Annotated in this window: 58 protein-coding genes, 2 pseudogenes and 1 riboswitch (1 of these 61 only partly in view); of the genes and pseudogenes, 30 read left to right on the top strand and 30 right to left on the bottom strand. The window is 51.7% G+C overall.

The genetic code is table 11. The annotated features are described in order from the left end of the window. From ELY33_RS12670 to hisI, 5 genes are all read left to right on the top strand, one after another. A partial coding sequence (locus tag ELY33_RS12670; protein WP_126943443.1) for an ATP-binding cassette domain-containing protein occupies positions 1–687 on the top strand: 687 nt, incomplete at its 5' end. Then, positions 677–1,477, top strand: a complete 801-nt coding sequence (locus tag ELY33_RS12675; RefSeq protein ID WP_126948281.1) for a metal ABC transporter permease — start codon at positions 677–679, stop codon at positions 1,475–1,477. The genes ELY33_RS12670 and ELY33_RS12675, both read left to right, overlap by 11 nt. A 69-nt stretch (positions 1,478–1,546) precedes the next feature. Continuing rightward, entirely contained in the window at positions 1,547–2,767 is a 1,221-nt protein-coding gene (zigA, locus tag ELY33_RS12680) for a zinc metallochaperone GTPase ZigA (protein WP_126948282.1), read from the top strand. 121 nt (positions 2,768–2,888) lie between these two features. Further along, the gene (folE2, locus tag ELY33_RS12685) at positions 2,889–3,815 is read left to right on the top strand and encodes a GTP cyclohydrolase FolE2 (RefSeq protein WP_126948283.1); all 927 of its coding nucleotides are present in this window, start codon (positions 2,889–2,891) and stop codon (positions 3,813–3,815) included. A 73-nt stretch (positions 3,816–3,888) separates the two neighbouring features. Continuing rightward, positions 3,889–4,242 (top strand): phosphoribosyl-AMP cyclohydrolase, encoded by a 354-nt coding sequence (gene hisI / locus ELY33_RS12690; protein WP_340148127.1) that lies wholly within the window; start codon positions 3,889–3,891, stop codon positions 4,240–4,242. 173 nt (positions 4,243–4,415) lie between these two features. Here hisI and ELY33_RS17980 read toward each other — a convergent pair whose 3' ends face one another. From ELY33_RS17980 to dksA, 3 genes are all read right to left on the bottom strand, one after another. Continuing rightward, complete coding sequence (locus ELY33_RS17980; protein WP_208644240.1) at positions 4,416–4,763, bottom strand: hypothetical protein; 348 nt, start codon at positions 4,761–4,763, stop codon at positions 4,416–4,418. Between the two features lie 46 nt (positions 4,764–4,809). Further along, positions 4,810–5,157 (bottom strand): ArsR/SmtB family transcription factor, encoded by a 348-nt coding sequence (locus ELY33_RS17985; RefSeq protein ID WP_208644241.1) that lies wholly within the window; start codon positions 5,155–5,157, stop codon positions 4,810–4,812. Between the two features lie 191 nt (positions 5,158–5,348). Beyond that, positions 5,349–5,738: an RNA polymerase-binding protein DksA gene (gene dksA / locus ELY33_RS12700; RefSeq protein ID WP_422822296.1), complete on the bottom strand. Its 390-nt coding sequence runs from the start codon at positions 5,736–5,738 to the stop codon at positions 5,349–5,351. A 154-nt stretch (positions 5,739–5,892) separates the two neighbouring features. Here dksA and ELY33_RS12705 point away from each other — a divergent pair, with 154 nt between their 5' ends. Continuing rightward, the gene (locus ELY33_RS12705) at positions 5,893–6,543 is read left to right on the top strand and encodes a DUF1826 domain-containing protein (protein ID WP_126948286.1); all 651 of its coding nucleotides are present in this window, start codon (positions 5,893–5,895) and stop codon (positions 6,541–6,543) included. 16 nt (positions 6,544–6,559) lie between these two features. Continuing rightward, positions 6,560–6,970 (top strand): annotated as a pseudogene (locus tag ELY33_RS18395) (IS30 family transposase); the annotation flags it as partial. 332 nt (positions 6,971–7,302) lie between these two features. On the opposite strand, the gene ELY33_RS12715 reads toward ELY33_RS18395, so the two are convergent. From ELY33_RS12715 to ELY33_RS12730, 4 genes are all read right to left on the bottom strand, one after another. Next, complete coding sequence (locus ELY33_RS12715) at positions 7,303–7,623, bottom strand: DUF427 domain-containing protein (protein WP_126948288.1); 321 nt, start codon at positions 7,621–7,623, stop codon at positions 7,303–7,305. 208 nt (positions 7,624–7,831) lie between these two features. Further along, positions 7,832–8,383, bottom strand: coding sequence for a hypothetical protein (locus ELY33_RS12720; protein WP_126948289.1), 552 nt, complete (start codon positions 8,381–8,383; stop codon positions 7,832–7,834). Between the two features lie 28 nt (positions 8,384–8,411). Then, positions 8,412–8,747, bottom strand: a complete 336-nt coding sequence (locus ELY33_RS12725) for a zinc ribbon domain-containing protein YjdM (RefSeq protein ID WP_126948290.1) — start codon at positions 8,745–8,747, stop codon at positions 8,412–8,414. A gap of 115 nt (positions 8,748–8,862) precedes the next feature. After that, positions 8,863–9,429, bottom strand: a complete 567-nt coding sequence (locus ELY33_RS12730) for a pyridoxamine 5'-phosphate oxidase family protein (protein ID WP_126948291.1) — start codon at positions 9,427–9,429, stop codon at positions 8,863–8,865. A gap of 176 nt (positions 9,430–9,605) precedes the next feature. Between ELY33_RS12730 and ELY33_RS12735 the strand changes: the two genes are divergently transcribed. After that, complete coding sequence (locus ELY33_RS12735) at positions 9,606–10,574, top strand: zinc-binding metallopeptidase family protein (RefSeq protein ID WP_126948292.1); 969 nt, start codon at positions 9,606–9,608, stop codon at positions 10,572–10,574. A 19-nt stretch (positions 10,575–10,593) separates the two neighbouring features. Here the strand turns inward: ELY33_RS12735 and ELY33_RS12740 are convergent, their stop codons facing one another. From ELY33_RS12740 to trpB, 4 genes are all read right to left on the bottom strand, one after another. Continuing rightward, positions 10,594–11,058 carry a YpsA SLOG family protein gene (locus tag ELY33_RS12740; protein WP_126948293.1) on the bottom strand — a complete coding sequence of 155 codons (465 nt, stop codon included), beginning with the start codon at positions 11,056–11,058 and terminating at the stop codon, positions 10,594–10,596. A 78-nt stretch (positions 11,059–11,136) separates the two neighbouring features. Next, a complete protein-coding gene (locus ELY33_RS12745) occupies positions 11,137–11,457 on the bottom strand; it encodes a hypothetical protein (protein ID WP_126948294.1) in 321 nt (106 codons plus the stop codon). Positions 11,458–11,657: 200 nt separating this feature from the next. Continuing rightward, positions 11,658–12,494 (bottom strand): tryptophan synthase subunit alpha, encoded by an 837-nt coding sequence (trpA, locus tag ELY33_RS12750; protein WP_244208606.1) that lies wholly within the window; start codon positions 12,492–12,494, stop codon positions 11,658–11,660. A 20-nt stretch (positions 12,495–12,514) separates the two neighbouring features. Further along, entirely contained in the window at positions 12,515–13,732 is a 1,218-nt protein-coding gene (gene trpB / locus ELY33_RS12755; RefSeq protein ID WP_126948296.1) for a tryptophan synthase subunit beta, read from the bottom strand. 127 nt (positions 13,733–13,859) lie between these two features. Between trpB and ELY33_RS12760 the strand changes: the two genes are divergently transcribed. Then, a complete protein-coding gene (locus ELY33_RS12760) occupies positions 13,860–14,753 on the top strand; it encodes a LysR family transcriptional regulator (RefSeq protein ID WP_126948297.1) in 894 nt (297 codons plus the stop codon). Positions 14,754–14,829: 76 nt separating this feature from the next. Here ELY33_RS12760 and ELY33_RS12765 read toward each other — a convergent pair whose 3' ends face one another. Both ELY33_RS12765 and ELY33_RS12770 read right to left on the bottom strand, forming a co-directional pair. Beyond that, complete coding sequence (locus tag ELY33_RS12765) at positions 14,830–15,432, bottom strand: glutathione S-transferase N-terminal domain-containing protein (RefSeq protein ID WP_126948298.1); 603 nt, start codon at positions 15,430–15,432, stop codon at positions 14,830–14,832. Positions 15,433–15,517: 85 nt separating this feature from the next. Next, a complete protein-coding gene (locus tag ELY33_RS12770) occupies positions 15,518–15,907 on the bottom strand; it encodes a VOC family protein (RefSeq protein WP_126948299.1) in 390 nt (129 codons plus the stop codon). Between the two features lie 222 nt (positions 15,908–16,129). On the opposite strand from ELY33_RS12770, the gene ELY33_RS12775 reads away from it, so the two are divergent. The 10 genes from ELY33_RS12775 (at position 16,130) to ELY33_RS12820 (ending at position 28,621) form a co-directional block, all read left to right on the top strand. Further along, entirely contained in the window at positions 16,130–17,065 is a 936-nt protein-coding gene (locus ELY33_RS12775) for a glycerophosphodiester phosphodiesterase (RefSeq protein WP_126948300.1), read from the top strand. A gap of 593 nt (positions 17,066–17,658) precedes the next feature. Continuing rightward, positions 17,659–18,072, top strand: a complete 414-nt coding sequence (locus ELY33_RS12780; protein WP_126948385.1) for a hypothetical protein — start codon at positions 17,659–17,661, stop codon at positions 18,070–18,072. A gap of 91 nt (positions 18,073–18,163) precedes the next feature. Continuing rightward, entirely contained in the window at positions 18,164–19,276 is a 1,113-nt protein-coding gene (locus tag ELY33_RS12785) for a hypothetical protein (protein ID WP_126948301.1), read from the top strand. Between the two features lie 25 nt (positions 19,277–19,301). Continuing rightward, entirely contained in the window at positions 19,302–22,169 is a 2,868-nt protein-coding gene (locus ELY33_RS12790) for a bifunctional diguanylate cyclase/phosphodiesterase (protein ID WP_126948302.1), read from the top strand. A 27-nt stretch (positions 22,170–22,196) separates the two neighbouring features. Further along, positions 22,197–23,033, top strand: a complete 837-nt coding sequence (locus ELY33_RS12795; protein WP_126948303.1) for a PEP-CTERM/exosortase system-associated acyltransferase — start codon at positions 22,197–22,199, stop codon at positions 23,031–23,033. Between the two features lie 368 nt (positions 23,034–23,401). After that, on the top strand, positions 23,402–24,412 hold the full coding sequence (locus ELY33_RS12800; RefSeq protein ID WP_126948304.1) for a TRAP transporter substrate-binding protein: 1,011 nt from the start codon (positions 23,402–23,404) through the stop codon (positions 24,410–24,412). 81 nt (positions 24,413–24,493) lie between these two features. Further along, a complete protein-coding gene (locus tag ELY33_RS12805; protein WP_126948305.1) occupies positions 24,494–24,997 on the top strand; it encodes a TRAP transporter small permease in 504 nt (167 codons plus the stop codon). A 4-nt stretch (positions 24,998–25,001) separates the two neighbouring features. Then, on the top strand, positions 25,002–26,282 hold the full coding sequence (locus tag ELY33_RS12810; protein WP_126948306.1) for a TRAP transporter large permease: 1,281 nt from the start codon (positions 25,002–25,004) through the stop codon (positions 26,280–26,282). Positions 26,283–26,310: 28 nt separating this feature from the next. Continuing rightward, the gene (gene ggt, locus ELY33_RS12815) at positions 26,311–27,909 is read left to right on the top strand and encodes a gamma-glutamyltransferase (protein WP_244208608.1); all 1,599 of its coding nucleotides are present in this window, start codon (positions 26,311–26,313) and stop codon (positions 27,907–27,909) included. Positions 27,910–27,934: 25 nt separating this feature from the next. Next, positions 27,935–28,621 (top strand): TetR/AcrR family transcriptional regulator, encoded by a 687-nt coding sequence (locus ELY33_RS12820; RefSeq protein WP_126948308.1) that lies wholly within the window; start codon positions 27,935–27,937, stop codon positions 28,619–28,621. Between the two features lie 259 nt (positions 28,622–28,880). Here the strand turns inward: ELY33_RS12820 and ELY33_RS12825 are convergent, their stop codons facing one another. Both ELY33_RS12825 and nfsA read right to left on the bottom strand, forming a co-directional pair. Continuing rightward, entirely contained in the window at positions 28,881–29,510 is a 630-nt protein-coding gene (locus tag ELY33_RS12825; RefSeq protein ID WP_126948309.1) for a hypothetical protein, read from the bottom strand. A gap of 162 nt (positions 29,511–29,672) precedes the next feature. Further along, positions 29,673–30,404, bottom strand: coding sequence for an oxygen-insensitive NADPH nitroreductase (gene nfsA, locus ELY33_RS12830; RefSeq protein WP_126948310.1), 732 nt, complete (start codon positions 30,402–30,404; stop codon positions 29,673–29,675). 178 nt (positions 30,405–30,582) lie between these two features. On the opposite strand from nfsA, the gene ELY33_RS12835 reads away from it, so the two are divergent. Then, on the top strand, positions 30,583–31,350 hold the full coding sequence (locus tag ELY33_RS12835) for a class I SAM-dependent methyltransferase (RefSeq protein ID WP_126948311.1): 768 nt from the start codon (positions 30,583–30,585) through the stop codon (positions 31,348–31,350). 93 nt (positions 31,351–31,443) lie between these two features. Here ELY33_RS12835 and ELY33_RS12840 read toward each other — a convergent pair whose 3' ends face one another. Continuing rightward, complete coding sequence (locus tag ELY33_RS12840) at positions 31,444–32,505, bottom strand: NAD(P)-dependent alcohol dehydrogenase (protein WP_126948312.1); 1,062 nt, start codon at positions 32,503–32,505, stop codon at positions 31,444–31,446. Between the two features lie 194 nt (positions 32,506–32,699). Between ELY33_RS12840 and ELY33_RS12845 the strand changes: the two genes are divergently transcribed. Then, a complete protein-coding gene (locus tag ELY33_RS12845; protein WP_126948313.1) occupies positions 32,700–33,596 on the top strand; it encodes an AraC family transcriptional regulator in 897 nt (298 codons plus the stop codon). A gap of 50 nt (positions 33,597–33,646) precedes the next feature. Here ELY33_RS12845 and ELY33_RS12850 read toward each other — a convergent pair whose 3' ends face one another. Beyond that, positions 33,647–34,072, bottom strand: a complete 426-nt coding sequence (locus ELY33_RS12850) for a VOC family protein (RefSeq protein WP_126948314.1) — start codon at positions 34,070–34,072, stop codon at positions 33,647–33,649. Between the two features lie 166 nt (positions 34,073–34,238). On the opposite strand from ELY33_RS12850, the gene ELY33_RS12855 reads away from it, so the two are divergent. Further along, a complete protein-coding gene (locus ELY33_RS12855) occupies positions 34,239–34,451 on the top strand; it encodes a DUF3820 family protein (protein WP_126948315.1) in 213 nt (70 codons plus the stop codon). An 11-nt stretch (positions 34,452–34,462) separates the two neighbouring features. Here ELY33_RS12855 and ELY33_RS12860 read toward each other — a convergent pair whose 3' ends face one another. Then, positions 34,463–34,813 carry a hypothetical protein gene (locus ELY33_RS12860; protein WP_126948316.1) on the bottom strand — a complete coding sequence of 117 codons (351 nt, stop codon included), beginning with the start codon at positions 34,811–34,813 and terminating at the stop codon, positions 34,463–34,465. Between the two features lie 224 nt (positions 34,814–35,037). Between ELY33_RS12860 and ELY33_RS12865 the strand changes: the two genes are divergently transcribed. Next, positions 35,038–35,805, top strand: a complete 768-nt coding sequence (locus tag ELY33_RS12865) for a DUF1499 domain-containing protein (RefSeq protein WP_126948317.1) — start codon at positions 35,038–35,040, stop codon at positions 35,803–35,805. A 69-nt stretch (positions 35,806–35,874) separates the two neighbouring features. Here ELY33_RS12865 and ELY33_RS12870 read toward each other — a convergent pair whose 3' ends face one another. From ELY33_RS12870 to ELY33_RS12880, 3 genes are all read right to left on the bottom strand, one after another. Beyond that, on the bottom strand, positions 35,875–36,237 hold the full coding sequence (locus tag ELY33_RS12870; protein ID WP_126948318.1) for a ribbon-helix-helix domain-containing protein: 363 nt from the start codon (positions 36,235–36,237) through the stop codon (positions 35,875–35,877). Between the two features lie 219 nt (positions 36,238–36,456). Further along, entirely contained in the window at positions 36,457–37,026 is a 570-nt protein-coding gene (locus ELY33_RS12875; protein ID WP_126948319.1) for a DJ-1/PfpI family protein, read from the bottom strand. A 181-nt stretch (positions 37,027–37,207) separates the two neighbouring features. Continuing rightward, positions 37,208–37,819 carry a flavin reductase family protein gene (locus ELY33_RS12880; RefSeq protein ID WP_126948320.1) on the bottom strand — a complete coding sequence of 204 codons (612 nt, stop codon included), beginning with the start codon at positions 37,817–37,819 and terminating at the stop codon, positions 37,208–37,210. A gap of 260 nt (positions 37,820–38,079) precedes the next feature. Here ELY33_RS12880 and arfB point away from each other — a divergent pair, with 260 nt between their 5' ends. Together arfB and ELY33_RS12890 are read left to right on the top strand one after the other, a co-directional pair. Beyond that, positions 38,080–38,496 carry an alternative ribosome rescue aminoacyl-tRNA hydrolase ArfB gene (arfB, locus tag ELY33_RS12885; protein WP_126948321.1) on the top strand — a complete coding sequence of 139 codons (417 nt, stop codon included), beginning with the start codon at positions 38,080–38,082 and terminating at the stop codon, positions 38,494–38,496. Positions 38,497–38,563: 67 nt separating this feature from the next. After that, positions 38,564–38,770: a DUF1289 domain-containing protein gene (locus ELY33_RS12890; RefSeq protein WP_126948322.1), complete on the top strand. Its 207-nt coding sequence runs from the start codon at positions 38,564–38,566 to the stop codon at positions 38,768–38,770. A gap of 14 nt (positions 38,771–38,784) precedes the next feature. Here the strand turns inward: ELY33_RS12890 and ELY33_RS12895 are convergent, their stop codons facing one another. The 6 genes from ELY33_RS12895 to ELY33_RS12920 form a co-directional block, all read right to left on the bottom strand. Further along, positions 38,785–39,852 (bottom strand): proline racemase family protein, encoded by a 1,068-nt coding sequence (locus tag ELY33_RS12895; RefSeq protein ID WP_126948323.1) that lies wholly within the window; start codon positions 39,850–39,852, stop codon positions 38,785–38,787. A gap of 11 nt (positions 39,853–39,863) precedes the next feature. Next, a complete protein-coding gene (locus ELY33_RS12900; RefSeq protein WP_126948324.1) occupies positions 39,864–41,030 on the bottom strand; it encodes an alcohol dehydrogenase catalytic domain-containing protein in 1,167 nt (388 codons plus the stop codon). 133 nt (positions 41,031–41,163) lie between these two features. Beyond that, a complete protein-coding gene (locus ELY33_RS12905) occupies positions 41,164–41,742 on the bottom strand; it encodes an NnrU family protein (RefSeq protein WP_126948325.1) in 579 nt (192 codons plus the stop codon). Between the two features lie 116 nt (positions 41,743–41,858). Continuing rightward, the gene (locus ELY33_RS12910; protein ID WP_126948386.1) at positions 41,859–42,827 is read right to left on the bottom strand and encodes a magnesium transporter CorA family protein; all 969 of its coding nucleotides are present in this window, start codon (positions 42,825–42,827) and stop codon (positions 41,859–41,861) included. Positions 42,828–42,921: 94 nt separating this feature from the next. Beyond that, on the bottom strand, positions 42,922–44,310 hold the full coding sequence (locus tag ELY33_RS12915) for an SLC5/6 family protein (protein ID WP_126948326.1): 1,389 nt from the start codon (positions 44,308–44,310) through the stop codon (positions 42,922–42,924). Further along, positions 44,300–44,408: riboswitch (TPP riboswitch) on the bottom strand. (Overlaps the previous gene by 11 nt.) A gap of 98 nt (positions 44,409–44,506) precedes the next feature. Next, positions 44,507–45,088 (bottom strand): peroxidase-related enzyme, encoded by a 582-nt coding sequence (locus ELY33_RS12920; RefSeq protein WP_126948327.1) that lies wholly within the window; start codon positions 45,086–45,088, stop codon positions 44,507–44,509. Between the two features lie 201 nt (positions 45,089–45,289). Here ELY33_RS12920 and ELY33_RS12925 point away from each other — a divergent pair, with 201 nt between their 5' ends. Next, complete coding sequence (locus tag ELY33_RS12925; protein WP_126948328.1) at positions 45,290–45,985, top strand: hypothetical protein; 696 nt, start codon at positions 45,290–45,292, stop codon at positions 45,983–45,985. Positions 45,986–46,032: 47 nt separating this feature from the next. On the opposite strand, the gene ELY33_RS12930 is transcribed toward ELY33_RS12925, so the two are convergent. Next, complete coding sequence (locus ELY33_RS12930) at positions 46,033–47,532, bottom strand: CoA-acylating methylmalonate-semialdehyde dehydrogenase (RefSeq protein ID WP_126948329.1); 1,500 nt, start codon at positions 47,530–47,532, stop codon at positions 46,033–46,035. A 261-nt stretch (positions 47,533–47,793) separates the two neighbouring features. Between ELY33_RS12930 and ELY33_RS12935 the strand changes: the two genes are divergently transcribed. After that, positions 47,794–48,852, top strand: a complete 1,059-nt coding sequence (locus tag ELY33_RS12935; protein WP_126948330.1) for a zinc-binding metallopeptidase family protein — start codon at positions 47,794–47,796, stop codon at positions 48,850–48,852. A gap of 50 nt (positions 48,853–48,902) precedes the next feature. Here ELY33_RS12935 and ELY33_RS12940 read toward each other — a convergent pair whose 3' ends face one another. Both ELY33_RS12940 and ELY33_RS12945 read right to left on the bottom strand, forming a co-directional pair. Beyond that, positions 48,903–49,901 carry an alpha-E domain-containing protein gene (locus tag ELY33_RS12940; protein WP_126948331.1) on the bottom strand — a complete coding sequence of 333 codons (999 nt, stop codon included), beginning with the start codon at positions 49,899–49,901 and terminating at the stop codon, positions 48,903–48,905. Positions 49,902–49,905: 4 nt separating this feature from the next. Continuing rightward, positions 49,906–51,390 carry a circularly permuted type 2 ATP-grasp protein gene (locus ELY33_RS12945; RefSeq protein ID WP_126948332.1) on the bottom strand — a complete coding sequence of 495 codons (1,485 nt, stop codon included), beginning with the start codon at positions 51,388–51,390 and terminating at the stop codon, positions 49,906–49,908. A gap of 444 nt (positions 51,391–51,834) precedes the next feature. Here ELY33_RS12945 and ELY33_RS12950 point away from each other — a divergent pair. From ELY33_RS12950 to ELY33_RS12960, 3 genes and pseudogenes are all read left to right on the top strand, one after another. Continuing rightward, a pseudogene (locus ELY33_RS12950) lies at positions 51,835–52,713 on the top strand (transglutaminase family protein); the annotation flags it as partial. Between the two features lie 150 nt (positions 52,714–52,863). Then, the gene (locus ELY33_RS12955) at positions 52,864–55,269 is read left to right on the top strand and encodes a circularly permuted type 2 ATP-grasp protein (RefSeq protein ID WP_126948334.1); all 2,406 of its coding nucleotides are present in this window, start codon (positions 52,864–52,866) and stop codon (positions 55,267–55,269) included. Further along, positions 55,266–55,869 carry the 5' portion of a transglutaminase family protein gene (locus ELY33_RS12960; protein ID WP_126948335.1) on the top strand. The gene runs 266 nt beyond the window's last position, so 604 of the gene's 870 nt are visible here — the first part of the coding sequence; its start codon is at positions 55,266–55,268; its stop codon lies off the right edge, out of view. Before ELY33_RS12955 ends, ELY33_RS12960 begins: the two co-directional genes overlap by 4 nt.

Here is a 55,869-nt window from a genome sequence, read left to right on the forward strand (position 1 = left end):
CAGCGCGTGCTGGACAATATCAACCTGGTGCTCGAACGCGGTCGGATTGTCACCTTGATTGGCCCCAATGGGTCCGGTAAGTCCACGCTGGTCAAGACACTGGTAGGCGCGATCAAACCGGCGGCTGGGCGGATCATATGCGCCCCCGATATCAGGATTGGCTATGTCCCCCAGCGCTTGCACTTGGACCCCACCCTGCCAATAACGGTACGCCGCTTCGTTAACCTGCCCAAACGGCATGCCAGCCGTGACATTGCCGAGGCGCTGGAACAGGCGGGTGCCGGGCACCTGCTGAATGCCGCCATGAATCACCTTTCCGGCGGCCAGCTGCAGCGCGTTCTGCTGGCCCGCGCATTACTGACCCGCCCTTCACTCTTACTGCTTGATGAAGCCACGCAGGGGCTGGATCACCGTGGCGTGGCCGATTTCTATCAGCGCATCGAACAGATTCGGCAGCGCTCCCAATGCGCGGTATTGATGGTCAGCCACGATCTGTATGTGGTCATGCGCACGGCCGATCATGTTATCTGCCTGAACGGGCACATCTGCTGTGAGGGGCAGCCCGAAAAAGTCGCGTCATCGCCCCAGTACCATGCACTTTTCGGTGACCAGACCGCCAGCACCTTGGCCTTTTATCGCCATCAACACGCTGACCACCACGATAAGGAGACGCGCCATGCTGGATGACTTCATGTGGCGTGCCGCCCTGGCAGGGCTGGGCGTTGGGCTGGCGGCCGCACCGCTGGGGTGTTTCGTCGTCTGGCGGCGGATAGCCTATTTTGGCGATGCCACCGCCCATGCCGCCATTCTGGGCGTAGCGCTCGCTCTGCTGTGGAATATTTCAATCTTCGCTGGCGTCGTCTCAATCGCCTTGCTGATGGCCATCAGCGTCTCGTTGCTGAGTGGCAAAGGCTATGCCATGGACACCTTGCTCGGCGTGATGGCTCACTCCGCCCTGGCCATCGGCTTGGTCGCCGTCTCCTTTGTTGCGGGCGTGCGAATCGACCTGCATGCCTATCTGTTTGGCGACATTCTCGCCGTGGGGAAAACCGACCTTGTGATTATCTGGTCCGGCGCCATTCTGGTCATTGGCCTGATGCTATGGCGCTGGCAGGCGCTGCTGACCGCCACGCTGAACGAAGAGCTCGCCCATGCCAGCCACATCAATCCGCGCCGTGAACAACTGGTATTAACCATCGCGCTTGCCATTGTGGTCGCCGTGGCGCTCAAGGTGGTGGGCGCACTGCTGATTGCTGCCCTACTGATCATTCCCGCTGCAACGGCGCGCCCCTTCAGCCGCACCCCCGAACAGATGGCCGTGATCGCCGCCGTGATTGCCATGGCCGCCACCACCGGCGGGCTTCGCGCCGCCTACACCTTTGACACACCGACAGGCCCCACCATTGTTTCTCTGGCTGCGGCTTTTTTTGTGATCAGCACCCTGGCATCACAGGGCTGGCAACGGTTTGCCTCTTAACGCTGAACACTAACAACAGATGCCTACCCCTTTTTCCTATTACTTTTTCCACTATAAGGTTCAATTGTTATGAGCGATCTTGTTACCCAGCTTCCCGTTACCGTCCTTTCCGGATTTCTGGGGGCCGGTAAAACCACGGTACTCAATCACATCCTCGCCAACCGCGAAGGCCGCCGGGTGGCGGTGATTGTCAATGACATGAGCGAGGTCAACATTGACGCCGCTATGGTGCGCGGCAATGCTGACAACGAGCAGGACGTGTCTCTGAACCGCCGAGAAGAAAAGCTGGTGGAAATGAGCAACGGCTGCATCTGCTGCACCTTGCGCGAAGACTTGCTGATTGAAGTCAACCAGCTGGCCAGGGAGGGCAAATTTGATTACTTGGTGATTGAATCCACGGGGATTTCCGAACCGCTACCGGTCGCGGAAACTTTCACCTTTGAAGGTGAAGATGGCCAGAGTCTTTCCCAAGTCGCCCGCCTGGATACCATGGTCACCGTGGTCGATGGTGCTAATTTTCTGGAACAGTACCGCGAAGCCCAAAGCCTGGCAGAGGCTGGTGAAAGTTTGGGTGAGGACGACGAGCGCAACGTCGCTGACCTGTTGGTCGACCAGATCGAATTCTGTGATGTGCTGCTGGTCAGCAAGACCGACCTGATCAACGAAAACGAATTGGCGGCGCTGAACGCCATTCTGCATTCGCTTAATCCGGAGGCCGAGATCGTGCCTATTGCCCAGGGCCAGGTGCCACTGGAAAAAGTGCTGGATACGGGAAGTTTCAACTTTGAACGGGCGCAGCTGGCACCCGGCTGGCTCAAAGAAATGCGCGGTGAACACGTACCGGAAACAGAAGAATACGGCATTGCAAGCTTTGCCTACCATGCCCGCCGCCCTTTCGACCCGCAGAAGTTTCACGACCTGCTGCATGCCGACTGGTTTGGCGAAGGGTTATTGCGCTCCAAGGGCTTTTTCTGGCTGGCCACCCGCCCGCAGTTTGCCGGGCAATGGAGCCAGGCTGGCGGTATTGCCCACTATGCCCAGGCAGGCATGTTCTGGAAGGCGATCCCCGAAGCCAATTGGCCGGATGACCCCGAATACCGTGGCTACATCATGGAAAAATGGCAGGAGCCCTTCGGCGATATGCGTCAGGAACTGGTCTTTATCGGCCAGAACATGGATAAAACACGCATGATAGAAGCGCTGGACAACTGCCTGCTCAGCGAGGAACAAGTGCTCGACGGCATGGAAGCCTGGCGCCAGCTCCCCGATCCCTTCCCCGCCTGGGAGTGAGCGTTTGACAGCCGCTGACATTATCCTCCTCTCATACCATCGGTTTAGCGCTTTCAACAGGCAACCGGAAAAAAGGCCGTCGGCATGCCTCACATATTAGGGTCTAACTAGAGGACCATCGATGAATTCCCCTCTGAACAAAGAAGCCATACGTCCAGCCAGACACCTCGATGATGTTGCCAGCGCAGCGTCACCGCACAAAGGCACCTTAAGCTGGGTCGGCATGGAAGGAATCGCCTTGCCCCTTCTCGTCGCAGGCCAAGCGATTGCGGCTCGCGCTTCAGCAGGCGTCAGCCTAGATGCCCCGGACACACGCGGCATTCATATGTCACGCCTTTACCTGGCACTGGCCGAGCTGGAACATCAGGAACTGTCACTGGCCAGCATCCGTTCATTATTGGATACCTTTCTGGACAGCCATCAAGGCCTTTCAGAGCAGGCGTTTCTTGAACTCAACGGTGAAGCACTATTGAGACGCCCCGCCTTGATCAGCCCCCTGTCAGGATGGAAAACCTACCCCTTTGCGTTGCGCTGTCGGCGGACTCCCTCCGGCACGCAATTGATACTTAACGTCAGCATTGGCTATTCCTCCACCTGCCCGTGCTCCGCCGCCCTATCGCGGCAATTGATTCAGCAAGCGTTTGAAGAAGACTTTAACGATATCCCTGTCAGCCGAGCCGCTGTACATGCCTGGCTGGGCAGCGAGCAAGCCATATTGGCGACGCCCCACAGCCAGCGCAGTCAAGCCCACCTTTCGTTGCGTTTGACGCCTGATATTGATGAATTGCCGCTCCTTGATGTGATTAACAGTGTCGAAAAAAGCCTGGGCACTGCCTTGCAAACCGCTGTTAAGCGCGTTGACGAACAAGCCTTTGCGCTGGCCAACGGTCAAAATCTGATGTTCTGCGAGGACGCAGCCCGGCGGCTGCATGCAACCTTGAGCCATCAGCCGGCTGTCGAAGGCTTTGCCTTGCGTATCGTTCATGCAGAAAGCCTGCATGCGCACGATGCCGTGGCCCGCAGCGAGTGGAACTGGGAACCCGTGTAATGAATATCTGAATGAATATCTGGACGCAGCTGGAAAACGCTGAGGTCGGTGACACTAAACACCTCTGGAAACGGTGATCGACGCCATCCCATGGAACACCGACGGATTGATCACCGCCATCGCCCAGCAGCACGACAGCGGTGAGGTACTCATGCTGGCCTGGATGAACCGCGAGGCGTTACTCGAAACGCTAACGACTGGCCAAGTGTGCTACTGGTCACGCTCACGGCAGACCCTGTGGCGCAAGGGTGAGAGCTCCGGTCATCGCCAGCGGCTGGTCGAATCGCGACTAGACTGCGACGGCGACGCAGTGCTGCTAAGGGTTGATCAGCAAGGGTCCGCTTGCCATACCGGGCGACCCAACTGCTTTTACAACGCCATTCGCAAAGAGACGGTTGAGGTCATTACCGCGCCGTTGAGCCATTGATATATAAGCCGCCAAACGCCTAACAGGGCACGACGCCACAGTAGCCAGATGCAACTCTTCAACACCCTGACGCGCCGCCCTCAAAGACAACTCATGGTATTTTTAGAAGCGTCCATATAAGTGCCTTAGACGGACAACAGTTTCATCTGTTGTCCGATGCGCCCGTCCTGGTTTTAACGAACAACAGTCACAGGGCCGTGATCGTCACAGTGATCACCATGAGGATGATGTAAATGGCCATCGACTAAGTAGTCGACATGGTCGCCATGGGGAATGGCTTCGTGGCCGCAATCTGGGCCGTGTACGTGGTCCGCATCATGACCTGCACATTGGTGATTAGGTGTGCACGCATCAGGGTTTTTGTCCGACACTTCAAGCACATGCTCATCAACATGGTCGCCATGAGGATGGTGCAGGTGACCATCGTGCAAGTAATCGACGTGACCGTCATGCTTAATTTGCGTATGACCGCAATTCGGGCCGTGCTCATGCGGGTGGTTTTGATGGATATTGCAGCTCATCGTTATCTCCTTGGATTGCATAGCCAAGTTAAAGTGATAGTAGGTATTACACTGACGCTTTCATCTCTTCATCGGCATGGGCCAGCGCGTTTTCAATCAACTCAACAACATGCTGATCGGCCAAGCGATAGTAAAGATGCCTCGCATCGCGGCGTCGGACCACTAGGTTTGCGTCAAACAGCACCTTCAGACGCGCTGATACCGTTGATAACTTATTCCTGTCATCCACAAGATCACCAACACAACGCTCACCGTCTTTTAGTGCAAACAACAAGGCCATTCGAGAAGGATCACCGAGAGCTTTAAACAGCGCAGCGATAATGTTGAGGTGCTTTTCGCTGGGTAGCATGGCGACTACACTTTTTTGCTGACCATGTTCTTGGCAAAACTTCATAATGGCCTCAGTGGATCATTTCAATATTCAATGTAATATCGTTATGTTAGTTGACATAACATCTTCCTGCAAACTTCCAGCAAAAAAACGTATCAGAAAATCGCTCACCCTCTCCACCGTTAGCGCGTAAGGCGACGAGGCAGTTTTCCCTTACCCGCAAAAGGCAGGCAGTCTCCGCTTTTACTCCCGTATCACTCGCCTCTAGCCTTACGAAAATGATGTTCCTTGCGCTCTTCGCGCTCCTTCGCTTCGATACATAGGCGTGCCGTGGGCCGGTACAGCAGGCGTGGAATACCAATTGGCTCGCCGGTCTCCTCACAATAACCATAATCGCCGCTTTCAATACGTTTAAGCGCCGCATCAATATTCTGAATTAATCGGCTTTCTCGATCCGCCTGACGCAGAGATAAACGCAGCTCTTCCTCAAACGATGCCTGATCGGCTTCATCCGCATCGCGTTCGTGAGAGGCTATTGTGGCTTTCACTTCCTGTAAGTGTGCTTCCAGTTCAGCGCGCTCCGCCATCAAATGCCGACGAAAAAAGGCCAACTGAGCGACATTCATATAATCCTCTTCAGGCATAGCCTGAATATCGGCTTTGCTTAACTCACCGCCGATTGACGAAAAGTGTACTTCTGTTAGCGACATGGATTGACCCTTAGCGACATTAAACGTTATAACATAACATAAATAATCATCCGAATAATTAACGATTCATACGATTCAGGAGCTTTTCATGCCGTCACTTGCTACCTCTCACCCTCACCTACCGAGACATGCCACTGCTGATACAGATATCAGCGTATTGCCGCGTATTTTTGAGGATGCCTATAATATCGCTATCCTTCAGCGCCGCCTTCCTGCCGATGTTGCCTTGAGCGCCCAGGCGCAATGCCTGACACAACGCCCCTGGCAATACAGCTGGCTGGGCAGCCCGGATGAAGCCTTCATGGCAGACCTGCGCCGCCAGCTGCCCGCACCGGAGGCCGCCACACCGCTGCTGGACGATATGGTGACCATTGCTGAGGCCATCGCCTTTCTGTTCGATACCGAAACCATAGGGATTCGCCTGCGCTTGCTTAACAGTGCCATGTGCCCACGTTTTCACTGCGACAACCTGCCAGTACGCATGGTGACGACCTACCACGGCCCCGGCAGTGAATGGCTTCCTGAGCACGCCACCAATCGCGCAGGCTTAGGCGCTCCTAACCCGAACCGCCCGGAAATTGTTACCGACGACAGCGCTATTCAACGCCTGGCAGCGGGTGATATCGCCCTGATCAAGGGAAGTGGCTGGGAAGGCAGTGAGGAACACGGCCTGGTGCACCGCAGTCCTTCCATGACAGAGGGCGAAACACGCCTGTTAATGACCATCGACCCCGCTTAGCTTGATTTGATCTTAGGTAGAGCGTCGTAGCGGTTACCTCCTAGCGGCAGGGTTGCCCAATATCTCAGCGGAGCTGACGCAAGCAGCCATGGTCCGGCTGCTGAAGCCTCGCCGGGGTGCTGTTAAGATTATCACTCTGGACAACGGCTCGGAGTTCGCCGACCACGCAGCCGTGGGCAAGGCGATGACCGCAGATACCTACTTTTGCGATTCTTATTGTTCAGGGCAACGTGGAAGCAACGAGAACACCATTGACTTAATGCGACAGCACTTCTCCAAGGGAACAAACTTCCGTAAGGTCATTGGCGCTGAGCTGCGTAAGGTGGTCAGGAAGCTGAACGACCGCCCTCGAAAGTAAATCAGTTACCGGACACTGGCACAGGTTTTTCTGGAAAAATACTCAGGCGCCCTGGACACCGCAGGGTCGGGTAGACCAGGCGATTGCTTTCCCGGCCCCCACAAGATCCGGACGTGCGCAATTAACGTATCCGGCTCCTCAATCAAAAGCTTCGCTGAAGGATTCAACATCGGTGGATAATCCTTGCCCATGGCAACGGTAGCGCCTTACGCAGTACCTCTACCCGACCCCAAATGTTGCGCGCCTTCTGGAACCGTCGTTCCAGCCATTTAATCCAACAGCGCTCCACTCAATATCGGAATGCCTACAGTGCTTTGAGGTGTTAATTTTTGTTAGTTTGTATATCCAAAATTCGCGCGCCTGCTGCATTTTCCGGAATGGCCGCTCAGGGTCGAAAAGAGTCATTTACTCACTTCCTTATAAAACGCCACCCTACCCGCAATAGCTTCCATACCTTCAATCGGTTGCTCGTAGCTCCAGGCGATATCCTGAATTCGGCCCAGCGAGAAATGCACCGTATTACCTTTGAACGGGCAATAGCTGGATTCTGAAACGTTGAGTAAGTCCATTCGCACGTCTTCACAGGGGAAGTAGTGGCATGGCGGGTAGCCGCGTTCGCGGAGTTCAAGCGTATTGGTGGAGTCGGCGATTAACGTGCCATCAGCCTGCGCCTGCACGCGTTGGCTAATTGAGTAAGGCTCAATGCGTGGGGCATTTTGCATTAGGTTGTTCCCTGCGGCGTTTATCGCTCTAGTAAAATTAGCCTAGCAGCTAAATTAGCTTAAGCCCACCAGAAAGAAGTAGCACTTTAGGCTACGAGGTTGGCCTGGGTCAGGGTTGCGGGATGACTGGCGTACTGCCTGCTTTATATTTCAGTGATTTAATTATCGCGCGCTGAAGCTCGCTTAATGCTGTTTGCTAAGCGGGCTATTAGCCGTGGAGGTTGATATCGACCCCTTTGCGTTTCATGGCGGCAAGGAAGTCATAGAGTGATTCGTTATCAAAGGCGTTCATGGCGAAATCAAGTTTGAAATAGTCGCCGTTACTTAACACAAACGTCAGCCGTGAAGCGGCTTTGCTTTTAGCGCCGCCCTGCCCATACGTTGGCTTTTGCATGGTGTGCATGTGGGTGCCGATGTGTATTTTTTTAACGTTACCCACCGGCAGTTCATGTTCAATGGTTCGCCGCCCTGAAATGCCTTTCACGATGAGCTGCTTATCGCTTAGGGAAAGCTGGTATGACGCCAGGGATCTCGTCAGCCATTTCACATAGATGTAAAACAAGCCGCCCAGTAACAGCACACCGCTTGGTAGCCCTACTGTTTGCGCGACGGCTTGCTCCATGCCAAAGAACTGCATGAGCCCCCAGATAGTGAGCCCAGCAAATAATGCGCCGTAGAGAATGAGCGCAACCAGCACCATGGGCATCCAGGCGGAAAATGACTTCACGATTTGTTCTTGCGTGTTAACGCTGACGTCCATGGTGGCTCTCTAGGCGTGTGAGGGTGATTCAGGCTTTCTTCACAAACTGGGCGGTGACCATCATGTCGCCTGCGCCGTCTACTTTGCAGTCTAGCTGGTGGTCTTTGCCTTCTTTTAGCCGTTTGATGACAGCTTTGGTGCCAATCTTGAGCACGATTGAGCTGCCTTTAACCTTGAGGTCTTTGATGAGCGTTACCTTATCGCCTTCGGCAAGCAGGGTGCCGTTGGCATCGTTCACCGTGACGCTGTCTTCCGCTTCTACCTCGGAAGGGTTCCATTCGTGGGCACACTCTGGGCAAATAAACAGGCTTTGATCCTGATAGACGAATTCAGATTGGCAGTTGGGGCAAGGTGGGCATGACATAAAAGGTGGCTTCTGTGATTTGGTTGGCTGCTTATGATACTGAGCCTTTTAAGCCTTGGCGACTGCCTAGCGGATATAGAGTGTGGGTATCGAGGGTATAAGCATTGTAAGCCTGTTAAGGAATCAACCACTGCCCTGCCCAGTGGTCTTCCCGTGAGAACAGGGCGCGGCGGTGTTGCGGGCCAAGGTGTAGCGCATCAATGGTGTTGATGTGGAATAGCAATACGGCAAAGGCCTGCTGATCCGGCGTTTTGGTGTACGCCAACGAATCGGCGATGGGTTCACCAGGAGCGGAGCCGCTGCTGTAGGCACTTCGGGAATGTTCCGGCACGCGTTGCCAGTGTTCGTAGGCGGCGTCCCCCGTGAGAATCGTCACGCCTGCCTCGATGCGTGTTTGCAAGTGGGCGCTGGCGTCCCATACGTGCAGCGCGGCCACAGGGTTGGCACGAAGTGCGCTTACTTTATCCGAATGAATGTCGGTATACAGCGCGAGTGTGGCGGCCTGTTTATCCACGCTACGCAGTACCACCGTGCGTGCCTGGGGCATGCCGTTCGTGCTTACAGTCGCCAAGGTTGGGTGCCGCGCGGGGGCGTGGCGGTCGTGTACCCCTCTAATAAGGCGTGCCCAGAGGTGGTCGTAGAGTTGCGGCAGCGTTTCGGCCCAAGTATGTTGGCGTTGCATGGGGTAGCACCTTATTGTGAGATATCGTAGTTTGCCTGTATCACAATTTCAGCGCAAAACGCTGCTTGTGGAAGCATGTTGGTACAGCGCAACGGGCAATGCTCTGCAATCGTCGTTGGACGTACCCTAGCATTGCCGCCTAGACTAAAACCTCATTTCTTTTGGATACCCGACCTATGCGTGTGTTTTCTAATCCGGTCGGTGCCGGTTCACTTTGGTTTGATAATTTGGTGACCGCAAACGGCGTTCCCGTTGCTTACGACCCGCAGGCGCGGGCATTTCTTCCGATGCCGCCTTTTTGCGCGAACCGTGAAGTGATTGGCTGTAACTGGATTGCGCCTAAGCAAGGTGAGTTCTGCCGTGCCTGCGCGATGACGGCCCTAGCACCCGACCTTTCTATTCCAAATGCGATGTCCAACTGGGCGCAAACGGAAGCGGCGAAACGCTGGGTGATCGATAACCTGGGCCGCTGGAACTGGTTTCGCCCGGAAGACCCTGGTGCGCCACCGGTGTTTCATATGCTTGCCGAGGGGGAAATTCCTGTGCCCATGGGGCATGTCGGCGGCGTGGTTACTATCAGTGTGGCAGAAGCAGATGCGGTGCTGCGCACAACGCGCAAAGAGGCGTTGGATGAGCCATACCGCACGATGATTGGCCATATGCGCCATGAAATCGCTCATATGCTGTGGTGGCGGCTAAGTTTACGGGATGATTTTTTGGATGCGTTTCGTGAGATGTTTGGCGATGAGCGGGAAGATTATCCGGCGGCGCTACAGCGGCATTATGAAAATGGCCCACCAGCCGACTGGCGGCAGCGGTTTTTGTCGACGTATGCGTCTTCCCACCCCCACGAGGACTGGGCGGAAACCGCTTCGCACTTACTTCACCTGACTGATATCACCGATAGCTTTATCACGTCGGGCATGACATCACCGGCGTTGCCTAATATCCATGGTTGGGATGCTTACGCCGAGCCGGACGCCGAGCGGTTGATTCATATTGCAGCATCACTGGTGGCCGGTGTTAACCATGTGAACCGTTCTATGGGCTTATCAGATCTCTACCCGTTTGTGCTTTCAGACGCCGCGATGCGCAAGCTAGCTTTTGTGCATAATTGGCTACGGCGCGGCGCCCAAGGGCTTTAAAAAACGCTTTAAGCCTAGCCTAACGTGATTGCTTTATCACCAGTTCAATCACCTGCTTGACGTAAGCGTATATTACCGGGCAGGTACTGGCCCTGGGGCCTGCTATGTTAAGTACGCTTACGTGGTAGTCGTGCACGAAATCGGCCAGCAGCATTGCCGCGTGAAGTGGGTCGATCAGTTCGATATCAATCAGCTTGTAGGGCTTTGATTGCTGAATACAGAAGAGTGAGGTGGCTTCTGTTCCCCCTTGAAGATACGACGCATAGAAAATGGCGGTGCCGTCCGCATTCTCTACATTTTTGTGGTTACGCTGACGGTAATCACCGCTCACTTCTTCTAGGGTGTAGACGCTGCTCATCGGCCCGTCTTCAGCCATTCTTCCAACGGGACACGTTCCGCCAATGGGGAAATCGAGTGTTAATGCAGCATCGAGTGCCGCCCTATCAGCGCCTGTTTGGCCGCCACTTATAATTTTGGAAAGCATAAGTTAGTCATGTGCCTCTAACCAGCAGCAAATGCATTGCCACAGGGTGGTAGTCATTGAAAACGAGCGTTGTAAAACCTACTGTCCGAAGCCTATTCCTAAGCGCAGCGCTTGTAGGCCATCGAACTCAACGCTTACGTCGTCAGAAAACACTGGGTGACCCTTTACCACCATGTTCACTGCTGCCTGAGAACCACGATAGGTGACGGTTACGGTTAGCTCTGCAGAGGTATTAACCGGCGCCAACAAGCCATACTCGACGTCATCAACACTCACCGAAGACAGGCCGCGGTCATCTAGCTGCTGCTGCACCTCTTGTTTTACGGCGACACCGTAATAGATATAGATGCCTACGTAGCCAATAGCCAGTAATACAATCAGTGAAAAAAGCTTGCCCATTATTTTCCCCAGGGTGACAAAATCCTTGTGGTTGCCTCCTTCAGCTGGCAACCGCGAGCGGTGATAATGCCTGTGGTAGCAGGAAAACAACAAGTAATGAAAAATGAACATTTTTTACAAACGAGACACAAGAGTACAAAAAGAGCAGGCGCTGCTGGCCTGCCCTTTCTTAACATAGCGTTCGTTTTACTCTGTTTGTATCAACAGGCTTGCCGCTCGCTTGCTTTACGACATGCCCTGACACTTTCGGCCAATTCGCTGACTAAGCCATGCACGCGTTCAACAGCTTCATCGGGCGTGTTGGCATGTTCGATGCAGTCGACAAGCGCGGAACCAACCACTACTGCGTCGCTGAAGCGGCCAATGGTAGCGGCTTGCTCGGCGGTGCGAATACCAAAGCCCACGGCAATTGGTAGTTCAGTGTGCTCGCGCAGTTCTCTAACAGCGCTTTCTAACCGCTCTGGCGTTGGGGCGCTGCCACCCGTTACACCTGCCACTGACACGTAGTAGATAAACCCTGAGGCGTTACCCAGCACTTTGGGCAGCCGTTTGGCATCGGTGGTGGGCGTTGCCAGGCGAATAAAATCAATTCCGTGCTTGGCCGCTGGCTGGCAGAGTTCCTCATCGTGTTCGGGGGGAAGATCCACCACAATCAGGCCATCTATCCCGGCCTTGGCGGCATCCGTTAGAAAGCGCTCTACGCCGTAACAGTAGATGGGGTTGTAATAGCCCATCAGTACAATCGGCGTGGTGCTGTTCTGTTCACGGAACGAGCGCACCATTTCCAGCGTTTTAGCTTGGGTTTGGCCGCCTTCCAGGGCACGCAGCGCCGCTTTTTGAATAGCAGGGCCATCGGCCATGGGGTCGCTAAACGGCATCCCAAGTTCGATGATATCCACCCCCGCTTCTGGCAGCCCGTGCAGTAGTCGGCGAGAGGTCTCGGCGTCCGGGTCGCCAGCGGTTAAGTAGCTAACCAGCGCTGGGCGGTTTTGCTGTTTGAGCGCGGCAAAGCAGCGTTCAAGACGGGTGGTGGTCATAACGGTCTCCTGTGTTGCGCTCATCGATTTTTCACCCCGAATTTATCGCCTAAGTGATGGGCCACGCTCATCATGTCTTTGTCGCCACGGCCACTGAGGTTAACCACCATTAAATGCTCACGGGGAAGCGTGGGCGCACGCTTGGCTACTTCGGCCAGGGCGTGGGCCGTTTCCAGCGCGGGAATAATGCCTTCCTGACGGCAGCAAATCTGAAAGGCTTCCAGCGCTTCGTCGTCAGTGGCAGACACGTACTCTACCCGCCCCTGCTCATAGAGCCACGCATGCTCTGGCCCAATGCCAGGGTAATCCAGCCCGGCTGAAATTGAGTGGGCATCGGTAATCTGGCCATCTTCATTTTGCAGCAGGTAAGTGCGGTTGCCATGAAGCACGCCGGGCGTGCCGCCGTTTAGGCTGGCGGCATGCAGGCCGCTTTTGACACCTTTCCCGCCTGCTTCAACACCAATCATCTTCACTGCGGGGTCGTTAATAAAGGGGTAGAACAGCCCCATGGCGTTCGAACCACCGCCGACACAGGCAACCAGTGAATCCGGTAAGCGCCCCTGCTTTTCAATCATTTGCGTGCGGGTTTCATGACCAATCACCGCCTGGAAGTCTCGCACCATCGCGGGGTATGGATGCGGCCCGGCTACCGTGCCAATAATGTAAAAGGTGTCGTCAACATTCGTTACCCAGTCGCGAAGCGCTTCGTTCATAGCGTCTTTTAGCGTTCCGGTGCCAGAGGTGACCGGTACAATTTCGGCACCCAGCAGTTTCATACGGAATACGTTGGGCTGCTGGCGCTCAATGTCGGTGGCGCCCATGTAAATAACGCACGGCAGGCCAAAACGTGCCGCAACTGTGGCGGTGGCTACCCCGTGCATACCGGCACCGGTTTCCGCAATGATGCGCTTTTTACCCATCTGCTTGGCCAGCAGCACTTGGCCAATGCAGTTGTTAATTTTGTGCGCGCCGGTGTGGTTTAGCTCTTCGCGCTTGAGATAAATACTCGCCCCGCCAAAATGTTCCGTCAGGCGCTCAGCGAAGTAGAGCGGGCTTGGCCGCCCTACGTAATCGCCTTGGAAGTAAGCGAGCTGGCGCTGAAATTCTGGGTCGTTCTTAGCGGCAGTGTACTCATCCTGCAGCTCCAGAATCAGCGGCATCAGGGTTTCAGCGACAAAACGGCCACCGAAGCTGCCAAACAGGCCGTTGGCGTCGGGCAGGTTTACAAATTGGTTCATCACGACCTCTGCGTATTGGGCGGTGCGAATTAAGTTGCAATGAAGGTAGCGCAAGCAGTCGGGAAGAAAAATCGATAAGATGGCAGCAACATGTGAGCTGAAATCAACTGTTAACACAGGACAAGCCATGCGACATAGCCTGCCACCGTTAAGCGCCCTGCGCGCCTTTGAAGCTACTGCCCGGCTGGGTAGCGTAACAGCAGCTGCAGATGAACTAAGCGTTACCCACGGTGCCGTTAGCCGCCAGCTAAAGAGTTTAGATGACTATTTTGGTGTAGCGCTATTTGCCAAGTCGGGGCGTGGGCTGGTGCTTACTCACCACGGTGAGCAACTCCAAAGCGGTGTAGGCGAGGCATTTACTCGCCTGCGCGACAGTTGCGCCGCGCTCAAGCATGAAGTGCAAGAAGCGCCCTTTACCCTGGCCTGCCCCGGCAGCCTATTAGCGCGCTGGCTGATTCCCCGGCTGGATCGCCTTCACCGTGACCTCCCCGCGCTTAAACTGCAGGTAGTGGTGAGTGACACCGAGCAACCCGGTAAGCCTGCTGATGCCAGCGCTACGCTGGCATTTACTGAACCGCCCTGGCCTGCGGATGTGGAGGTTATCCCGCTAATGACCGAACAGATTTGCGCCGTGGTTAGCTCACCGTTAGCCGTGCAAATCGACTCTGCCCAACCAGAATCGCTGTTTGCCAACACATTGTTAGTGACCGCTTCACGACCCCAGGCGTGGCCGCAGTGGGCCAGTGCCAAAGGGCTTGACCCAAACGCATTAAAAGCCGCGCTTCAGCAAGGCCAAGGCTTTGACCATCTTTATTATTTGATAGAAGCGGCGGTGGCGGGTTTGGGTGTTGCTATCGCACCTAAGCTACTCGTAGAGGATGATTTGAACAGCGGGCGGCTAATCGCCCCGTGGGGTAGCATCGAAACGCCCGCACGGCTTTGTCTTTTGCTGCCCAAACACGCCAACCTTCGCCGCTGCGAGCCGCTAGCCCAGTGGCTTAAGCGCGAGCTTAAAGGGTAAAGCAATACTCATCGACATTGTTTGCTAAACAGACATAGCTTGCTAAACAGACATAGCTTGCCAAATAGAAAGTTTGCTAAACAAAGGCGGTTTGTTGAAAACTATCCCTGGTAATCACTGCGGCATGCCATTCCTGCAACGCTGGGTGTTCTTTCTTCCAGTTTACTTCAGGCAATCTGAAAGCTAGGTAATCTAATGCGACAGCGGTGGCGATTTCACCAAGAGTAATCGACGGCGTTAACTGGTTTTCGTGAAGCTCATCACCTAACTGCTGCGTTATTCGCTGGATGGCCCGCTGACGTCTTCGCCCGAGTTCACGTTGATCAATTTCAGCGCCATCGTGTTTTCTCGCGATCACCGTTGCGAAGGCCGCGTCCATTAAGTTTTGCCCAAGCCCTGCCAGATGGAGCACATCAACCAACTGAGAAGCTGGCATCATAGGCACGCCAGGGCTGACGCTATCAAGGTAAACAGCGATCAGCATCGACTCGCTCAGTGTCGTGCCATCGTCAGTCACTAATGCAGGAATTCGCCCGGCGGGATTAACTGCTAACAGCCCGCTGTCGTCTGCCCAGGGGTCGCACCAGCGCAAAGTAACGTCGTCTGCCAGACCTTTCTCTAACAAGATGATCCGCGCTAGACGCGCATAGGGCGAGGTTGCATTAAGGAAAAGTTGCATTATTTCATCCCTTTCTGATCAGAGAGAGCAGGATGACCTCTATCAACCGGTCATTTCGCCTTCGGTAATTAGGACATTGTTGGTTCTAGCGATGGGGATAGACCACAAATGCCAGCTTATTGCCGTCGGGATCTCGCACATAAGCCGAATAAAACCCTGCGCCATATTGAGGTCGATACCCCGGTGCACCTTCATCGCTGCCACCGTTGTGCATAGCTAACTGATAGAGCGTATCGACTTCTTTAGGCTCAGTGAATTGAAACGCTGTCATAGTGCCGTTGCCAACGCTCGCTGGGTAACCATTAAAAGGGAAACCAACAAAGAACCTTGGCACATTGACATCATCGGGGTCGCCAAAAGAAACGCAGGCATCGTCTTGCCAACATACATCTAATTCCATAGTACTGAACAACGGAACATAAAAGTGAAGTGCCCGCGCCAGGTTATGCGTACCCACCATCGTGTAAGCAATCATTGCGGTTACCTCTTGTGGGCTGTGTAATGGAAAGCGCGACCATTTAACAATGGATGAGATTAAGAATAGCCGATGTTGTACCGGGTTAAGCGTTGAATGCCACGCGCACCTGCCAAAGCAAAAGCATGCCTTCTTTTAACAAGCCGAAATAAGTGACCTATTTGGCATTTGCATAGTGAGACCTGTAGGATAATTGAACAGTCGTTCAATTAAGGAGTTTATATGCAACGTCATCCGTTGATTATTGCCGTTTCACTGGGTCTTTTTGCTGGTGCTGCTTCGACCACTGCATTCGCAGAGGCAACGCCTCTAGAGCAGCAGCTAAAGGATCTGGAATCGTTTCAAGTGATTGCTCATCGCGGTGCCAGCGGACATGCGCCGGAAAGCACCATGGCCGCCTATGAATTGGCTCATGAGTGGGGTGTTGATTACTTGGAACTGGACGTTCAGCTCACCTCTGACGGTGAGTTAGTAGTGTTCCATGATGATGCTATCGACCGCACAAGTGATGGTGACGGCAGCATTAATGATCACACATTAGAACAATTGAAGGCGCTGGATACCGGCACGTGGTTCAATGAAACTAATGCCGATAAAGCAAATGTAGCCTTTGAAGGAGCACAAATACTCACATTGAAAGAGCTATTTGAGCGCTTCGGCCATGATGCCCGTTACTACATTGAAACCAAGTCGCCTCAGTTAAACCCGGGTTTAGAGGAAGCCTTAGTTGAGGCACTTGAAGACTACGAAATGATCGAAAATGGCCGCGTGCTAGTACAATCATTTGAACAGGATAGCTTACTCAAAGTCCGTGAGCTGAATGAACATATTCCTCTCATCCAGTTGGTGTGGTACTCGCCCAATGAGGAAGATAACGGCCGATTAGTGGAGTGGACCGGTATTACACCGGCACCAACAGAAATCACTGACGAAGACTTTCAGGCAATCGCAGCCTACGCGGAAGGCATCGGCACTAACGTGACATATAACGGCGAAGACGTTATTGGTGCGGACTTCATTAGTCAGGCTCAGGAAAATGGTCTTCCGGTGCACATTTACACCATCAATGAAACTGATGAAATGCAGCGTTTACGGGAGTGGGGTGTCAACGGCTTATTTACCAATTACGCTGACCGGCTTCTTGAACTCGAGGACTAACCCCGTTTGGTTCATCGCTTTTACGCCCGGCTTTAAGCCGGGCGTTTTAGTTAATCAGGGCAAATCTGTGTAACGCTTCACAATCTCGATAGCCATTAGCGTTAGCTTCGCTTTTGAGAAGTAGAACGATTGAGCACATGTATTTAGCGCTTTGCGTACTGCCCACTTGTGTCATGGTTATTAAATATTGCTATGCAACATTTCTAGATGAACCCTACGTTCCTCGTCGCCCGATTCGTTGATTGAGAAGTAGGTAAGTTCAAAAAAATTGATGTAGGGTTAAGATTGTGCTGATTCAATTTGCCGATGCCGGGGTGTGGTACAAAAGATCTTACTCGCTATCACACAGACTATGTATATAACGATATATGCATATAACAACGGTTCGCCTCTAAATACTGAAGAGGAGTAAGCGTCATCACCTCACACACCCATATCTCACATACCTATATCTCACACACTTATAACGTGCTAACAAGAGTGGCATGGTGCGTAGACTTGGCGTTCGGCAGGCAATGGATAAGATTTTCGCGATGCCGCTTTTTTACTTAATGCTTATCACTTTTAAACGAATCACACGGTGTTCAGTGTGGATGGCGCTGGCTTTTCTTGCCGGGCCTATTCACGCACAGTCCGGTGATCATGATGCCGCCATATTTTTGGTAGCACACCCTGCGGTCGCCACGCAGTGGCTAAACCGAGACACGACACGGGCTATTTTTGCCATGCGCCAACGTACCTGGCCGGATGGTGACGCCGTCCAGGTGTTTGTGCTGCCAAACCGAGACCCTGTACATGCTCGCTTCACCAAAGAGCAGCTCGCCGTTTACCCACATCAACTGCAGCTGGCATGGGATCGCATGGTGTTTTCAGGCATGGGCCAAGCGCCTAATCGCGTTGCTGATCAACTCGAAATGCGCGAGAAGATTGCCAATACTCCCGGCGCGCTGGGATATCTTGAAAGGGAGTACCTGGATGAAAATATCCATGTTATTTCGATGGAATGAACAATTTTCTGTTAGCCGTATACCTATCACATTCATGTTCACTAGCTTGTTAACGCTGCCAGCATATTCGTCCGCTTGGGCGAACGAAAACATGCTCGACACGTTGCAAGTACATGGGTTTCTAAGCCAGGCGCTTATCATTACCGACGAGAACGATTTCTTCGGCAACAGTAGTGATAATGCGGGCAGCTTGGAGTATACCGAAATCGGTGTTAACGCCTCTGTTCGCCCGCACCGCAATGTGCTGGTGGCCGCTCAGGTGCTCAGTCGACGTGCAGGCGGTGAGGCAAGTGATGCCATCCCAACGCTTGATTACGGCGTGGTGGACTACCAGATGGTCTCTAACCAGCAACGTACGCTTGGCCTTCAGATCGGTAGATTTAAAAACCCCTTCGGTATTTATAACCAAACCCGTGACGTTGCTTTCACGCGACCCAGCATCTTGTTGCCACAGTCGATCTATTTTGATCGAACTCGCTCACTGGGCATTGCGGGCGATGGCGCCAGCATTTATCACGAAGAAAGAACCCAGTCAGGCGTTTTCCGTTTTCAAGCAGGCGTTGGTAACGCACGTATAGAAGACGATGTCGACCTAGCGCTTGGACTCGAGCGTTTCCCGGGTTCGTTCCAAGCGGGCTCTTCTGCGATTGGCCAAATACGCTATGAGGATGATGGTGGGCACTTTTTGATGGCACTCAGCACCGCCAGCGCGAACGCTGACTATGAAGGCTCTCGTTCCCCATTAAATAATGGCAGTTTCCAGTTTCAGCCTTGGGTATTTTCTCTGCAATACAACGACGAGTTGTGGAGTTTGACCTCTGAGTATGCACTGAGATCAATTGAACTCGATGGCTTTAATCCCGCCGTTGATCTGAAAAAAACCGGCGAAAGTTGGTATGTGCAGTATACGCGTCGCATGAACAATGACTGGCAGTGGTTGATTCGCTTTGACCGTTTGGTAAACGACCGCAATGACCGTTCAGGTACTCGCTACGAGCAGAGTGGCTTGGGCCCTGCCCACTCTCAATTTGCTGATGATATTACCTTTGGCGTTCAATGGATGCCCAGACCCAATCTAATGCTGGCGGGCGAATATCATCATGTAAATGGCACTGGCTGGCTACCCTTACACAAAGACGCAGACGCATCGGAAACTAGCCAGCACTGGAATATGCTGCTCTTCCAGCTTTCACTGCGCTTTTAGCATTACCTGAACGGGATACACAGAGATGACCACACGTTCGTTCTCTAAACCGCGCCACCGGCTTAGTTTGACTTGGCGTGTTATCGCGCTGAGCAGTCTATTGCTGTTAGCGCTTGTGGCACTCTTTATCTGGCTAGGTCAATACCATTTAACACAGCAGTTAGAAAGTAGCCGTATAGAAAGCCATGAGCGGCAGCAGCGCGAAATTAGTTTAGCGATGCAGCGCTCATCAGATAACTTACGCCAGTTAGCAGGCTTAACCGCTGCAGCACCAGAGCTTGGAAGTGCGCTTCAAGATAATAACCAAGATGAATTGGCCGATGTGTTAAGAGCACAGTGGCCTTCTCTGCAATTAGAAGCTGGGGTTGATGAAGTCTTTGTTTTTAATACTCAAGGAGTGAGAGTTGGCTATTCAGGTACCAACGCCCCGCTCGCTGACCTGCCTATTCAAGGTTGGATAGGCAGTGTGCTGACAACTGAGTCCCCCATTACAACGCTGCGCTGCGCAATGACATGCCAACAATTCGCTGCGGTGCCCGTTCTTATGGAGGGCGCTAGTATCGGAATGGTAGTGTTATCGCGCTCATTAGCTGACGTTACGCGGCAAGCTAAAGAAGTCTCCAATAGCGAAATAGCGCTGATGGTGACAGGCCGTATTGCTGGACAAACACCTGCCGAAGCCCCTCTTCTAGCAGACTGGAACGGCCATATTCTAGCGCTTACAAACCGCGATCAAACACTCTCGGTACTTCAACGCGCCTCTAAAGATGTCTTGCTGAATCAATTGGTTCATATGCCCTTCAGCCTTGACTTCATGGGCCGTTATTTTGAATTAAGCGCAGTGTATATGGAGGAGGACGCCGACTGGCGCAGCACCGGTTATTTACTGCTTATTTCAGATATTACTCCCCAGATCGCGGCCATTCGAACAGCCACAAATACACTACTGGTGGTGGGCCTAATGGGTTGGTTAGCCGCCGAGTTATTGTTGCTGATTATTCTATTGGGTCCGATGGCTCGATTGCGCCGAGTCGCTGGCTTATTGCCCGCCCTGGCGAATGGTGATTTTAGTCGTGTAAGGGAGAAACTACCCTACTCTTGGCGGTACTTTTCCAATGAAATTGATAGTTTGGAAGATTCTACCCGTGAGCTTTCCAATCAGTTAGAAGCATTGGAACACAGCGTACAAGAGCATAGCGGCCAGCTGGCCGAACGCGTTGATGAGCTAGCCAAAGAGCGTGATTTTGTTAATAGCCTGCTTGACACCGCACAAGTCTTTATTGTTGTTCAAAATAGTGCGGGACGTATCCAACTGATTAATGACTACACACTAGAAAGGTTAGGGTTAAAAGACGCCGATATTATTGGACGCCATTTCTCTGACATTTTTGATCAATATGCTCGCTTTGAATTACCAGGCAACAACGAGGATGAAACTGATAGCGAGAGTGATGCTCATGGGCTTACTTTGCCTCACCTCGGCACTCCTAACCAGGAAGAAAAAACATTTCAAACTGTGGACAAACGCTCTTTTACCGTCGTTTGGTATCACGCATTTTTAGCAAATAGTAATAACCACAATGCGTCCCAGATATCCGTAGGACTAGACATTACTGAGCGTAAAGCCGCTGAGGCACGCTTGATGTGGCTTGCTGAACACGACCCGCTCACCGAGCTCTATAATCGTCGCTATTTTCAAGACGCCCTACAGCGCACTATTAGTAGTCAAGCCGAAGGCGCAGTGCTGCTGCTAGATCTAAACCAATTCAAAGAAATCAACGAACTCAGTGGCCACCATGTGGGCGACTGTTTATTACGAGAAGTCGCTGACACGCTCTCTCTAAACCTCGGTCAGCGCAGCATTATTGCCCGCCTCGGTGGTGACGAGTTTGCTCTGCTGCTAGAAGATATTAGCAGCGAACAGGCCATTAACGTGGCAGAGTACATTTCTCAGCTACTGGACGGCCTTGGCTTTACAGCCGCCGGAAGAAAGCATCATGTTTCTGCCAGCATTGGTATCGCACTGTTCCCCGTTAATGGCCAGACGCCGGCTGACCTGTTAGCCAGTGCCGATATGGCCATGTACAAAGCAAAAGAGAGTGGCAATCAGAACTGGCATCTTCTCAGGCAGGCAGAAAATGCTAAAGATGAGCTTCAAGAACGCGTCTATTGGGTAGAGCGACTGCACAAAGCACTAGAAAACGACGAATTCGAACTGTGGGCACAGCCCATTGTACGGTTGAAAGACCGCGACATTAAGCATTACGAAGTGTTGCTACGTATGCGCAACGACGATGGCAGCTTGGTCTCTCCCGCACAATTTATACCCGTTGCAGAGCAAAGCGGTTTAATAGTTCAAGTGGACCGTTGGGTCCTGCGCCACAGCTTAGAAGTACTGACATCGTTACAAAAAGAGGGGTTATCTCTGGCTGTGAATTTATCAGGCCAATCTTTACATGATTTAGATTTAAAACAATATCTGGCAGAGCAATTAAAAATAAGCGGTGCTGACCCCCACCATCTAATTTTAGAGGTAACCGAAACGGCCGCTATTACGGATTTCTCAACAGCTAGCAATGTACTGCAAACTGTAAGAGACTTAGGCTGCCGAACTGCACTAGATGACTTTGGAATTGGATTTAGTAGTTTTCACTATCTAAGCCAGCTCCCTGTAGACTATATTAAAATCGATGGCTCTTTTATTCGCAGCTTACTTATCGATAAAGATAGCCACACGCTTGTCAAAGCGTTTGCCGATATAGCAAGAGGCTTTGGTAAGCAAACTATCGCTGAGTTTGTTGATCAAGAAGCACTAATACCTGTACTTCTTTCCTATGGCATTCAGTATGGGCAGGGTTACCACTTAGGCAAACCTGAAAAAATTCAACTTTAGTAAGCCGCACTCAAAAGGAAGCAACAGATGCTAGCAGGGAAAACTATCCAAAAGAGTGAGCTTGACGCTAAAAGCAATCATAAGGGAATGATTGATAAATTTATCGACGAATATCATTTTTTTATTGCTAACACCGATGACCAAAAGCGCCGCGCTTTTCGACTTCGGCATGATGTTTTTTTGAAAGAATTTAATTATGAGATGCATGAAGATAAGGCACAACTGTACGAGTCTGATGAGTACGATAATTATTCAGTTCATTGCCTTATAGAACACAAACGTAGCGGCATTCTTGCAGGCTGTGTTCGATTAGTTATGCCCTTAGCCGATAACGTTAACCCAACCGATCACTTGCCTGTACAAAAAAAGGGGGAGCAGTTACTTAGCCATCCCACCTTAACGCCGTTTATGCTACCTACGCTTGAGACATGCGAAGTATCACGGTTAGCCATTTCTAAAAACTTTAGAACGCGAAAAGCCAACACCTCAGAAGAAGCAGTGGGTGGAGAAATCGTTTTATTTTCACAAGATGAGGCAAAAACATTCTCACTCGTCGCACTAGGACTTTTTTTATGCACCTACTCTATTGTTGGCTTAACTAATCGCCGTCATGTGTTTGCCATGATGGAGCCTCGTCTGCCCCGTTTATTGGCAATATCAGGTTTTAAATTTACCAAAGTGAGTGAGCCGATTGTGTATCACGGAACTCGCCATGCTTACTACATCGACTATCATGTGGCGAAACAGGAAATGAGCGAGCGTCTGATGCCGTTATACGAACATATCGTAAAAACATTAAAGCCTCAGATCGCTCACACATTTATTTCTAAAGAACCACTGAACAACTCGTCGATTAGCCGTTGATATGCTCAGCACAACAAATTCCACGTCTCAGCAGTTTAATTTCCGACTAACGTAGGCAGCCTATTTATTACCCTGGTAGCTGGCCTATCCGGCTGCCAGGCCAGATTCAAGACGCATTCACTTGATCAATCAGGCGCCCGAAGCTGGCGTGACGAGTGGCGCCAGGCCATCGAACGAATTCGCACCACATTGAGCCCTCTGGCACAAAGTTGGTGCGAATTTATGCATAGGTATGTTCATAACCCCTTAAAATCTCTCATGTTTAAATATGGCACGATGCTTGCATTAAAATTTAAGTAAGTAAATAGTTACTTAACCCGCTCTCTGTAGGGCACTTTCTGAACGGGAGCAATGGCAAGGATCACACCATGAAAAAGCAACTTAAAAACATGAAGATGAAGGCTCTCGCTTATAGTTTTGCGTTGGGCGCCTTGGTACACACCGGCATGGCGAGTGCCAATATCAATATCAAGTTCCACCATGACTTGCCTGAAGATAGTGCACAACACTTAGCTGCTGAGCGCTTCAGGGACGCTGTGGCAGAACGCAGCGGCGGTGATATTTCAGTAAAAATTTTCCCCAATAACACCCTAGGTGATGATGTCGAAGTCACTCAGCAGTTGCAGATGGGAGCTGTGGAAGCAGCGATTATTCCGACTGCCAAGCTATCGGGCTTCGTTCCCGCCATGCAGATTGTCGACCTGCCTTTCTTATTCCCTTCTCCTGATGCAGCCCACGCCGTTCTCGATGGGCAGGCCGGTAATGATCTATTGGCGACCGTGGAGCAGGTGGGTCTGAAGGGGGTTACTTTCTGGGAAAGTGGTTTCAAGCAATTTACTTGTGACCAACCTGTTAACGGCCCGGAAGATTTCGCAGGACAAAAGGTACGTGTGATGCAAAGCCCTATCATCATGGAGCAATTTAAGGCGATGGACGCCAATCCGGTACCGATTGCCTTTGGCGAAACCTATAACGCGCTGCAACAACGAATTGTCGATTGTCAGGAAAATCCGCTGGTATCGATTACACAAATGAAATTTTATGAAGTGCAGTCCGATGTAATCATCAGCAACCACGCGTATCTAGCCTATGCATTTCTGTTTAGCCAGCGTTGGTTCGATAGCCTGAGCCCTGAAAACCAAGCGCTATTGACCGATGTTGCCCGTGAAACCACTGCATTCCAGCGTGAAGAAACCGCACGCCGTGAAACAGGTTACATTGCCACTATCGAAGCTAGTGGTACTAACGTCAGTACATTGGATGATGCCCAGCTGAACGCTTTCAGAGAGGCGACAGCGTCGGTGCACGACGCGTTTGCCAGTGAAATTGGCGCGGATCTAATGGCGGAATTCCAGCAAGCTATTGCTGATATCGAATAGTAGCGCAACCCATTAAAGGGCTGGTCGGTTATCCCGGCAGCCCTTTCTTCTCCTTTGTTTTCATTGCTGGTGGAGTCCGCTATGCGCAAACTTGATCGCCTAATATCGCGTGCCGAGGAGGTTTTGATTGGCCTGCTGATTTTATCTGCCTCTTTTATTCTTTTCGCTAATGTCATTGCACGCTACGTGTTCAACGATGGTTTTTCATGGGCGGAGGAACTGGTCCGTTACCAAATTGTATGGATGGTGATGCTTGGAGCTAGTGTCGCTGCGCGGCAAGGGATTCATATCGGCATCGATATTCTGCAAAGGTTTAGTCCTCCACGTTTGGCGAAGTGGATAGAATTGCTCGTTCATGCAGTTTCCATCGCTTTCTGCCTCTTTCTGGTGTTTTACGGTATCCAGTTAACTGAGCAAACCCACAGGTTCGGTCAGGTGAGCTCTGCTCTGCAAGCCCCCATGTGGATCGTTCAGTTGGCTATTCCAGTAGGCGCTCTATTGATGTGCATTCGCTTTACCCAGCATTTCTTGCGGACGTTGCTTGGTCGAGAGCAAGCCTCTGCCCACCTTGATCAAATCGGATAAGCGCATGGTTATCACATTCCTGATTCTATTGGCTGTGTTGATGTTAGTAGGAACGCCCATCTTTATTGCGTTGGCGGGTTCCGTTACGGTAGCAATGGGGAGCTTTAGCCATATCCCTTTGGCCATCGTGGCCGAGCGCTTGTTTGCCGGGTTGGATAAGTTTCCGCTGATGGCCATACCCTTTTTTATTCTCACTGGCAGCTTGATGAGTGCAGGTGGGTTATCGCAGCGTATTATTCGCTTTGCCAACTTGTTAGTGGGACGCTTTACCGGTGGTATGGGGATGACGGCGGTATCAGCGAGCATGTTTTTTGGTGCTATCTCTGGATCTAGCCCGGCCACCGTTGTGTCGGTTGGATCATTGCTGTATCCGGCAATGCGCAAGGAGGGATATTCCGGTCCATTTTCGATCGGCGTGCTGGTGTCTTCCGGGTCATTGGGGATAATCATTCCCCCTTCGGTAGTAATGATTGTCTACGCCGCCGTCACTGGGGTGTCGGTGGGTGCGCTGTTCATGGCTGGGGTGGGCGCTGGTTTGTTATACGCAGCATGCCTACTGCCCTACTGTTGGTACCGCGCCAAGAAGGACGGTGTAACCCCTATGGAGCCGCCTAGTTGGAATGAGGTTCTAGTCGGATTGAAAGATGCTTCATGGGGGTTAGGTGTTCCTCTCGTCGTCTTGGGTGGGATTTATCTCGGTATCTTTACTCCCACTGAAGCATCCGCTGTATCAGTGATATATGCACTATTTGTCTCAGCCCTGATTTATCGTGAAAAGAGCTTTGCAGAGTTATTTCAAAGCATGATTGAAGCGGCGACGACAACGGCTCAGGTAATGATTATTCTTTCTGCTGCCTCGGTGCTGGCTTGGTTTCTTTCCAGTAATGGCCTAGCCGCAATGTTGGCAAACTCTATCTTGTCGCTATCCGACAATCCGTATCATATTTTCCTGCTGATCAATGTTGTGGTACTGATTGCAGGTATGTTCCTTGATGCATCCTCCCTTATGGTGATTCTCGCCCCCCTGTTTTACACAGTTGGCATACGCGTTGGTATTGACCCTGTTCACCTAGGGGCAGTGCTGACCGTGAATGGAGCTATTGGTATGTTTACCCCGCCATTTGGTCTCAATCTGTTTGTGGCGAGCACTATCAGTGGAGTCGATTATGTCCAGGCGGTACGTGGCGCGGTGCCCTTTATTGGCATTGCTCTACTTGCCTTGATATTGCTGACCTATATCCCCGCGATCAGCATGTGGCTACCCAATGTGGTGTATGGCGGCTAAATAAACAGCCAGAATAAGGATTGTAGCAATGTCCTCAAGTATAACGTCATCAGCGCTAGCACATTCCCAAGAAGGGGTTGTAACCAGTCCACATACACTGGCAACCGAAGCGGGTCTTGAAACACTTCGTAAAGGTGGAAATGCGGTTGAGGCTGCGATCACCATGGGTGCCTGTCTGGCAGTGTCTTGTCCCCATTTTACCGGCCTTGGCGGCGATGCCTTCATGATCATTGCGGATGCAAATGGTGGTGTGCAAACCTTGTCAGGCATTGGCCAGGCGCCACAAGCTAGGCTGAAATTACCTGTCGGCTTGCCTGCTAGGGGGCCAGGCTCCATGTTAACGACGGCTGCCACAGTCGATACATGGGGGCAGGCACATGAGATTTCTCGTCAGAGCTGTGGTGGTAAGATGGGCTGGAAAGCACTGTTGGAGCCAGCGATACGGCTAGCGAAAGAAGGCTTCCCAGTGACCCCCTCGCAGCGCTTTTGGCTTGATTTTCGTCGCGATGACATGGCGATGATGCCAGGCGTACGAGAGCACTTTATGCCAGACGGGAGGATTCCCCGAGAAGGGGAATTGCTGCGCCAACCACAGCTGGCCGCTTCACTGCAGTCTATCGCGACCCACGGTTACCGAGATTTCTATGAAGGGCAGCTGGGTGCGAAAATTGCTGCTGGGCTGGCAGCCGCAGGGTCTCCGCTCACAGGTGCTGACCTAGCGGCTACTCGAGCACGAATAGAACAGCCGCTGTCTGTTACCTACCGTGGTGGCGAGCTTCTAGCTCATCGTCCCCCTACCCAGGGTATGACAACTCTCGAGATAATGGGCATCTTGGAGCGTTTTGACCTCTCCATGATCAAGGAAGGCAGCGCTGATTATTACCACCTGCTGGTTGAAGCGATAAAACGCGCTTTTCTGGATCGTAATCAATATCTTGCTGATCCCGATTTCACCTCGGTACCGTTTGAAAGGTTGCTATCGCCTGCCCATCTTGAGGCTGAAGCGGCAAAAGTGGAGGCAGGGAAAGCATTGGATTGGCCCTTCGCTTATCAACATGGCGATACGGTTTATCTGGCGGCCGCTGATCGTTTCGGTAATGCCGTCTCAATGTTACAGACAGTTTATTATGATTGGGGCAGCGGTATCAGTGTTGGTGATACGGGGATTTTGTGGCATAACCGCGGTGCGGCGTTCAGTCTTGATCCTGCTCATCCGAATGCGCTTGCCCCCGGAAAACGCCCTTTCCATACCCTTAACCCCGGCATGTACCGTATCGATGGAAAGCCTCGTTTACTTTACGGCACTCAAGGCGCTGATGGACAACCACAAACCCTCGCTGCCGTGCTAACCCGCTTGATAGACTATGGGATGGATCCGCTCAGTGCACTTAAAGCGCCGCGCTTTCTATTGGGGCGGACCTTTTCTGATGGCCGCGACACGTTAAAACTGGAGCAGAATGCGGGAGAGTCTGTTTTCGCCGAATTGACCCGGCGCGGTCATCAGGTGAGCCCACTACCCGCGCAGAGTGCCTTGGCTGGCCACTCCGGCGCGGTCGTTATCGACCCAGCAAATGGCTATTCCGCGGCCCACGACCCACGTAGCGATGGCATTGCGTTAGGACTTTAGTACCGAGAGGAACAAGGATGCGTATATGACAAAAAGCGATGTGCTTGATGTTAAACAGGGTTCTCGTACCGGGAGCAAAAACCGCCGTAATGCTCATGAAACACGCGAACGTCTGTTTCAGGCAGCGACTCAAGAGTTTTCCGAACGCGGCTACGATGGCGCTCGTATGGAACGTATCGTGCGTGCAGCTGATTGTAATGTGCGCATGGTTTATCACTACTTCGATGACAAGGAGAGTCTTTACCTGGCTGTTTTAGAACGTGTCTATAAGGAGTTGCGCGCCAAGGAGCAAGAACTCAACCTAAGCAATCTTGAGCCTGTTGCGGGTATGCGTGCACTGGTCGAATTTACTTTTGATCACATGGCAAAGCATCCAGAATTCACAAGCTTGGTACGTAACGAAAACCTGTTGGGTGGGCGCATGCTGCGCAAATCGAGCAAGGTCGTTCAGCAAACAACACCGCTTGTAGGCATGATCCGGGACACCTTAAAGCGAGGGGAGGCGGCAGGGTTGTTCCGCACGGCTGTAGACCCTATCCAGCTTTATATTTCGATCCTGTCGCTATCAATCATTCACATCAATCAACGCGACACCCTATCTATTATCTTCGAGCAGGATCTAACTGATCCGGGATGGCTTATCGAGCGGCGTGCCCATGCGGTCGAGATAATACTTTCTTATCTATGTATTGAGCCTCGTATGACCCAATGATCTAGTCACTAAGCACTGCGTCCATGCGTGAAGATTTCCCTTGAGCTTGTCGCAGATCGGACGCTTGATAAACATCTGCAGTGTGTCCTCAATCCGGCATGGCAGCCGAAAAATACGGCTGCCAAGTACGAAAGCCACCGGCAGTGGCTAGACATGGATCGCAGAGACAACACTCGGGCAGATTAAACGCTTTAGTAGCCCAAGCGAATTATTCAGCGTTTCCCTAAATTTGTTTATTAAAACCTGTTCACTCGCCCATTTAAGAAAGCGACGCTTGTCTAAAATCCTTAACTGAAACGCTGGCGAACTTCTCTAAAAAAAACACCAGCGTTTCAGGGTGCTGGAAGTGGCGTTCAAATGTCTCTTGACCATTTTTTCCACGCCGAGTCACTTTGGCATGATAGTGGTTGCCTACTTTAGTGACATTAACGCTATTTTCTTGCTCACCTTCGCAATGAACAGCAGACAAAGGCGAAGTGCTATCAAGCAATTGGGTAAGCTGCTTGGCAGCGTCTGCTTCTACTGGCGTAGCCCACAAGGGTTGATCACGCTTGCCGTAGTGAAACAGCACAATAATCAGCATTACCGAGAAGATACTGCTGGTTAGCATCCAGGTGAGCGCAACGTTGGAAACGGGCATCGTGAAGATCACCCACAGCTGACCTACTGCCATGATTGCCAGTACCACGGCTAGAGGTTGCCACATGCGGGGGTTCATAAACCCACGTTTGAGTATGAAGCCCCACAGCCCCATAACGGCTAACGCTCCCAATAAAAGGTGAGCCACTGCAAATGGTGTTCCCCCGCCGGATAGAATGGCAACTAACCCAATCAGTGGAAGCAGGCTGTAAAAAGCCGCTAGCAGATAATAAGCGCGCTGAAGGTTCATCAATAGCTCCTTTTATTGTTATCGGCACTACCCTTGATATGCAATCAGTATAGATGAACACCGTCGGCGTGCAGCGCCAGAAGACTGACCTTTTAAACGCCCCAATACACGGTGACGTTAACCTACCTCACGTTCATCTCTTTTTTACAACTAGATCGATTGTTACTTCATTTCAAAGCCACGCTTAACTAAAAAGTCACGCATGTGAGGACGCAGCTTTGAATCGAACAGTGGCGTCAGATTATGTGACCAGTCCGTTGTTTTGTTACCCGTGCTGCGTGCCTGATAGTACGCTTGCATAGTGCTGTCAAACGCCTCAACTTGCTCAGTATCATCACAGTAAACATCTTCCTTGAGAATGGCCTCTACCGGTAGCCGCGGCTTGACCTCGGGATTATGGGCCGGATAGCCAAGGCACATGCCAAACACTGGGTATACATGGTCGGGCAAGTGCAACAGCTCGCTGATCGCTTGAGGGTTATTGCGGATACCACCGATATAACAAATCCCAAGCCCTTCGGATTCAGCGGCCACGGCAACGTTTTGTGCCATCAGGGCAGTATCAACGGTGGCGACCAATAGCTGCTCTGTCATACCTCGTTCAACGTTGGCGCCTGTTCGCTCAGAAGCCTCTGTGGGGCGCTTCATGTCCGCACAAAATACTAAAAAGACCGCGCTACTGGCGACATACCCTTGCCCCCCCGCGTATTCCGCTATCTTTTCGCGATTAGCGGAATCTTTGACGTTAATAACAGTGTAGGCCTGCACATGGCTCGATGTTGCTGCGGCCTGGCCCGCTTTAATGAGCGATAACAACAGCTCGCGCGGAATTTCCTGGTCGGTAAACTTGCGTATGGAACGGTGGGATTGAAGCAGTTTGATGACATCATTCATTTTGTCTCGCCTTTTAATGCTTGATATAACGGTTATTACTACTAAGTTGCCCCGCCTGTTCGGGAGCTCAATGCTTTTGCTCCTGAATTCAGGCTTAACGCAGGCAATTGATAGCAAGCTATAATAAATGAAACCATAGGGTCATCCCTAAGATAAATAACGCCGCTAGGAAGCCAATATGTCTAATGCCCCCCACACACCGCCAGGGCAGGAATGGAATGCCAGCCACTATGCGGAACACGCGAATTTCGTTCCCACGCTGGGAAGCGAAGTAATGAAACTTTTAGCGCCACAGCCTGGGCAGCGTCTATTGGATCTTGGCTGTGGTGATGGCGCGCTCACCGAACGCATTATGCAATTAGGTGCTGATGTGTTGGGTGTCGACGCTTCTGCTGATATGGTTGCCGCCGCCCAACAACGGGGGGTAAACGCACGGGTTGTCGATGGGCACCAGCTACCCTTTGACCATGAATTCGATGCGGTCTTCAGTAACGCCGCACTTCACTGGATGCTAGACCCACAAACGGTACTGGCTGGTGTGAAACGCGCCCTAAAGCCAGGCGGGCGGTTTGTTGCAGAGTTTGGTGGACATGGCAACGTGGCCGCCATTTGCACAGCGCTTATTGCCTCGCTTCAGTTTCGTGGAATTAGCTCACGTGGCCGTCATCCTTGGTACTTTCCCACTTCGGAAGAGTACACACATCTGCTTCAAACAGTAGGCTTTCATATTGATTCTATCGAGTTAATACCTCGCCCCACACCGCTACCCACCGGTATTGCAGGCTGGCTCGAAACCTTTGCAAGTCCGTTTTTGCATGGGTTAGACGAAGATCTGAAAGTCGCCATTATTGATAATACAATTAATCTGCTCTCCCACAGCTTAAGTGATAGTCAAGGTAACTGGACAGCCGATTACGTCAGGCTGCGAGTCTCTGCCCACGTGTGATGGCCTAGATGCTCAACAGCACCCGCACGATACCCCCACCGTTGAAGAACGATGGGGGTATTTTTAGGGCACTGGGCTAGCGGTTGGAATTCGTTACGCAGCGGTATTTTTCAGTGTTGCCATATCAATAACGAAGCGATAACGCACGTCACCTTTCTCCATACGCTCAAAGCCTTCATTGATGTTGTTAATGTCCAACATCTCAATATCGCAGGTGATATTTTGATCGGCACACAGCTTGAGGAGCTCTTCTGTTTCAGCAATACCACCTATCAGTGAACCAGCCACCACGCGACGCTTAAACACTAAATTGAAGGCTTCAATAGCCGGCTCAATTGGTTCTAGCAGGCCGACAATAATATGCGTGCCGTTGTAGTTAAGAGAAGCAAGGTAAGGATTTATGTCGTGCTGAACCGGCACGGTATCCAGCATGAAGTCGAATGTTTCAGCGACAGCATCCATTTGCGCTTTGTCACTGGACACCACAACGTGATCCGCACCATTGCGCTTGGCTTCTTCTACCTTGGCATCCGAGCGAGTAAACACAGTGACTTCCGCACCAAGTGCTTTGGCCAATTTCACGCCCATATGACCAAGGCCGCCCATGCCTATTACGCCTACTTTATGGCCTTTGCCAACACCATGGTGTTTAAGTGGTGAATAAGTCGTGACGCCCGCACAAAGAATAGGTGCCGCAGATGCTAGATCAATACCTTCAGGCATTTGCAGCACAAAATGCTCACTCACCACGATGGCATCTGAGTAGCCGCCTTGGGTTAGCGTGCCATCTTGGCGATCAGGGCTGCCGTAGGTCATCGTGAAACCTTTCAGGCAGTATTGTTCCACACCATCTTTACAAGCAGAGCAGGTGCGGCAAGAGTCGACCATACAACCCACGCCGACTAAGTCGCCCGCTTTAAAGCGTGTCACTTCAGCGCCAACGGCGGTCACACGGCCCACTATTTCATGGCCAGGTACCACAGGATATTGGCTCATGCCCCAGTCATTCTTGGCAAAGTGCAGGTCACTATGGCAAACACCACAGTATAGAATTTCAATGGCAACATCGTCCGGACGTGGCTCACGACGATCAAAGGTGAACGGCGCGAGTGGTTTATCCGCAGAAAAAGCAGCGTAAGATTTTACTTGGCTCATGGAAACTCCTTAATAAGCATTCCGCACATGCGAAATAGTACATCCATTATTCGCTGCAAGACGTCAGATAGCGATGAACGAAGCTACGTATTTTTTGCTTATTTCTCTTTTTATATGCAATAAAATAACAAAAAAACTCAAAAAAACATCATAATTATCGCTCGGTCTACTCTTCAAACAGATTAGGAATTCCCATGGTGGCCAGTACCGCTCTCGCAGGCAATGCACTCGCTGATTTGATCTCACCGCTAGTCACAGGTAACGGGTTAAGCGTTTCTCGGTTGCCCAGAGTGAGGCTGCTTTGCTTGGGGCGACGTCAGGAACGAACCCCGTTAATGTACGAGCCTAGCCTAATCATCATCGCCCAAGGCCGCAAAATAGGCTATCTCGGCGACCGTGAGATTCACTACAACCCTGGCCACTATCTCGTACAAACCCTGCCACTTCCCTTCGAGTGTGAAACCCACAGTTCGCCAGAGGAACCGCTGCTGGGTATATCGGTGAAGTTAGACCCGGCGTTACTGAGTGAAATGGTCACCGCCATGGGTGATATGAGCCAGTCAAGCCTTGCGCCAAAGCCGATGGCTTCAGTAGCGATGAATGATGGTATGCAAGCGGCGGTGATGCGCCTAGCACACGCTCTACACGACGACATAGAGTGCAATGCCATGGGCGAAGCCAGAATAAGAGAAGTGGTATTTGAGGCACTGAAAGGCGAACAAGGCCCTGCGTTACGTGCATTGGTAATAGGTCACGGTCACTATTCACGTATTGTTCACGTGCTATCACACCTACACGCCCGTTTTGCCGAGGACTTTACCGTCGACCAGTTAGCCCAGCATGCCAATATGAGCATATCGACGTTTCACCAGCACTTTAAACAGATAACGCGCTCTTCGCCTGCACAGTATTTAAAGCGGCTGCGCTTACTTAAGGCACAGCAGCTTTTAGTGCAAGATAACCACAACGTGAACCAAGCCGCCCAAGCGGTCGGTTATCGCAGCGTGCCCCAATTTAGCAGAGACTATAAGCGCTATTTTGGCGCGTCGCCGCTGCAACATAGACGCCTGGAACAAGCGTTACGTGCTTAGCAACACCTGCTACACACCCCTACCTTGTTTGGGTGTTTTCCTAAACACACTTATTTAGCAAAAATCTGGCCCTGGTCTTTAAACGCTTTGAACTCCAGGGCATTACCACACGGGTCGAGCAGGAACATGGTGGCCTGCTCACCGACTTCACCTTTAAAGCGAATGTATGGCTCAATCACGAAAGCTGTATCCCGCGCTTTTAAACGCTCGGCCAAGGCTTCCCACTCATCCCACTCTAGAATCACACCAAAATGCGGAACCGGCACGTTATGGCCATCGACTGGGTTAGTGTGGGCACTCTGCTGGCCTGGGGTTTGCGGATGTTCATGAATCACCAGCTGATGGCCAAAAAAATTAAAGTCGACCCAGTGATCACTAGAACGCCCTTCTTCTAAGCCAAATACATCGTTATAAAACGTACGGGCCAGGGCGACATCGTAGACAGGGATGGCTAGATGAAATGGGGAAAGGCTCATGGTTATCTCCTATTACAGCGTTTTTATTCGCCGGGTTATTTTCGCTGGTCAGCCGAGGTGTGCTGCCACTGTGTAGCCATCCTAGATTGCGTCATGTAAAAATAAAATCAATTGTTATTAATCACTGCTAAAACTATCTTTTATCTAATTTAAATGAGCCAAACACATGAATCCCGAAGACCTTGAGAAGTTGGTAACGCGCTCTATGCCCTTTGGCAAGTATGAAGGCTGGCTGATTGCCGACTTGCCCGGCCCCTATTTAAACTGGTTTGCGCGGGAAGGGTTTCCACAAGGAGAAATTGGCCGCCTTCTACATTTAATGCATGAAATTGACCACAATGGATTGAGCGATTTGTTGACCCCACTGCGCAACAACTGATTTACCTAGAATCAAGAGCGACACCACTCGTTAATAGCTTGCTCACGCTCGGAATAGTAAAACGCCTCTTGCTGGGAAGGCGTGTCAGTAAAGCGTCCTAATTCCGCGGCAAGCTCAAAAAACCCCGCCGCCGGCAGCCCCTTGCCGCTCCGACTAACCACTAGCGTAGCAATAAAGGGCTTGCCTGCAGCGGCATCTTCTCTCATTAGCTGTTCGAGCGCCTGCGCAATACGTTGAATAGTTCTGGGCGGCGAAAGGCCTAGCGCATTCGCCGCTTGCTGGTAGGTTATTGGTAACGCATTGCTTGGGGTTGCCGCCAATAAGTCTCGCAAAGAGGACGCTAACGCCGTTGTTAATGTCATGCTTGCTTCAATCTCTTAATTTGGAAGAATGCTCAAATTGTAAAACGTTCAAATTACAAAAAATTACCAGGCACGCCACGTCTATTTGCGTTACAGCGAATATATGCGTTACTGCTAACAGCCGCATAGTAGGGTGTCTGAGCTACCTCGTCTAACGAAGACAACTGCTTTACTGCAACCTATGCTGAGTAGGTCAATATCGTCACTATAATGAGGGAAAACTTATGACAAAGGAGCGCTCAGAACACTCACACAGAGGAGGCATTTGGCCAACGTTGCTGGCTTGGGTCAGCGTTATTGCACTGGTAGTATCAGCGTTGCTAATAGCTAGCGCTGGGCCCGCCTACCGCTGGGAGTTGATTAACCTGGGCAGCGCCTTCAACCTGATGCGCAATGGTGTCTATGCTGCAACTGCTGCCGTGGCGATAAGCATCTTACTGTTGTTGATCAGCGCCTTTACTCGCCGTATGGGCGCAGGCGTAGTGGCCATCTTTGTGATTGCTGCAACCGCCGCCCTGTTATATATGCCTTGGCAGCAGTGGCAGCGTGCTCAGCAGGCGCCCACCATTCATGACATTACCACCGACACCCAACATCCTCCTGAATTTGTCGCACTAAGAGATGCACGCGAAGCATCGCCTAATGCGGTTGATTACCCAGGAGAACAGACAGCGCGCCAGCAAAAAAACGCGTATCCGAATATGCAGGCTTTACAAGTATCCGCGCCCATAGCAACCGTGCTTGCGGCAGCTCAGGCAGAGGTTGAAGCGTCAGGCTGGCAGATCGCAGCGATAACAGATAACACCATCGAAGCGACCGCGACGACCCGCTGGTTTGGCTTTGAAGATGACGTCATTATTCGTCTTACTGAGCAACAAAACGGCGTGCAGGTGGATATGCGTTCAGCATCCCGGCTAGGTGCCAGCGATATCGGTACCAACGCATTACGTATCGAGACCTTCCTCGATAAACTTGGCAAGCGATTGGAGTAGCGGTCTTAGCTGATGCGGGTTTTCTATTGACTGATTTAGCGATAGCAAACGACCCCAGTACAAACAACATCAGTGCATTTGACTGGAACGCGTGGCAGTTTCTCTGCTCAGAATCTGCTGCGCATCCAACGAGCCAATCGCCACCTCCACGTTTTTTGGAATATCACCGCTAAGTTGGAGCGCTTGGTAACGCAGCGCGCAGACACGCAAAAACGACGTGAAATTACCAAGATCGTGCCCCGCATCAATCGACTCATGATAGAGGCGAGTGATGAGCTGGGCCGTGTTCATCCCATCTCGTTGAGCCATTTCTTCTAGAAGGTGCCAGAAGTAGTTTTCCATGCGAACGCTGGTCACCATGCCATCAATGCGCAGCGAATGCGTGGCGCTACGCCATAGCTCAGGATCTGCATCAATAAACAGTTTGCACATCGTTATGCTCTCACTGCCATCGAGCCCTGCAATTGAGCTCTGCTATTAATTAAGTAAATTTAAGCAAGTAAATCCTGAATTCAAGTAAGTAATTTAATTGCCTGCTCTTTAGCATAGCGGCTAACAGAAAAAGCGCCCAGCCACGTTGAGTTGACAGCGTGTGAGTTGATACCGCGTGAGTTGATATCGCTGGGCGCAAAAGGCGCAGCCTGTCAGCGCTTATTTATCCAACAGTGCCATAAACTGAGCAAGCCATGCAGGGTGTGCAGGCCATGCAGGCGCCGTTACTAGGTTGCCATCCGTCACCGCATCAGTGACTTCCAAGTTGGCAAAATGGCCACCGGCGAGTTCCACTTCCGGTTGGCAAGCTGGATAAGCCGAACATTGCTTACCTTCTAGCACCTTCGCCGCTGCCAACAACTGCGCGCCATGGCAAATAGCAGCGACCGGCTTTTGCGTGTCAAAGAAGTGCTTCACCATCGCCAGTACCGCTTGGTTTAAGCGCAGATATTCCGGTGCACGACCACCGGGGACCACCAAGGCATCGTAGTCATCAAGATTAACTTTGGCGAAATCGGCGTTCAAAGCGAAACGGTGGCCGGGCTTTTCGGTGTATGTTTGGTCGCCTTCAAAATCATGAATTGCCGTGGCCACGGTATCTCCGGCGACCTTGTCGGGGCAAACCGCGTCGACTTGATGCCCAACCGCCATTAGCGCCTGGAAAGGCACCATCGTTTCGTAATCTTCAGTGAAATCACCGGTGATCATTAAAATACGCTTGCTGCTCATCTCGCTTCTCCTTGTCGTTATTCGTTGAGGTGCAGAGCACACGCGTGGCGTGTGAAATGAGAGTAGCAAGCCCTATGACTCAGCAGGTAGTAAACCGCTACTACATCCACTTGAATGCGCTTATTTGCAAAAAAACCGTTACTGACCCAGTAGCGGACTTAATGCCTCGGTTGCTGCCAAGTTAAGCAGGTCGTTCAATGGCAAAACGGTCGGTGATCCGCAAGTAGTCGCTGCCTGCCAAGCGCCCCACCGGCTTTAGCGCATCCATATTAATGTGCCTACCATCCCATATCGCGTCATCTATATGGATAGCAACGACCTCAGCCAGCACTAATGTTCCCGCTAACGGCTGGTCCCCAAAACGGATCATATCGTACAGTTTGCAGCCAAACGCGACGGGGGCTCCTGCTATGCGTGGCACGCTGATCCCCACCATTTCAGCCTTCTCTAATCCCGCTAGTAAAAACTCATCTTGCTCAGGGGGGACACTCGCACTGGTCGTGTTGAGCGCTTCTATCAAGGCTTCACTGCCCACATGCACGACGCACTCCGCTAGTTCGGTTAAATTGCGCAGCGTGTCTTTGGGTTGCCCACTGCCATCTAACAGTGGTGAAAAAGCCAGGATAGGAGGATTAACGCTAGCTACGTTAAAAAAGGAGAACGGTGCTAGGTTAGTGTTGCCACTCTTGTCTTGAGTTGACACCCATGCAATTGGCCTGGGACACACGCTGCCTGATAATAAGCGGTAGATAACGCCAGCACTCAAAGGTTGTTCATTAAGCAAGTAATCCATGGGTATTCCTTTGGGAGTGTTTATAGATAGTAGGAAATGACTTTAATTTAAATTGGTGCCATAAGCCGGGCAACTCAACAAGCCCCGCTGAAAGGAAGCCACCCCGTGAGTATAGTGCTTATCAGGCATGCTATCGTTATGGGTAACCGCGATGACGGGCATGGGCTCGCCTTCATGCTATTGAGCTAATCCGCCCTCAATCGGTGCCTTAGCGCTAAGTGTGCTAGCCTTATGAGCCAAATGAGACATAGAGGAATTGAATGCTCACTATCTCAAATAACGTGACGATAGCGGACTGGGAAATCGATATTAGTCAGATCAGAGCGCAAGGATCGGGCGGGCAAAACGTCAATAAAGTCGCTTCTGCGGTACATTTGCGTTTCGATATTCAAAGCTCTACGCTGCCGCCAATCTATAAAGAGCGCTTAATGGCGCTGTCTGATCAGCGTATCAGTAAAGAGGGCGTGGTGATTATCAAAGCCCAAAGTTATCGCGCCCTGGAATTGAACAAAGAGGATGCTCTTGCCCGCTTAAAATTGTTGATTCAAAGCGCAACCAAGCAGCAGAAGGCGCGCCGACCGACGAAGCCCACTAAAGGCTCACAACGCCGCCGTGTTGATCACAAAACCCGTAAAGGCAAAACAAAGTCACTACGTGGTAAAGTGCCAATTTCATAAGGTGTACACGAGATATGTAACTCTCGCCCGGCGTCGTTTTTTCACTACTGTATCGAGCTTTGTCATCATGCCCAGCGCCTCATCCAATTCTACCTTTCAGGTTGCCCGCCCGCTGTCACCCTGTATTCAGATATGTGACATCGAACCCACGTCTTCACTATGCCGAGGCTGTGGCCGAACGCTGGATGAAATTGCCTGCTGGGGAAGCATGACCGAGGCCGAGAAGGCCCCGGTATGGGAACGACTTGAGCAAGCGGGCTATGTCGACGCATGACCGCCAAGCGAGCGTTAGGTCTCGGCGAAGGAATAGACCTCGTCGGTATGTCGGTCACTCAAAATGTGATGCAAATCGCCACACGCTACCAATGGGTCGTCGTAGTTAATCACGATCTTCGATTCTGCCAGCACATAGCTTCGGCCAGTCGTGGTGTTCTCCACCACTTGGTAATCACCTTCTTGATGCGTGCCGGTGAAAGTGCCAATAAACCCCGTTTCACGTAAAGACACTGTTTCTAACTTATCACCAATCGTCAGCCGACCTTCGTAGTTCATCAGCGCCAGTCGCGCCGAGGTTCCCGTGCCGGTGGTACTGCGACAAATAACACCAGGATGCACATACGTCGTTGAACGGGAACGAATGTAGCCGTCTGCCACCTTCTCTTCCGGCCCCAGGAAGTGTAAGAACGGTAAGGGTCCTACATCCCCCAGGGTATAATGAGAAAAATCACGTTGTGCCTGTATCGCCTCGACAATTTTGTAAGCACAAGAGGCAAGCGCCGACTCTTCACTACGCACGAGCTTAAAGCCCAGCTCTTCGGCATCTACTAACGCATAAAAGCCACCGCTGTAAGCGACTGAGTAGGTAATCGTGCCTATCTCAGGTACTTGGATAGTATCGCGATACGTGTCTATATAGCTTGGCAGGCCTTCACAGGTAACTGACTCCACGACGCCGTCACACACCTTGGCCTCAATGTCCACTAAGCCTGCGGGCGATTCCAGCTTAAAGCGCTGAACACCCTCCTGTTTGGGCACAAGACCACTTTCCAACACAGCAGTGGCGGTACACAGCGTGTTAGAGCCGGAATAAATCGGATACCCCATAACTTCCATAATGATATAGCCTGCGACAGCGTCTGGGTGCGATGAAGGCACCAACAGGTCTACCGACATTTCTGGAATGCCATAGGGCTCTTCCAACAGCAGCCGTCGCAAACCATCGGCCTCATCGCGCAGAAACTCCATTTGCTGACGTACGGTTGCACCAGGAAGCACGTCGATACCTCCCGTCACAATACGGCTAACATCCCCACCGGCATGGGTGTCCATCAGTTGGATTGTATGCAGGTTCTTCATAAATATTGCTCCTAGGCGGTGGTGAGGGCAAACGGCGCACCGTGGGTTTCCCACTGCGCATCAGGAACAATAACGATCTTTCCCAAGTAGTTGCTGCCACGGTTCACAAAATAGCGTTCTGCGTTATGCAGATCAGATAACTTAAAGGCTGCGTGCAGCACCGGCTTTAACGCTCCACTGCGAATCCATTCAATCAGTTGCTCTGCTTCTTCACGGGTACCGTGGGAAACACCAAAAATCTGTACCTGATATAGGTAGATTCGAGTCCACATAATTTCGCTGAGGTTGCCGCCACTCGCACCGGCAATGGAAAGCCGCGGATAACTACTGCGTCCCTGCATATCGACAATCATGGTGTCGATAAACACGTCGGTCATTTGTCCGCCAACTAAGTCCATCACTGCATCTATCGGCTGGCCATTGGTTTCGGCCAACACACGCTCAACGAACGTTGATAAATCACCGCGATCAATAACCGCCTCAGCCCCCAACTCCAAAAGCGCGTTCGCTTTATCCGGCTGACTGACCGCGTAAGGAATAGCGCCCACAATCCGGCACAATTGAATCAACGCAGATCCAACACCGCCGCTGGCACCGGTAACCAACACACGCTCGCCTGCGCTTACGTTGGCAGAGGTCATCATGTGATAAGCCGTCTGATACGAGCACATCCCCATTGAGGCAAGTTCCGCATCCTGCAATTCAGGGTTAGGGATGTGATGAAACTGATCAGCAGGTACTACAACATAGTCGGCGTAGCCGCCATCAGCCCCGTGGCCATAATAATCTGGCGTTAGATTGATATTTCGGCGCGCGTCAGCGTAGATATTAAAGTCGAGCAACCCCCGCTCTCCAATACGTGAGGCCTCTACGCCTTCTCCAACTGCCGCCACGCGGCCAGCAATGTCCGCTCCTTGAATACGAGGAAACGTCAGCGTTGGTGAGCCTCCCATCGCAAACGACGTGACTTCCTCTTTCCCTTTAGTGGGGTAAAGCCCTTCGCGCGCTTTCCGGTCGGTATTATTTTTGGCCGTTGCTGTCACCTGAACCAGCACTTGCCCCGGCCCAGGTTGAGGGGTAACCACGTTCTGCCGATACACCAGCTTATTTACGTCACCATGGCCGGTTAGCAACATGGCAGACATTGTCTTTGGTACGTGAGGTACAGCTTCGGCCATAAGGTTGCTCCTGGTTATAGTTGGCTAGACCTACCTGACAATAACAAACTTTTTCGATTACTAAGTGGGTAAAAACAAAAAACGGCGTCAACGGCTATAAACCATTGACGCCGTTTATATTTGTTAACAATATTCAGCTAAAGGCAGGCACGCCAATAATGATGGTGTGTAAATAAAGTGCGAACAAGACATAAGCCACCAAACCAATGACAATGGTCGCTATCGTCGCAGGGACTGACGTTGTCACCGTGCTAGCAGGGTGCTGGCGATCACGTTTTTTGGCCGTTTTAAATGCCAGGATTGCCCACACCAAAAATGCTACAAAAAAGATAATATCGCCAAGTCTTCCGTTGGCCAACAGGTGTGAAAATGCCCAGATTTTTACGGCCAACATCATCGGATGGCCAAGCTTCGCTTTAATCGCATTGCGCGGCACATAAGCTGCCACCAGCATAATAAAAGCGGGTATCATCAGTAGCGCTACCGCATGGCGTAAGCCCGCCGGTGGAAACCAAACATAGATAGGGTCTAGGCGCATTTGGCCAAACCCGTAAATAGCGATTGCTAGCCCAATTACTGATACAACAGAATACGCAAGTTTCCAGGTGTTTTCGCCGTGTTTAGCGATCTGTTGCTGACGCCAGTCTTCAGCAAAGATGCGCACGGAGTGGCTGCCAAGAAAAATCAGCAGGCCGATAATCATAATGGTCATAAAAGTGGCTCTCAGGTTGTTTGCAAGTCGTTGGTCGCCTGGGAGGATGCCACACTAATGCTTAAACCACATGGCGATGTATCAACTTTTCACCGACGACGAGCGTCTGCCTCGATTTAAAACCAGTTTTTACGTTTAAACAGCCAAATTAAGCTACCGCCTATACCCAGCATGCCCCCCAAAACGAAAAAGTAACCGTAGTGATAGCGCAGCTCTGGCATGAACTCAAAGTTCATACCGTAAATACCGGCAATAAACGTCAACGGAACAAAGATGGCGGTAATCACGGTTAATACACGCATGGTGGTATTTAACTGGTGAGAAGAGATCGAAATATAGCCATCGACGAGATCACCACAAATGTCGTAATACATTTGTGTCAGTGTATATAGGCGCTCAAAACGCTCCTCTACATCAGTGATAGCATGTAGCGTCTCACCTTCACCACGAGGAAGATGGGCATAGTCATAGGCAGTAAGCTCTTGGGTAATGCCTTTGTGATAGCTAAAAATTCGGCGCATTTTCACTAAACGTGAACGATAAGCGGTGATTTTACGCATCAGCACATCGTTGCCGTCTTCTAGCAGTTCGTCCTCAATGTCGCTTAGTTCGCTTTCAAATTCTAATAAGCTATCGATATAGAAGCCTGCCGAAATGTACATAACCTTCAGCGCGACACGCTCCGGAGATAGTGCCAGCAGCTTTTTGCCATGCTCATTAAAGAGCCGTTCAATACTAAGGGCCTCACCGGCGTGCAGAGTAATTAGAAAGCGCTCACCAATAAAGAAACACACTTGCTGAGGCACAAAGTTAAGCTGAGCATCAAACGAGGAAATACCTCGGTAGATAATCAGTGTGTGATGCTCAAACTCTTCAATTTTAGGCGGATGGCGCTCTTTGTGGGCATCTTGAATGGCCATCGGATGACAATCAAACCGCTCCAGCACTTGGCGTTCACGCTCTTCCGACTCCCCTTTCATGTCTATCCACAGGTGGCTGCTGGGCGTTTCGTGCCAAGCATCGATAAGGCGTTCATCGCCTTCACGCACATCACCCTCGGGTGTTGTAAGTAGGCTGCGAATCATCATCGTCCCTGTTAAGTTGAGTCACGACTTACCTGTAGGTTTCAGACCTTTCCCCCAACGCATGGCCACTAAGCGCTTTACGGCCCTAAAGCGCTTACAGTTTAACGCTTTGGCGAATAGGCAGGTATGCCAGTGTGACGCTGACAACGATAGACGCCAGCAGCGCTCCTAAAAATGGCCCTAAGGTTGGAATGCTGCCGGGGAAAGTAGCGGCTATGACGCCAGCAGCAAGACTTCCTTGGCTTATCCAACCCGGCAGAATTGCCCCCACTAACCCAGCGATACCACCGCCAATGGCAGCAATGGGCGTCATACGTTGCCACAGGCCGAGCAGAACAGGCACAACGATAGCGGCACAAAGTAAATCGGCAATCAAAAAGAGCCGCAGCACTGATAACCCTTGCAGCGCAATAAGCACCACCGGCACCATCATTGCAACGGTTACCCAACGTGCGGTCGTTAGAGACGCCGCGTGACGTTCACCGCCACGTCCAACGATCAGCGACGCTATACCGTTTTGCAACGTATCGACACTTGAGGTCACTAGCGTCACTGCCAATACCAATGCAGGTAAGGCTACCCAGGCAGGTGCCTCGGTTAGCAGCGCGAAGAAAGGAATAGGCGGTTCCCCCAACGGCACACCGCTCATCGCGGCCATCATACCGACACCACCAATCACCATCACAACAAGGACAGTCATACCGCCACCTAGCCAAGCGCCTCGTCCTAAGCTCTGATCATCTTGAGCTGCCCACACACGTTGCCAATAGCCTTGATGAAATAAATTGGCGGCAGTTACCGCGATGACCAGTGTCAGGGCAACGCTAAGCGCACTTGCAATAGGAATAGACGGCATGGCCGCATCGCTTGGCATGGCGGGCAGACGCCATATCGCCACACCACTAACCGCTAATAACAACGCCAACAACAACCATGCCTGCCAACGATCTGTTGCAAGACTTGCCCGTAGCCCGCCGATCACCGTATACACCAAGGTAGTGAGCGCAACACCAATAATCACCAGCGCGGGCGGCACATCGGAAAGCAGCGCTGTAATAGCGCCTATCGCTGTTAGTTCCGCCGCTAAAAAACATCCCATGTAAGCCACAGACACCAGCAACACCCAATGGCGAACGCCTTTGCCATAACAGGCATGGGCAAATTCAGCGATGCTGCGACCCTCTGGTAATGCTCGACGGATTTTAGGGCCGTACAAACCTAATACGATAAATGGCAGCGCCGACCCCAGCGCATATCCCGCCAACGCTAACGGGCCCACAAAGGCACCAATTTCTGGCGGCGCAAATAAAATCCAAGCGCCCATTCCTGACGCTAAAAATGAGAACCCGAGCGTAGAGGCAGTCTGCGAGTTTCGTGCTGTGACATAGTCATCAAGCGACCCCTGCACATGACGTGCACGCAGGCCCAAAAAAGCAAAGCAGAAGAGTGCCGCACCAAGTACGGCTGTCGTTAGGTAAGGCATGTCGCACTTCCTCCGCCGGTATGAACCGGATCAGGTTCCAGGGTCTGCGCAATGCGCATTCTCAGCCCATCATGGTGTGGGCTCCCCTGGCGACAGTGAATGAAGACGCTATCCTCGGCGAAAGCTGTTCGTTAGTAAAGTCTATACATCAGTAAAATTGCCTTTGAATAACGCCTAACCGCACGCTCTCTTAGTGTTAACGCGGTAGGCGCCCCATCAAATAAAACTCCTCATTAGGAGGAGTACCCGCCATGGTAACTAACCGATTCGACATGCCGAAAAAGCCAGCGATAGCGCCAATGTCCCAGCAATCCTCAAGCGTAAAGCCTGCCTGTTCCAATGCTGTTTGCCAAGCGGAGGAGAACTCACCAATCTCAATACCACAGTGCATCGCAAAATCCAGCATGACACGATGCCGTTCACTCAGCCCTGCCGTCAGATGGTTAATGGCCACATTGTCAGCGACTAAAGGATCTTTACTATAAATTCTCAATAGCGCTCCGTGGGCAACTACACAGTAGAGGCAGCGATTGCGCGCACTGGTGGCAACGACAATCATCTCTTTCTCAGCTTTAGTCAGCGTATCGGATTCACGCTCCATCAACGCATCGTGATAAGCGAAAAAAGCACGAAATTCCTCTGGGCGATGAGCCAGCATTAAGAACACGTTGGGCACAAACCCCGCCTTACTTTGCACTGCTAGTATTGCATTGCGAATATCGTCGGGCAGTTCATCAAGCGTTTCTGGTACACGGAAGCGGCTAAGCAGATTAGTCATCGTTACACCTCTTTTCCTGATGTTAGGTTTTGAATTTTTGTTTTTATAAAGCAATTACGTTATTGGATGACGTAATTCGGTAGCAAAATACTCAACAAAGTGACTTTCAATCGTGGCTAACGCTGTTCATACTCTAAACTATTCAATGACATATAAGCCGTGCAGTGAACGCGTTAAGCGGCAATAAAAAGGGACACCAACATGCATTACTCCGAAGCCAAAGAGCATACGCCAGGGCGCTTGCATACACTATTTGCGGACCCTTATTGTGCGTTTGAAAACGATGCGGATGAGCGACAGCTTCATATTCGGATAATGCTACACACCCTTCTTGCCCTACCCATGCATCATGCGCGGGTCACTCTCCGGGTTATCCATGGATGGGAAAACGGTGGTTTCGAGCCAAGTGATCTAATGCACAGGGACTATCCTCTTGCTTCTTTAGATGATTTTCATCATGTGGCTAACAGCGTTTCATCAAACTCTCAAGAGCATGAGACATCCTTAAGCGCTAGTCCGTCGCTACTTTCAGAACCCCTGGCTAGCGTATTCGCTAACGCTGAAGCCGAGGGTAACGACGTTTCAGATACCGTGCGTAACACACCTGCCCGTTGGCCTGCTTTTAAAGGCGGTTTAGCACTTTATACGCTCTTCAAAATGTATCATCGGTTGGTTTACGGTGAAGACGACAACTACCGCTGCTCACAATGTGAAACACCTGACGGCCTACATGAACTTCATGAGTTTCATCTTGAGGAAGGCGAATTTGCACTGCTAATTCCTCACAACGCTGAAACGCAAACTACTGCTCCTACCACTCTCATCATGCACGCCAGTCAGCTTGGTCCTATCAGCCAGCTTTTAAAAAGAAGCCTACCGTTATTCCAGGATATTTGAGTCGAAACTTAAAAAGCCCCGCTAGACGGGGCTTCTTTTCGGTGCAATTAGCCCAACGAAATAGTGCTATTGATGCCGCTGGATACGTTTTCTGGCTCAAACCAACGGGCAGTGACCGTTTTTGTTTGCGTCCAGAACGTAATTGCCTGCTTGCCGTTTGGCCCCAGATCGCCAAGCTTGGAAGCTCGCGAACCTGTAAAACTGAAGTAAGCGACGGGGACAGGAATTGGCACGTTGATACCAATCTGGCCAACCTCGATATCGGTTTCAAAGCGACGCGCTACCCAACCTGAGTTGGTAAATATCGACGTACCATTGCCATTAGGGTTAGCGTTGATAAACGCAATCGCCTCATCGAGGGTTTCCACACTGACCACGCACAGCACCGGGCCAAAAATTTCTTCACGGTAAATGGTCATTTCAGCCGTCACGTCGGCAAATAGCGTTGGGCCGACAAAGTTTCCGTTTGGATAGCCATCTACCGTGCAGCCGCGGCCGTCCACCATCAATTTAGCGCCCTCTTTTTCACCTGCCGTAATCAGGCGCTCAACGCGCTCTTTTGCTTGGGGAGAGACAAGCGGCCCTAAGTCGGCATCACGCTGAGTGCCCGGACCGACTTTCATGCTACGCGCACCTTCCTCGATATCTTTCAGCCACTCACGGGCTTCGCCTACTAGTACGACAACCGAGTTAGCCATGCAGCGCTGACCAGCGGCACCAAACGCCGAACCCAGTAGACTATCAATCGCTTGGCTGCGGTTGGCATCCGGCATAACGACGCAGTGGTTTTTAGCGCCCATCATCGACTGCATACGCTTGCCTGCAGCAGCGGCGCGGTTGTAAAGCAAGGAACCCACATGGGTCGAACCGATAAACGACAGTGCTTTAATATCCTGATGATCAGCAATCTGATTGGCAACATCAGGACCACCATGAACCACGTTTAGAACGCCTGCCGGGACGCCTGCCTCATGGGCAAGTTCAACCAAGCGCATTGTGGAACTGGGGTCTTGCTCAGACGGTTTCAGTACAAAAGTATTTCCCGTTGCAATGGCCAGCGGGAACATGAAGCATGGCAGCATAATCGGAAAGTTGAAGGCAGTAATGCCCGCGCCAACACCTAACGGCTGGTGCATAGTATAGACATCGACTTCATTAGCGGCATTTTCAGCCAGCTCGCCCAACTGTAGCGATGTAATCGAGCAAGCATGCTCCACGACTTCTAGGCCGCGACCCACTTCACCTTCAGCGTCTGGCAGGGTCTTACCATGCTCTTCCGTAATTAGTGCAGCTAATTCAGCGGTATTTTCGCGAATCAGTGCCTGAAGCTTGAGCATGATACGCATGCGCTTACCAAGCGGCATTTTACGCCACTCTTTAAATGCTGTTTTAGCACTGGCAATCGCACGCTCGACTTCTTCGGCGGTGCAAAAAGGCACGCGGGCAACCACTTCTTGGGTGGCAGGATTAACCACATCACGCCAATCCTGGCTCTGTGACATGACTGGCTGACCATCGATATACATAGGGATTTCACGAACGGGCATGACTACCTTCCTCATTGCTGTGTTTGTTATGAGTCGCAAGTATGAACCCTAGGGTATATCAGCAAGTTGACGTAAACGTCAATTAGCCACTTGATATAGATGAAAGCAACCTAGTATTGAGATCTATGCTTTTCATAGCGGCCACACCCTCGCTATGCTGGCTATTAGCGCCATTTGCTGCATAGTGGAGCGTGGGGTTTTTCCAGATGCGCGCGGTCATCACAGTGCTCATCACGCTGTCCATCACTCAAGGAGCCATCCATGCAGACCTTTAACTGCCGCTGTGGCAATCCGCTGTTTTTTGAAAACACGCATTGTTTGGCCTGCGGCTCCGAGGTTGGCTGGTGCCCTGCCTGCACGACTATCGTGGCATTAGAACCGTTATTGAATGGTGAGTATCGCTGCACCCACCCAGGCTGCGGGTCAGCACTAGTGAAGTGCTACAACTATGCGGTTGAGAATGTTTGTAACCGCATGGTAGTGATGTCGAAGGGATATGGCGACACGCTGTGCGACTGCTGCCGCTATAACAAAGTGATTCCCGACCTTGGTATCAATGGTAATCGGGAACGTTGGGCCGCGCTGGAAGGCGCTAAGCGACGGCTATTTCACACGCTTGGTTTATTGAAACTTCCCCACGGCATCGGCGGGGAAAATATTCGTGTTCCGCTCAGCTTTTCGTTTATGGCCGACGCTCTACCCGACCATGGGCTTTGGCGCTCTACCGACAACCAAGAGAAGGTATATACCGGCCATGCCAACGGTCATATCACCATCAACGTAAAAGAAGCCGACGCCGTTGAGCGCGAGCGCCTACGGGTTGATATGAATGAATCCCACCGCACACTGATTGGTCATTTCCGACATGAAATTGGTCATTACTACTGGGATTTACTGGTAAAAGGCCTGGATGAAAACGCCTGCCGCCAAGTGTTTGGTGATCATAACAACCCCACCTACAGTGACGCATTAGAGCACTACTACCAGCAAGGCACGCCAGCCAATTGGGCATCCCAGTTTATATCTGCCTACGCCACCATGCACCCGTGGGAAGACTTTGCCGAAACCTTTGCGTTTTACCTGGACATGGTTGCCGTGCTCGATACAGCGCTGAATATGGGACTTTCCCATGCCAAGCATGATGGCACGCTGGACGATATGCTACTGGCGTTTCACCAGGTAGGTATGGCCGTGAACGAGCTTAATCGTGACATGGGCCTACTCGATTTAGCGCCATACGTGATTGCCCCTGCCGTGCGAAAGAAGCTGACGTATCTGCATCAACTAATTCAAAATGCGAACGCCAGCCCCTATGCCTAACTACGTTAACTTTTATGCCTAACTACGTTAACTTTTATGCCTAGTTACACTTAATCGTTATCGTCATCTCCTGCGTGGCTTTGCGATTGAAGCTGCGTCACCCGGGGAACCCCGTCACTATTCACAAAGTAGGTTGCGCTTAGCATGTCGTGAATCGCAGCGAAGCCAATCTGTAGTTCATCTACAAAGGCATGTAGCTTACTTGGCGAATGGGCTAGCGCCTGAATATCAGCATCCACCACATCGGCCCGCACAAGCGATACCGTTGCGGCAGCACGATCTTGCCTGGGTAGCAACTGTAGCTCATGCCCCACCGTTTCCAAGCTACAGGCAATGGAGCGTGGCAGATTGGGATCTTGCAGCAAAAAGCGCAGTACATCAGGGCCTCGCACCCGCAAGCGCACTTGCTGGCGATACATCTGATACGCCGTGAGCGACTTCAACACACTCATCCACTGAAGATTTTCAAACGGCAGCAACTCATCAGGATTTTGCGGTAGCAGGCTGGCTGAACGAACATCAACAATCCGGGTGGTCATGTCTGCCCGTTCTAAATGGCGCCCCAATTTAATAAAGGTTCGAGCAGGGCCATAACTAAGTGTCCCTTCGATTAAACCCGTCAATGTTTGACAGCCACGAATCACACTTTTTAAAAACGTGTCCCGCCGCCGTGGACTAACACCGTTTTCCGCATGCTCTGCAACACTAAGATAGAGATGGTTGACCTCTTCCCAGATCTCCCTCGGCACGACATCACGGGTGGTCCGTAGATTTTCTCGAGCGCTCGCTAAAGCAGCCAGAATAGAGCTACCATTTTGCGCATCGGCACATAAAAAGTGCACCACGCTACGCTCATCAAAGCTTGAATGGCGCTCGTTAAACGCCTCTAGTGTACCGGTCATTTCAATCAACGGTGCCCAACCCAGGGGCAAATGACGCGGCAAATCTAACATGAGGTGGCTATTAACGCTGAGTAGCCGAGCAGTGTCTTCGGCCCGCTCGATATAACGCGCCATCCAGTAGAGGTTTTCAGCTACGCGTGACAGCATGGCGCTAGACTCCTTCCTGCTCAGCGGCAGCCGCCGCGTTCTCATCGGTTTCAACAATCCAGGTATCTTTACTGCCGCCCCCTTGGGAAGAGTTCACCACCAGTGAGCCTTCTACCAGGGCGACTCGAGTCAAGCCACCGGTGGTCACATGGGTTTCTGGACCGGAAAGAATAAACGGACGAAGGTCTACATGACGCGGCTGCGGCAAGCCGTTCGACAACGTGGGGGTAGTGGAAAGTGCCAGTGTAGGTTGAGCCATATAGTTACGGGGATTGGCGTTAATCAGCCGAGCAAATTCGTCACGGGTTTCTTTGGTTGAATGTGGACCGATCAGCATGCCATAGCCGCCGGACTCATTCGCTGGCTTTACGACCAACTCATCCAGGTGCTCCAACACGTATTTGCGATCCTCTTCAAACATACACAAATAGCTGGGTACGTTTGGTAGCAGTGGCTCCTGGTCGAGATAGTAGCGAATGATCTCAGGCACAAAGGCATAAACGATTTTGTCGTCAGCGACGCCCGCCCCTGGCGCATTGGCAAGCGCCACTTTTCCCGCCCGCCAAGCGCGCATTAACCCTGCCACACCAAGCATCGAATTAGGATTAAACGCTTCAGGGTCAAGGAACTCATCGTCTACACGGCGATAGATAACATCAACGCGTCGCAGCCCTTCAACGGTTCGCATGTAAACCACGTCGTCGTCATCTACCAGCAAATCACTACCCTGCACTAGCTCAACGCCCATTTGCTGAGCAAGGTAGGCGTGTTCAAAATAGGCAGAGTTGTAAATACCAGGTGTTAGTACAACGACCTGTGGGTCATCGCCGGGGCGAGGCGACATTGATGCCAACATGTCGTAGAGGTTGGCGACATAATCATCCACGGGAAGAATTTTGCCCGACGCAAATAGCTCAGGCAGAACACGCTTAGTCACGTTACGGTTTTCGAGCATGTACGAAACCCCAGAGGGAATACGTAAATTATCTTCTAGCACATAAAGCGTACCATCACCGCCACGCACTAGGTCTGACCCGCAAATATGCGCCCAAACGCCATGAGGAGGATTAATACCGACACACTGGGGCCGGAAATTAACCGATTGAGCTAACACTTCAGCAGGCAACACTTTGTCTTTAATTACTTTTTGATCATGATAAAGGTCATCGATAAACAGATTTAGCGCTTGGACGCGTTGTTTTAAGCCCGCTTCAGTTTTACGCCATTCACTGGCTGGAATGATTCGCGGCACAATATCAAAGGGCCATGCTCGGTCAATGACGGCGCCCTCCGAATACACAGTAAACGTAATCCCCATGGTGCGGATGGCAATTTCCGCCGCAGTTTTTCGCTCGGCCAACTCCTCCGCACTAAACCTTGCCAACATATTACACAGCTCATCAGCCGAGGCACGTGGCTTGCCTGGGGCCGCTAGCAACTCATCGTAAAAGTCACTGCACGAATAGTTGTTCCAATTCACTTGGCTCATGGGCGCTCTCCTGGCGCAATGGTGGAAGCGGCAACTTCCTATAACGTAGAGCAGGCCTATCACCGCACGAACAACGCTGTTCTACCCATATATAAGCACGCAAAACACATACCACCTTTTTCGCTTTTTCAACGCTAAAAGAATTCTTTAAACGTGTATCTTCCTTAACTATCTAATCGGATCTCAACTACATCTGCACATAATGGTTACTTTTATTTAGCATTTGAGAAGCAAACTTAAAACAGTAAAAAAAGCACCAGAATAGTGCGGTGAATTAACACTAATGGTGCGTTTTATGTTTTTCTTACTTCTTTAACGACTTAACGAATTTTGCTGCTGCAAAATAACCCAACTACAACGATACTGCCTTTACTTACCTCTCTTAATCGAGGCGTCATAAAGAAGGCAAATCGGTTGATACAGACTTACCTTAGAGGGTGGCTTATGACCATTCGTGTTGCCTTACATCACCGAACTGCTTATCACTTTGACCGCCCGGTGAATTTGTCACCCCATGTGGTTCGCCTCCGCCCTGCGCCTTACTGCCGCACGCCTATTGATGCCTACTCACTGACTATTTCAGGAAGTGATCACTTTATAAACTGGCAGCAGGACCCGTTCGGCAACTTTAATGCGCGCATCGTGTTTCCAGAACCACGTGACGAACTGATCATCACGGTCAATCTCATTGCTTCGATGACTGAAATTAATCCATTTGATTTTTTTCTGGAAGATTTCGCCCAAAAAACGCCTTTTACTTACCCGGAGGAGTTGAGCAAAGCACTATGGCTCTACCTTGAGGTTACTGAGACTGGCCCGCGGCTAATGGAATGGATAGCAACGATTCCTAGAGAACCCACCAACAGCGTTGATTTTTTGGTGGCGCTTAATCAGCGGCTCAACAACGACATCAGCTACCTGCTACGTATGGAGCCCGGCGTGCAGAGCTGTGAAGAAACATTGGTACTGGGCAAAGGCTCCTGCCGCGATAGCGCATGGCTGCTGGTGCAGATTTTTCGCCATTTAGGGTTGGCCGCTCGTTTCGTATCCGGCTATTTGATTCAACTTGCCTCCGATGAAAAAGGCGTGGGCAGCCCAAATAACAAAGACATTGACAGCACTGATCTACATGCATGGGCAGAGGTTTTTTTACCTGGAGCCGGCTGGATAGGCCTTGATCCCACCTCGGGCTTGTTTGCCGGCGAAGGACACATTCCCCTGGCCGCCACCCCCACTACCGGAAGCGCTGCTGCTATCACAGGCTCCTCCGAGAAATGCAACACCGCGTTTAGCGTGGACATGCATATTGAGCGTATTCGCGAAGCCACATAGGCGACCAGCCCTTTGGCAACCCAGCGCTTTGGCGACTAACATGGACAAGCGATTTTACAGTGGTTCGACCACGCTAATGCTTTCCTATTAAGACAAGCTGCAGGATAATTCGCTGCATATTTGCTTAGGACTACAAGGCTCATGACGGCCCCTGTTTCTTCCACGCTTCTTGAACTCGGCACTGCCGGGCTTGTAGAAGATTATTTCCATCAGCTTGGCGAGAGAAAGCCTGGCATTTTCGATGCCATGATGGACCGTCATGGAAAACTTCGGCCCGGCTGGGAAAGTCTGTTAGGGTCACTGGATACACTAGGCCCAGAAGGTCGCCTTCAACAGCATGAAGAGATTCAGCGGCTGCTAGCAGAAAATGGCGTCATCTTTAATATGCATGATGACGCCCGGCGCTCCTGGCGATTAGATCCACTTCCCTGGGTCATCGACCACGCTCAGTGGCAAGCTCTGGAGCTTGGATTGATCCAGCGTAGTCGCCTACTGAATGCACTTTATGATGATATTTACGGCGCGAGAAGCCTGTTTGATAAGGGTTTATTGCCGACACAGGCGTTAATCGCCTCAGCGCATTTACTGCTACCCTGCCACGGCTCACAGCCCGGTGACCGTCCGGCCATCAGTTTTCACGGTGTGGATGTCATTCAAGATAGTGAAGGGCAGTGGCGCGTAATTGGTGACCGTTTACAGGCCCCGTCAGGCACAGGCTTCACCCTCGAAAACCGCATTTTAATGGCGCGTGCGCTGCCCGAAATGTACCGCAATGCCCCCCTCAAACGGTTGGCAGGCTTTCTCGACAATTATCACCGCACCCTGACGGCGCTTGCCTATCAACACCGCGACAACCCAAACATCGTACTGCTTACCCCTGGGCCAAGCAGTCCGCGCTATTTTGAGCACGCGTATCTTGCTAACTATCTCAATATCGACCTTGCCGAGGGACAAGATTTAGTCGTTAGGGATTCACAGCTATGGCTACGTACGTTAGGCGGTCTACAGCCTGTGGATGTGGTGCTGCGTCACTGCGACGATGCCTACTGTGACCCGCTTGAACTGCGTGGCGACTCCCAGTTAGGCGTGCCTGGTTTACTACAAGCCGCCCGCACTGGCGGTGTGGCGATCTCAAACGCGCTTGGCGTAGGTATCTTGGAGTCACCCGAGCTTGCCGACTACCTGCCCGCCCTTTGCGAGCATTTACTTGGCGAAAAGCTGCTCTTACCTAATGCTGATGCTGCCACAATACCGGCCACAGCGCCGGTATTTGATAACCAGATGCAGCGCTTAACGCCCACCACGCTGAACCTGCGCTGCTTTATTAACCGTTCAGCGAGCAGCCTCACAACCCCAGGTCAGCAGCTCAGCGATTACCATGTCATGCCTGGCGGCCTAGCCTGGGTGGGAACACCCGGCTCTCCGTCACTAAGCAGCCCTATCGTGAAAGATGTATGGGTCACAGCCAACGCCCCTCAGCCTCACGTCAGCCAGCTTCGCCAGGCCCGCGGCCCGGTAGTCGCTACTCGGGACGGCACAGACCTTCCCAGCCGTGTAGCGGAAAGCCTGTTTTGGCTAGGCCGCTATGGTGAACGTTTGGATGCGCGAGCACGCCTGCTGCGTGAAGCGCTGATGCGGTTAATGGAAGTTGACCAAGACGAAATAGCGGACCAGTTACTCGATGAACTCCTGATAGCCCTGAATATCACCACGCTTAACAATGATGGTGAAGGTGCTAAGCTACGGATTGTGGGCTTTGTGCAGAAACGTGCCGCCTTGCTCGCTCAGTTTGATGATACTGACTCCCAGGCTTTGCATGCACTGTTTGACCAATTACTGAGAAACGCTCGTAGCGTTCGCGACCATCTAGGTGATGATTCCTGGCGCGTTATTAATCAACTTCGCCAGCGTGTCAGCGCTTTTAATTCAAGCCTTGGCGCTAGTGCTGCAAGGCGTTCCTGCGAAGGACTTTCCGCGCAAATTGCCGCCTTTTTTGGCCTGTGCAACGAAACCATGCCCCACCACTACGGCTGGCGGTTTATGGACATTGGGCGCTTTTTAGATCGCGTTTTAGGGCTACTGTCGCTACTCAAACTCACGCTTAACGCGCCGCACACACCGGGGCTTGCGCTCTGGGAAGTAGTGCTGTCCACCACCGACAATTTTACCGCTTACCGCAGGCGTTATCGCAGCGAGCTGCACCCTGAGGCGATTCTGGATTTACTGCTCTTTGATGAGACTAACCCACGCTCGGTGGGCTACATGCTCCAACGCCTTGAGCGTCAAATGAACCGTCTACCAGGCAGCTCGTCTCCTTACCGTAATGCGGAGCGGCGCCTGTTAATTCAGGCCAATGCGGCGTTGCATTTAGCCGATATTGACCGCCTCAATCACCTTACCGATACCCCCGAAGCACAACAAGCGCTAGCGCAGCTGCTTGATCAACTGATTGAACCGCTGATGGCGCTTTCTGATGCCATCAGCCAAAGCCATTTCAGCCATGTCGAGCGGCCGCGCCAATTAGTTAGCATGGAGCCTGACGCATGAATTACACTCTGCGGCACACCACGCGCTACCTCTACAACGCTCCCGTCACACTATGCCACAGTGAAGCAAGGGTGCTGCCACGCAGAACGCTGTATCAGGAGTGCAGTGCATCTGAGCTAACCATCAGCCCACTGCCGCGGGTTCAAGCAGAACGACGGGATGTGTTCGGCAACCGTGTGCTTTACTGTGCGATGGAAGACGTTCACCAATCCTTGGACGTGACGGTAACAACCGAGCTCACTACCCTGCCATTGGCACCACTACCTGCATCTTCTCCTGCTTGGGAAGATGTCGCCAAACAGCTCCACAGCGATAGCCGTTTTGATATGCAGCTGTATCGTCTAGATTCACCGTTTATCCGCCGTAACGATGAATTAGCTGCGTTTGCCCGTCACTGTTTTACACCCGGCCGCCCACTCATAGAGGGCGCGCTGGCACTTAACCAACTGATCTACGATACCTTCGAGTACGACCCTAGTTTCACCACGCTCGCGACCCCGCTGAGCGACGTGCTGGCTAACCGCCGTGGGGTGTGCCAGGACTTTGCCCACCTAGCCATTGGTGCCCTACGTTCGGTGGGCCTGGCTGCACGTTACGTCA

The organism is Vreelandella andesensis (assembly GCF_003989795.1).
Lineage (GTDB): Bacteria > Pseudomonadota > Gammaproteobacteria > Pseudomonadales > Halomonadaceae > Vreelandella > Vreelandella andesensis.

What these genes read in the sequence shown, in the direction of transcription:
- ELY33_RS12675 (WP_126948281.1), top strand. Translation starts at nt 677, where the DNA reads ATGCTGGATGACTTCATGTGGCGTGCCGCCCTGGCAGGGCTGGGCGTT.
- zigA (WP_126948282.1), top strand. Translation starts at nt 1,547, where the DNA reads ATGAGCGATCTTGTTACCCAGCTTCCCGTTACCGTCCTTTCCGGATTT.
- folE2 (WP_126948283.1), top strand. Translation starts at nt 2,889, where the DNA reads ATGAATTCCCCTCTGAACAAAGAAGCCATACGTCCAGCCAGACACCTC.
- ELY33_RS17980 (WP_208644240.1), bottom strand. Translation starts at nt 4,763, where the DNA reads ATGAGCTGCAATATCCATCAAAACCACCCGCATGAGCACGGCCCGAAT.
- ELY33_RS17985 (WP_208644241.1), bottom strand. Translation starts at nt 5,157, where the DNA reads ATGAAGTTTTGCCAAGAACATGGTCAGCAAAAAAGTGTAGTCGCCATG.
- dksA (WP_422822296.1), bottom strand. Translation starts at nt 5,738, where the DNA reads ATGCCTGAAGAGGATTATATGAATGTCGCTCAGTTGGCCTTTTTTCGT.
- ELY33_RS12705 (WP_126948286.1), top strand. Translation starts at nt 5,893, where the DNA reads ATGCCGTCACTTGCTACCTCTCACCCTCACCTACCGAGACATGCCACT.
- ELY33_RS12715 (WP_126948288.1), bottom strand. Translation starts at nt 7,623, where the DNA reads ATGCAAAATGCCCCACGCATTGAGCCTTACTCAATTAGCCAACGCGTG.
- ELY33_RS12720 (WP_126948289.1), bottom strand. Translation starts at nt 8,383, where the DNA reads ATGGACGTCAGCGTTAACACGCAAGAACAAATCGTGAAGTCATTTTCC.
- ELY33_RS12725 (WP_126948290.1), bottom strand. Translation starts at nt 8,747, where the DNA reads ATGTCATGCCCACCTTGCCCCAACTGCCAATCTGAATTCGTCTATCAG.
- ELY33_RS12730 (WP_126948291.1), bottom strand. Translation starts at nt 9,429, where the DNA reads ATGCAACGCCAACATACTTGGGCCGAAACGCTGCCGCAACTCTACGAC.
- ELY33_RS12735 (WP_126948292.1), top strand. Translation starts at nt 9,606, where the DNA reads ATGCGTGTGTTTTCTAATCCGGTCGGTGCCGGTTCACTTTGGTTTGAT.
- ELY33_RS12740 (WP_126948293.1), bottom strand. Translation starts at nt 11,058, where the DNA reads ATGCTTTCCAAAATTATAAGTGGCGGCCAAACAGGCGCTGATAGGGCG.
- ELY33_RS12745 (WP_126948294.1), bottom strand. Translation starts at nt 11,457, where the DNA reads ATGGGCAAGCTTTTTTCACTGATTGTATTACTGGCTATTGGCTACGTA.
- trpA (WP_244208606.1), bottom strand. Translation starts at nt 12,494, where the DNA reads ATGACCACCACCCGTCTTGAACGCTGCTTTGCCGCGCTCAAACAGCAA.
- trpB (WP_126948296.1), bottom strand. Translation starts at nt 13,732, where the DNA reads ATGAACCAATTTGTAAACCTGCCCGACGCCAACGGCCTGTTTGGCAGC.
- ELY33_RS12760 (WP_126948297.1), top strand. Translation starts at nt 13,860, where the DNA reads ATGCGACATAGCCTGCCACCGTTAAGCGCCCTGCGCGCCTTTGAAGCT.
- ELY33_RS12765 (WP_126948298.1), bottom strand. Translation starts at nt 15,432, where the DNA reads ATGCAACTTTTCCTTAATGCAACCTCGCCCTATGCGCGTCTAGCGCGG.
- ELY33_RS12770 (WP_126948299.1), bottom strand. Translation starts at nt 15,907, where the DNA reads ATGATTGCTTACACGATGGTGGGTACGCATAACCTGGCGCGGGCACTT.
- ELY33_RS12775 (WP_126948300.1), top strand. Translation starts at nt 16,130, where the DNA reads ATGCAACGTCATCCGTTGATTATTGCCGTTTCACTGGGTCTTTTTGCT.
- ELY33_RS12780 (WP_126948385.1), top strand. Translation starts at nt 17,659, where the DNA reads ATGGCGCTGGCTTTTCTTGCCGGGCCTATTCACGCACAGTCCGGTGAT.
- ELY33_RS12785 (WP_126948301.1), top strand. Translation starts at nt 18,164, where the DNA reads ATGCTCGACACGTTGCAAGTACATGGGTTTCTAAGCCAGGCGCTTATC.
- ELY33_RS12790 (WP_126948302.1), top strand. Translation starts at nt 19,302, where the DNA reads ATGACCACACGTTCGTTCTCTAAACCGCGCCACCGGCTTAGTTTGACT.
- ELY33_RS12795 (WP_126948303.1), top strand. Translation starts at nt 22,197, where the DNA reads ATGCTAGCAGGGAAAACTATCCAAAAGAGTGAGCTTGACGCTAAAAGC.
- ELY33_RS12800 (WP_126948304.1), top strand. Translation starts at nt 23,402, where the DNA reads ATGAAAAAGCAACTTAAAAACATGAAGATGAAGGCTCTCGCTTATAGT.
- ELY33_RS12805 (WP_126948305.1), top strand. Translation starts at nt 24,494, where the DNA reads ATGCGCAAACTTGATCGCCTAATATCGCGTGCCGAGGAGGTTTTGATT.
- ELY33_RS12810 (WP_126948306.1), top strand. Translation starts at nt 25,002, where the DNA reads ATGGTTATCACATTCCTGATTCTATTGGCTGTGTTGATGTTAGTAGGA.
- ggt (WP_244208608.1), top strand. Translation starts at nt 26,311, where the DNA reads ATGTCCTCAAGTATAACGTCATCAGCGCTAGCACATTCCCAAGAAGGG.
- ELY33_RS12820 (WP_126948308.1), top strand. Translation starts at nt 27,935, where the DNA reads ATGACAAAAAGCGATGTGCTTGATGTTAAACAGGGTTCTCGTACCGGG.
- ELY33_RS12825 (WP_126948309.1), bottom strand. Translation starts at nt 29,510, where the DNA reads ATGAACCTTCAGCGCGCTTATTATCTGCTAGCGGCTTTTTACAGCCTG.
- nfsA (WP_126948310.1), bottom strand. Translation starts at nt 30,404, where the DNA reads ATGAATGATGTCATCAAACTGCTTCAATCCCACCGTTCCATACGCAAG.
- ELY33_RS12835 (WP_126948311.1), top strand. Translation starts at nt 30,583, where the DNA reads ATGTCTAATGCCCCCCACACACCGCCAGGGCAGGAATGGAATGCCAGC.
- ELY33_RS12840 (WP_126948312.1), bottom strand. Translation starts at nt 32,505, where the DNA reads ATGAGCCAAGTAAAATCTTACGCTGCTTTTTCTGCGGATAAACCACTC.
- ELY33_RS12845 (WP_126948313.1), top strand. Translation starts at nt 32,700, where the DNA reads ATGGTGGCCAGTACCGCTCTCGCAGGCAATGCACTCGCTGATTTGATC.
- ELY33_RS12850 (WP_126948314.1), bottom strand. Translation starts at nt 34,072, where the DNA reads ATGAGCCTTTCCCCATTTCATCTAGCCATCCCTGTCTACGATGTCGCC.
- ELY33_RS12855 (WP_126948315.1), top strand. Translation starts at nt 34,239, where the DNA reads ATGAATCCCGAAGACCTTGAGAAGTTGGTAACGCGCTCTATGCCCTTT.
- ELY33_RS12860 (WP_126948316.1), bottom strand. Translation starts at nt 34,813, where the DNA reads ATGACATTAACAACGGCGTTAGCGTCCTCTTTGCGAGACTTATTGGCG.
- ELY33_RS12865 (WP_126948317.1), top strand. Translation starts at nt 35,038, where the DNA reads ATGACAAAGGAGCGCTCAGAACACTCACACAGAGGAGGCATTTGGCCA.
- ELY33_RS12870 (WP_126948318.1), bottom strand. Translation starts at nt 36,237, where the DNA reads ATGTGCAAACTGTTTATTGATGCAGATCCTGAGCTATGGCGTAGCGCC.
- ELY33_RS12875 (WP_126948319.1), bottom strand. Translation starts at nt 37,026, where the DNA reads ATGAGCAGCAAGCGTATTTTAATGATCACCGGTGATTTCACTGAAGAT.
- ELY33_RS12880 (WP_126948320.1), bottom strand. Translation starts at nt 37,819, where the DNA reads ATGGATTACTTGCTTAATGAACAACCTTTGAGTGCTGGCGTTATCTAC.
- arfB (WP_126948321.1), top strand. Translation starts at nt 38,080, where the DNA reads ATGCTCACTATCTCAAATAACGTGACGATAGCGGACTGGGAAATCGAT.
- ELY33_RS12890 (WP_126948322.1), top strand. Translation starts at nt 38,564, where the DNA reads ATGCCCAGCGCCTCATCCAATTCTACCTTTCAGGTTGCCCGCCCGCTG.
- ELY33_RS12895 (WP_126948323.1), bottom strand. Translation starts at nt 39,852, where the DNA reads ATGAAGAACCTGCATACAATCCAACTGATGGACACCCATGCCGGTGGG.
- ELY33_RS12900 (WP_126948324.1), bottom strand. Translation starts at nt 41,030, where the DNA reads ATGGCCGAAGCTGTACCTCACGTACCAAAGACAATGTCTGCCATGTTG.
- ELY33_RS12905 (WP_126948325.1), bottom strand. Translation starts at nt 41,742, where the DNA reads ATGACCATTATGATTATCGGCCTGCTGATTTTTCTTGGCAGCCACTCC.
- ELY33_RS12910 (WP_126948386.1), bottom strand. Translation starts at nt 42,827, where the DNA reads ATGATTCGCAGCCTACTTACAACACCCGAGGGTGATGTGCGTGAAGGC.
- ELY33_RS12915 (WP_126948326.1), bottom strand. Translation starts at nt 44,310, where the DNA reads ATGCCTTACCTAACGACAGCCGTACTTGGTGCGGCACTCTTCTGCTTT.
- ELY33_RS12920 (WP_126948327.1), bottom strand. Translation starts at nt 45,088, where the DNA reads ATGACTAATCTGCTTAGCCGCTTCCGTGTACCAGAAACGCTTGATGAA.
- ELY33_RS12925 (WP_126948328.1), top strand. Translation starts at nt 45,290, where the DNA reads ATGCATTACTCCGAAGCCAAAGAGCATACGCCAGGGCGCTTGCATACA.
- ELY33_RS12930 (WP_126948329.1), bottom strand. Translation starts at nt 47,532, where the DNA reads ATGCCCGTTCGTGAAATCCCTATGTATATCGATGGTCAGCCAGTCATG.
- ELY33_RS12935 (WP_126948330.1), top strand. Translation starts at nt 47,794, where the DNA reads ATGCAGACCTTTAACTGCCGCTGTGGCAATCCGCTGTTTTTTGAAAAC.
- ELY33_RS12940 (WP_126948331.1), bottom strand. Translation starts at nt 49,901, where the DNA reads ATGCTGTCACGCGTAGCTGAAAACCTCTACTGGATGGCGCGTTATATC.
- ELY33_RS12945 (WP_126948332.1), bottom strand. Translation starts at nt 51,390, where the DNA reads ATGAGCCAAGTGAATTGGAACAACTATTCGTGCAGTGACTTTTACGAT.
- ELY33_RS12955 (WP_126948334.1), top strand. Translation starts at nt 52,864, where the DNA reads ATGACGGCCCCTGTTTCTTCCACGCTTCTTGAACTCGGCACTGCCGGG.